The following is a 40,466-nucleotide window of genomic DNA, read 5'->3' as shown; positions in this document are numbered from 1 at the left end:
ACCCGCGACACCGAGCCAGACCAACCCGGGGCGGGCCAACCCGGGGTCGGGGAACCCTCCGCAGGCGATCCATCCCAGCCGTGGTGGACCGTCACCCCGACACCGCGACACCGATGGCGAAGACCCCCGCCCTAGCCACGCAGGCACGGACCTCGGAGGAACCGGGCTCGGCCCCCGGCCCGTGAGTTCACGCGCCCGAATCAGCCTCGAACGAGCTCGGGAAAGGGTGGATCCACTCCATGGCGCTCACCAACTGTGCGACATCCTCAGCACGGGCGTCGTCGCGCTGGTTCAGGGTCACGAAATCTGTCATGTATTTCGCGGACCTCAGGTCAGCCAAAGCCCGAGCCGACGATGGGTCCCCTACGTCGATTACCCGGCACGTCGCCTTCGATGGGGCAGCGGCCCCTCGCAGCAGAGAGTCCCAGTGGTGCAGCAGGATCGGGGGTATGTCGGTGTTCCGCCGAACTCGCGCGTGCTCTGTTCGACCGAGTTCCTCCGGGGCGCGGCGCCACAAGTCATCCAGGTAGGAGCGGCGCATGGCGTGAGCCACGTGCAGCAGAGTCCGGTCGATCTCGCGCCCGTACCAGGACCGCAGAATCCTCCGTGCGTTGTCGGCAGCCATGGCCGGGGCTGTGTCCAGCGGGTGCCCGGGGAGGCCGATCGGCTTGCGTGACAGGTAGATCACCGGATGACCAGTGGGCCCGAAGAACCGGTCCGTGCCCAGTGGGTTGCACGCGAACACGTCGTCATTGAAGTACACGAACTGCTCGGCGAGGCCCGGGATGCGATGCAGTGCCGCCTCGATGGCGTGGCTGTTGAACGTGGGGAGCGCTGCCGTCGGCAGGATCTCGCTGTGATGGACGAACCTGATCTTCGGATGGTCGGCCAGCCACTCAGGACGGCGGTTCCCGGAAACGACATGGATCATCCGCACCCAGGGGAGGTTCGCTTCGATGCCCCGCAAGGCGTAGCGCAGCTCGCCGGAGTCGCGGAAGCGCCCTGGGGTCAGCGCGAACGGCAGAAGTCCCGGGTCGCCCGTCGACTCCTCGGCGATCCGCTGGAAGTCAGCCCGCCACGTCTCGTCAGCATCCGTGACCCACGTGATCACGACATCCACCGGATCGGCAGTCTGATCAGATCTTGGCACTGGCGCGTCAAGACAGCCAACTGCCACCCCCTCGGGGAGCCACATGGTTACGGGGTTGCTCGAATCCGTCGAGATGCCCCCCATCGGGTCGGGCCTCCACAGGTTCACCTCGACTGCCCCGGCCTCGGCGATAGGCCTGCCGCCCGAGACGTGCTCGACCATCCGGTACACCTGCATGACCCGCTGCGGCTCAAGGCGGTCGAACCACGCGGGCCCACCTATGCGGCAGGCTCTCCGGTCCTGACGGATCCACCATGTCCCGTCGCCCAGCTCAGTTTCGGCGAACAGGCGCCACAGCTCGGAGGAGGCGATTACTCCTACTCGCACGCGTGTGGGCTGGAACCCCGCGACCGGGAACGTCGCTACCCCCCATTCGCTCAGAAGCGAGATGACGCGCTCGCGGTGTTCCAGGGAAAGCTCATGGGGGAGTGCCCGGGCGCGGCGCTCCGGGGGCGGTGGAGGCGGAGGCGCTGGCTCTGGTTTGGGTATCAGTCCAACGCGCCGGGCCAATCTCGTCAGGACCGGCACCTGCGCGGGCCCGGCACTCAACGGATCGATCGGTTGGCTCGTTCGAGATCGGCCTCGAAGTCGACCTCCACCGCGAACAGGTCCGTGATGTCCACAGGAAGGACGCGCAGGTCCTCTTTCTCGATGGCTACTTCGATTCCCCGCTCGAAGTAGTCCTGATCCTCGACGTCCGCCAGGTGGGTAATGAGCAGGTCCTTGTCATGCGCGGCCACGAAGTTGATGCCGACGGCCTCCCCCAGGGGGCTGGCCACAGTCTTGGACAGCTCAAGGACGAATCCGGCTTCATCCACCGAGTACTTGACTTCCTCCTCGCCGACGGTTGCGGTGTTGACGCACACGAAGCTTCGGTCATCCCGCATCAGCGGATCGATCCGCGTCAGGATGCGCGGATCGAAGACAACATCGCCATTCATCCACAGCACGCCTGCCGAACCTGAGACCCGCAGTGCCTTGAGCAGGCTCTTCGACGTGTTGGTCTGGTCGAACATCTCGTTGTAGACGTAGAGCACGTCAGGGAAGCGCTCCATGATCAGTTCGCACTTGAAGCCGACGACGATCACGATCTGGTGGTCGGGCAGCGCCGAGCCGAGGTTCTCGATCTGTTGCTGCATGATCGACCGGCCGTCTTCCAGCGGCGTCAACGGCTTGGGGAATGGTCGCCCGAGCCGGGTGCCCATTCCGGCCGCCAGGATCACTGCCTGCCCCGCCACTCGATCACCTCCGCGTAGTTGACGCTACCTCAGACGGATGGGCCGGACCCGCGTTGCGCCGCGCGAGCCTTCCACTGTTTCTTAGCTCTGCGCAGCCGGTGGGAGGCTCGGGTGCGGAACGTCGGCTTCTTCGTACTCCCAGACCGACCGCGCACAGCGGGGATCCGCTCCGCCATGCCGCGAACAGCGATCTCGCAGGCTTCCAGCGGCAGGGTCGGGCTCGCGTGATCCAACGCGACCACGTCGCGGTCCACGGGCGTCGCGAGGGAGTTCAGATCGCCGAGCACGCAGACTCCCGACTCGCGGATCCGCACGATTGAGTCCAGCGCCACCCGGAGGAGTTCCTCCTGTGCCCACACCGGGGTTACCAGCATCGGTTCGTCCGGCGCCGGATCGCGTTGCTCGACTAGTGCGCGGACAAGTCCGCGGCGGACATAGCGTTCGTACCAGGCCCAGTCCCTCGGGCCCCGGAAGGCCAGGTTCAGCTTCAGCAGTAGAGCCGACTCCGCAGCGGTCATGGAGCGGTTCGCTATGACCTGGCGGTTGGCGAGCAGCGTTGAAGCCGGGATGGACAGCAACCGAGCCACATCACGGAAGAGACTCTCGCGGTCGGCTGGATCGAGCACGATGACGACTAGGTTCTCCGGGCCGACGAGCCGTGTCCATCTGTCTACGAGTGCCGCGTAGTCGCCCCGCATCCAGTACGGCTGTTCTTGTGGATCGCCCTCATAGGGCAGAACCGTGTGGAGCCACTCCTCGTAGGTGAGCCGGTGGCCGTACTTGAGGAACTGCTGGTAGCTGCTCGGCGTGAGTGCGGCCAGTGGGCGCAGCGTGATGACCACGACTGTGCGGCGGTCGCCCATTCCACGGATCACGGACTCGGCCTTTTCGCCGCTGGCCACGGTCAGGAATTCGCTGCTGATGACAACGCGATCGGGCGAGTTCGCTACCTCGGAAACGAGTTCATGCCACGGTGCGGGATCGACCTGCTCCGGTTGCGCCCCCCAGCCCCATGGTTCCCGCAGGGCCGCGCGCACTGCGGCGTGGTGGGACTGCTTGGCACCTGGGTACAGGACACCGAGGGACTCAAGCTCCGGTCTCGATGCGGCCAGGGCTGCTTGCAGCGCCGTGGTCCCCGTCTTGGGCACTCCGATGTGCAAAAGGACGGACCCGTCGCCCGGTTTCAACACGGGCGCGGGCGCGTCCGACTCGGATCCGGAAACGCTCACGCGTGGAGAGTACCCACTTGCTGACTCCCCGGCTGATCTAGGCGACGTGTCAGATGATGTCTCAGGGCGGCATGACTACGCTGGGCCGGTGACTTCAGAATCCTTCCGTGAGGACAGTGCGCGGCTGGAGCCCGTCCCCGCAGGATGCGTGCTTCTGCATGTTGGGGTGCACAAGACGGGCACAACTGCTCTGCAGACGACCCTGGCGCACAAACGGTCAGACCTGCGTGACCGTGGAGTGCTGTATCCGGGCAACGGGAAGTATCACCACCGAAGCATGCTCGCGTTCCTGGAGCGGCCGTTTGGCTGGAGGAAGAAGGGGGCTTTCACCTACGAGCGCGTCTACTGGGACAAGCTCAAGAAGGAGGCCACGTCTTTCCCCGAAGGCCGGACAATCATCAGCAGCGAGCTTCTTGATGACATAGACGCTGAGGTGGCTCGCGAATTGGTCGACGAGTTAGGCGGACCCGGTCGGGTCGAAGTCGTTATCTCGCTGAGGTCTCTGGCATCGATTCTGCCTTCCGTTTGGCAACAGACGGTCAAGTCGGGAGCCCGTAGTCGCTTTGAGGACTGGCTGGAGCTGGTGTTCGCCGAGCCGAGGCGCCGAGCGGTGGCCCGGTTCTGGAAGCGGCATGATCATGCTGACCAGGTTTCACGTTGGGCGCAGGTCGTTGGGCCGCAGGGAGTTCACGTGATTATCGTCCGGGAGGGGGACCGCCTCGCCGTACCAAGGGCCTTCGCTCAACTCCTCGACCTGCCCGACGACTTCCTGGCCGCCGACGGGACCGCTTCGGGGAATAGATCGATGACGGCTCCTGAGGCTGAGTTCATCCGCCAGCTGAACGAGTCCGTCGTCGATGACCTTGATTGGCCCACCTACTACCGGCAGATCAGGCAAGGGCTGACGCGGTCAATGGTTGAGGACCGGGTCCCCGGCGCTCAAGAGCCGGGCATCGCGACACCGGAATGGGCGCGCAAGAAGGCTCACGAGCGCGATGAGGAGTTCGCGGACAAGATCGACGCGATGGACGTACACGTTGTCGGGAGCACGGCCACATTGCGTGACGGCGGCGCTCAGATCGCCGACGACACTGCCTCGGCTGAGGCGACGACACCCACCGATGTTCCGATCGAAGCTGCGACTATCGCTGTCAAGGGGCTCCTGGCCGTGGGATTCCCGGCGAAGTCGCGCAAGAAGAGTGTCGCGACGTCCACTGCTCCCGACTTGGGATTGTTCGCGCGGGCCAAGCGACGGGCCCGTGCGACCCTGCACAGCGACGGATCGTAGGCGCGGCGTGTCTTTGGGCTCGGCGTGCCGCACGATTACACTCTGGCTGTGAATGTGCGAAGGAGCTTGTCCAGAATCCGTGGTGCGGCTCGCGCGGAACGCGACAGAATCGCGGCGGAAAGAGAGTGGGCGGCTATTCCCGCCACGCCGAGGAAGCCCGGGCCTTACGAAGTCATCTTGTACTTCCCCGACAACGTGACCAATCTGTATCAGGTCCGTCAGTGGTACGGCCCGCTGCGGGAACTGGACCGCCACGTCAGGACCGTCGTTCTGACCCGCCAGGTGACGGCCGCCGCCGCGATCGGGAGCGAGTGTCCAGTCGATGTCGAGTATCTCCCCGCGATCGAGGACGTTGAGCTATTCGTCGCCGACAACAACGTGAAGATGTTCCTATACGTGAACAACAACAACCGGAACATGAGCATGCTTCGGTTCGCTGACGCTGTGCACGTGTCGATCTGTCACGGGGAGAGCGACAAGAGCTACATGGTTTCCGGCGTTCACAACGCGTTCGACTTCGCGTTCATCGCTGGCGAGGCGGCTGCGCGGCGGCTCGGCAAGGCCTTCCTCCACTACGACGTGCAAGAGCGAACGCGGCAGATCGGCCGCCCACAGCTGGACTGTATCCAGCCGCCTCCAATCTTCGTCCGAAGCGACGACCGGAAGATCATCTTCTACGCACCGACGTGGGAGGGAGATCGTCGCAGCATGCGGTATGGCTCGCTGGCCACTCACGGAGAACGGATACTGCGCGCGCTAACGGCGAGCGATCGCTACCGTCTCATCGTCCGGGTTCATCCCCGCAGCGGCGTGGACCAGCCCGAGTACAGGGCGGCGATCGCCCGCTCACGCAAGTTGCTTCAGGCCGCCAACAAAGCTGACCCGGGCGCTGGACACATCTGGGACATGACGCCGCACCTGGACTGGCAGTTCGGGGTCGCGGACGCGTGCATTAGCGACATCTCCGCTGTAGCGGTCGATTGGTTGGCCACACTGAAGCCAATGGTCATCACTGAGCCAGTGGAACCGGAGGCACAAGGGATGGGCGGATTCCTTGAGAGCATGGACCTGCTGAAGCCCGCCGACGCCGATCGACTTCCGGCGATCCTCGACGAGATGCTCGTCGGCACCGATTACCAGGAGCGGATGGCACCGTGGGCCGCTCACTACTTCGGGGACACGGCCCCTGGGCAACAACTGCGCCGTTGGGTTGACGCCTGCATTGAAATCATGCGGACCAGGGACAAGCTCGATGAGCTTCGCCAGGAGCGGAGATCCCGCAGCGATGGACTGACGTCGGCCAGGGCGCACTAGCAATGCCGACAGCAGCTGGACCTATCGAGTCCAGTCAACGTCCCCCGGCTGCCGGAGAGGGGCGCAAGAGGCGTCGCGGCGGCAGGGATTCCCTGTCGCACACGGTGCGTAGCATCGTGACCCACCGCAGAACGCTAGCTCTTCTCACGCGGCAGGACATCAAGTCTTCGTACGATCGCTTCCGGCTCGGAATCCTTTGGACGCTGGCAGAACCGTTCCTCTTCGCCGTGATGATGTGGTTCGTCTTCACTTACATATTCGGAGGCGTGCGAGTCGGATTGGCACCGATGGTCGTCTACTTGGTGACCGGTCTGTATCCGTTCACCTGGCTTGGGACCGCCATCAGGAAGGGTCCCAAGACATTCACGAAGTTCGACGATCTGCTCTTGTTCAGTCCGCTTCCGGTCATGTTTTGGCCGATGCGCTGGGTTCTACTGGGTTTGAGCGAGTTCCTCTTGTCGTTCCCAGTGATCGCCGCGTTCGTGATCTTGGGAGGTAAGCCACCCACTTGGGGACTGATCTTGTTCCCGGTCGCGATGGCGCTGCAGTTCATTCTCTGCATGGCGTTCGCGATGATCGGAGCCGCCCTGGCCGTGAATCTGCCGGACGTCGCCATGATTTCGGGGGTCGTCCTGCGCATGTTCTTCTGGCTCAGCCCGATCTTTTGGGCGACCAGAGACTTCCCATCATGGTTCGGATCATTGCTGTATGTGAATCCTTTCTACGGCATCCTGGGTTTCTACCGGGCCTCTCTGTGGCCCGATGAGGTACTCGTGTCTTGGACGGGTTACGCGACTAGTTTCGGCGTCACTCTGGCCTTGTTCGTATTCGGCCTGGTCCTGTTGCGGTCACGCGTGGATGAGATACGGCGGGTCGAGTGAAGCCGACCGCTGCCCTCGCCGATGTTGGCGCACGGGGGCTGATCGTCAAGCGCACTCGGCGGCGCTTCTCCCGCATCCCGACGCTGGCCGGTGGCAAGGACCGTCGCCCCTACTGGATCCTGCGTAACGTCACCATGGAGGTGAACCCGGGCGAGGCTTTGTTCATCGTGGACTCAAGTACCCACCGCCGTCAGACCGTGATGAGGCTGATGTCCGGACTGGTTGATCCGGACGAAGGCTCCGTTGTCGTTCCGCCGAGGTCGCTTCTGCTTCCGGTGCCGCGCTTCCGACAGGTGAAGACTCTGAGCATCGGGCAGTCCCTGCGTCTTCTGGCGGGCATCCACGGCATGACGGATCGTGAGATAGACGAGCGGTTCGATTCGATCGCGGAACGTGCCGGTGTCCGAAGGATCATCCATCGCCCGGTCGATGAGACCTCGTCATTCATGCTTCGGCAGTTGGCCTTCTGCGTGGCTACGAGTGCGCCGGTGAATCTGTTGGCGCTTGACTCAATGGCCGAGGTGGGGACACAGGGCTTCCGGCCCACGTGCGTTCCGCAACTTCAGGACTTGATGTCCAAGGGCATGGCGCTGGTCGTGGTGAGCCGAGACCCGAAGCTGCTGAGGACCTTGGCTACCAGGGTCGTCTTGCTCACAGCGAAGGGCGCTGCGCCGGTAGACCCTGACACGGCCGTCCAAGTAATGCGCACGATGCGATCTGAGGCTCGCGTTGGCCGCCGTCGCACCGACGAGGATGATCGCGATGACGAGGTGTAGCCCGGGCGCTTCCGGCCGACGCTTGGGCGCATGGCGCAAGAGCCAGCCGTGATCACAGTTGCCGGGACGGATCTTTCGGGATCCCTGTTCCGTGCCGCCGACGAGCTGGACGGCCAGGGTGGACCGGTCGTGCTGGTTTCGGATCGTTCGCGCCTGCCGGCCGGGGCTATGGAAGACCTGTGTTCGGGGCGGCCTAGAGCGACGACGGCGTTCGTGACACGCCAGGGGGAGCCGTCGCTCCGGGTGCTGCATCACCGGATCGTCGATGTGGGCACGAGTCGGCATCGTGCAGCGGATCCGGATGCTGCGACCGTCGGCCTGATGTGGATCGGCGCCTCTGACCGAGCCAGGGCCGCACGCGCCCTGCGCGATGCGGCCGCGCTTGCCCAGAGTTGGGGTGTGACCGGCGATGACCCCTTCGGCTGGGCCTTGTTGGCCGTTGTCCGCGAAGGTGTGCCCGTGGCCGCCGAGGACATCGAGCCTTGGCCGTTGCCGGAGCCCGGCGGGGCAGTGCCGGACCTGTCGGCACAAGATGTCGCTCGGATCCGTCTGGCGCGCGCGAACCGCTCCGATGACGGCGTCTACTCCAAGCTGGTACTGCGTAGGCTCAGCAAGCCTCTCAGTGCGCTGGGAGCCCGGCGTGGATGGTCACCGAATTCGCTGACTCTTGCCTCCCTGGCGACCGGCGTGGCAGCGGCGGCATGCTTCGCGTCAGGGAACCGGGCGGCGATGATCGTCGGCGCCCTATTGCTGCAGGTCGCCCTTGTAATCGACTGTTCTGACGGTGAAGTCGCCAGACTGACCGGCCGCTTCAGCGCTGTCGGCGCCTGGCTTGACGCCTCAACTGACCGGATCAAAGAGTATCTCGTCTACGCCGGTCTCGCGGTCGGCGCCGCTGCGGCGGGAACCGACATCTGGCTGGCCGCGGCGGCCACGATGACGCTGCAAACCGTCCGGCACCTAAGTGACTACACGTTCGCACGGGTACGGGCCCAGCGGGAAACCGCGCGGGCCGCTCGCCCGCTGACCGAAACGAACGCCGCCACGGACACACAGTCGGCCCTGTTGAAGCGGTCGGCCCGGATGAACAACCGAAGCGGCCTTCGCGGGCTGAAGGACCTCATCTACTTCCCGATCGGCGAAAGATGGCTGGTCATCAGCATCACGGCTGCCATCTTGACGCCGAGCTGGACGTTCGCCGCACTGCTGGTGTTGGGCGCTGTGGCTCTGGCCTACTCCACAGCTGCCCGCTGCGCGCGGAGCTGGACGTGGACAGCCTCGGCCGACGGTGCTCAGGCCATCAGGGCGCAAGTCGACGCGGGACCTGTGGCGTGGCTTGCCGGTAAGGCCGTGCCAGGGACGTCCGCGGCGTTACTCCCGCTCGTGTCTGGTCGCTTCGGGTGGGCACTGCCATCGGTCGCCGGGGGAGTGGAACTCCTGGCCTGGTTGATCCTCGTCGCAGTCATCTCCCCGGGATCCTTGGCCGCCGTGTTTTGGGTGATGTTCATGATCTGCTTTCACCGGTACGACTTGATGTATCGGGCGATGGCTGGCCGCGTGGCGCCCCGGTGGCTGTTGTGGTCGTGTGGAGGCGGAGACGGCCGCGTGCTGCTCCTGGCGGTGCTTTCACTGGCAGGCGCCGCTGTTCTGGCGTCGTCGCTGCCTTGGGTCGCGGGGGTACTGGGTATCGTCGGCGTCGTGATCGCATCCGGGCAGTGGTTGATCTCCAAGGCCGCCGATGACTGAAACATCAAGGCCGACTCGCCCGACGATCGACCAGATCCGCCAGGTGTGTCAGCCGCCCGAAGTGCGGTCTCGACGATCAGCGGAGCACTGGGTCGCCGACCTCTACCTGCGACGATGGTCGCCCTACTTGACCCGCGTGTTGCTGCGCACTCCGATCAGCCCCAACGGCGTGACAGGGATCATGATCGCCACGGGCGCGGCCACCGCCTTCGCTCTGCTCATACCGGGCATGCCTGGAGTTCTCATGGCAGCCTGTCTTGGCCAGCTTCAGATGCTTTGGGACTGCTGCGACGGAGAAGTCGCGCGCTGGCAGCAGCGCTTCTCAGCTTCGGGCGTGTTCCTGGATCAGGTGGGACATTTCACCGCCGAAGGACTGATCCCGATCGCCCTGGGAATCCGGGCCAGCGGATGGCCAGGGGAGCCCATTCTCGGCAGTCCGTGGCCATTGGTCGGGTTGGTGCTTTCGGTGCTCGTCTTGTTCAACAAGTCATTGAACGAGATGGTGCACGCTGCTCGATCGGCTAGTGGCATGGATCGGCTGGATGACTCCGCCCAGATCGCCGCCCCTAGGGCGGCGGCGCCCAGGAAGCTGCGTCAGCTCACGCGCTACTTCCCGTTCCAGCGCGCCTACCACTCGGTTGAACTCACAATCATCGCCCTGGCAGCGGGGACGCTCGACGCCGTAGCTGGGAACCTCGCGCCGACGCGGTTCGCTCTGGCGGCTCTCGCTGTCTTGGCTGTGCCCGCAGTGGTCGGGCATGTCATGGCCATCCTGACCTCAAGCCGACTTCGCTGACCACTGGCCACGGCTGGCTTGGTCAGCTTGCCTGGTTCCAGCTCGTCAGATCCGAGACGGTTTCAGCTGCCGAACTCGCCAGCTCCTCGACCGTCAAGGCCCAGCTCCAAAGGGTTGCCCCCGTGCGCACGAACCGCTGCGAGACTTCCGCCGCGCCGGGATGGCCCGGGCCCGTGCCGCTGATCAGGAACGCTGTGGCGACCAACGCGACGGTCGCGACCAGGACGACTCGGGTCAGCGCACGCAGCGGATGGAACCCGAACACGCCGTCGTCATCGGGCCCGCCATACGAAATCCCGAGCTGAATACCCCGATCGGGTGAATCCTCGGGCCGGAATGCCCGACTTGTGCGGCTCGGGGCTGGCACCGGGGCCCGGAACCCCGACAGCTGTGCATCTCGGTCATGCCTCCGCCATGCTGACTGCGTGGATCCAGCTTCGCTCCCAAGACGTCTCGCGGGGTCAGCTGGGCGGTTGCTCGCCGATGCCGTGAGTGGCCCCCGGGTAGCCAAAGCGGTTTCCGATCTAGACGCCAGGTGGACTCAGCACAGGCATGACCGCAAGCTCGAGGATGGAACGCTGCGAGAGGTCCGGGTTCTCGTCCACCGAGGCTGGGTGGCGCGAGGCGTGGCCAAGGTCCACGTCCGCGTTGTGGAGGAGCCTCGCTTACCCGAAGCGGCGAGCTCGTTGCCCTACTGGGACGTGTTCACGGCGAATCTGCGCAGGCATGTGGCGCTGAGTTTCCCGGACGTGACGGTCCGGGCGCGGATCGGGCCTGCCGAGGCCAAAGCCACAACTGACCGTCGTGGGTTCGCCGCCTTGAGCCTGGACGTCGGCGATCTACACCCCGGCTGGCACCGCGTCGACGTTGCGACAGTGCCCGCGGCCACGGATGGTCCGGTCTTCCGCGGTTCGGGCAACGTGCTCAGCGCCGAGCCGGACGCGCCTCTGCTCGTCGTGAGCGACATCGATGACACGGTTCTGCGGACGGGGATGACCGAGGGGCTCACGGCGCTGCGCCGCACCCTTCTTCGTGAGGATCACTCAAGGAGGGCAGTGCCCGGGATGGCATCGCTGTACCGGGGACTCGCGCGTGGAGTGCGTTCTGCGGACGGGAAGCGGCCAGCGGAAGTTCCGTGTTTCTACGTCTCGAGCGGAAGCTGGGCCCTGTACGAGATGCTGACGCTGTTCTTGCAGATCCGGGGCTTCCCTGAGGGGCCGATCTTCCTCTCCGATTGGGGTCCGACCGATCGTTACGTGTACCGATCGGGAGAGGAGCATAAGACCCAGGCCATTGGTCGGCTGTTGTCCGCCTACCCGGACACTCCGGTCCTGCTGATCGGGGACTCTGGCCAGCAGGACCCCGAGATCTACTGCGACATAGCTAGCGGCACACCGGACCGAATCGTGGCTGTTCTCATCATCCGCACCGGCGACAAGTCTGACTCCCGGATCGTAGAGCTTCGGGGTCGGATCCGGCAGATGCGGCAGCGGGGGGTCAAGCTACTGGTCGCCGACGACGCCGCTGAAGCGGCCAGGCTGATGCTTGAACTCCGGCTGTGTGAGCCGGAGGTAGTCGACGCGGTCCGGGCAGAGATGCGAGCCCGATTCTGAAGTCGTGCCGCGCCCTGGTCCGTCAGGCTGGCCAAGTTAGGAGCTGGCGGATGTGTCCAGCACCAGATCTGCCAGTCCCCGCGATCCGAGACGCTCGAAGAACTCGGCTTCCCGGATCTTCCATCGGGTCAGATGGCCGCTGATGGCGCCGTCCCGGGACGTCAAGCGGTTGTTGAGCGTCTCCCGGGGTGCCTCCAACCAGATCCTCAGAGCGGCGACTGGACTGGTGTGCGCCTGCAGTGACCCCACGCCTTCGAGGATCAGCACGCCAGGTGGCGTGGTGACGCGCCATGAGCCGAACACGCCACGCGCCCAGTCGTAGACCAAGTGCTGCGCAGGCAGCCCTGATCGCAAGGGGGTCAGGATCCACGCGTCCACGCGCTCCGAAAGGCGGTCGTCCAGCCCTTCCCAGCCCTCGTACAGGTCATCCATGTGGATTACTTCGCTGTCGGGCAGCTCGGACGCGAGCGCAGCCGCGAATGAACTCTTCCCCGCACCGGCGGGTCCATCCACCGTCACCAGCTTGGTCCGGCCGAGCAGGGCAGGGGCAGCCCGGATCAGGGCGACTACGTCACGTTGCGTCGTGGTTCCCACGGTCCCGAGAGTAGGGATCCAGTGGCCGCGTCGCAGTGGGAGCTGACGAACCGGGTGCCCGAGCACCCTGCGGGGTCAGGTCCACTGATAGACGGACACTCCCTCGGAGGCAGCCTGCACGGCTACTGAGAGCGAGTCGAAACCTTTCGGATACTGGTTGGGCTTGAGGAACATCTTGTAGGCGGAGGTGCCGGACTTACTTGGCTTCCATCCGTTCTTGGTCAGATCCTTGACTTGTGCGGCCATGACCGCCGCGGTCTGTCCAGGAGCCGTGTACTCCACGGCAAGGATCGGATGGTCACTGGCGGTATCGATTGGGCTGCCTGTGCCGGTTGCGACGACGGTGCCCTGGGCTGGCGCGGAGATACTGGCCGGCCAGCCGGCGGGGACGGCTGACCCAGGTGTCAGCACAAGCTCCCAGTCGCCGATTTCCTTGCGTGCACCGCTCGTGGTGGGCGAGGGGCTGGGCGCCGAGGTCGTGGGGCTGCTAGTTGGCGTGGCATTGTCGGAGCTGCATCCCGCCAAAGCGAGTGAGCTCCCCAGTACCGCAGCCGCGGCTATCGGCATGACTCGATTTCGTGTCCGCATGGGCTTCCTTCCTCCGCACGCGGGGCGCGTGTCCGCCCCGGTCGCTAGCCTGACTCGGCTGACTGTAGCTCATAGGGCTTGACAGGCGGCGGTTTCTGGCAGTTCCTCTTGGGCGTATTCCCATCGAAGACATCGATGAACCAGTCAACGACGGCAGGCCCGGAGGCCTTAGCCGCGTTCTGATGATTGACCCCGCCGAGCCACTCCATGGTCAAGTCGCTGCCAGCCTCGCACCACTGCTGTTGAAGTAGGGCATTCGTGTCGGCCATGACGACCTTGTCGGCGGTGCCCTGACCAACGAACAGGGGCATAGAGGCCGGGAGCGGCTTGGCCGACTCGGTGTCGAACCGCGCCGCCCATGACGGGATCGTGAGCGGATTGACCGAGAAGTAGCGTTGACCCATTAGCTCCTGTCTGAGCGCTCCGCCGAGAGCGGACTTCAGCAGGCAGTCAAGAGCCTCGGACTCTGTGGCATTCGCAGCGGCTGGGTTCACGATTTCTGAAGGCTGCAATTCGGGAAAAACCACAGGCCAGGAGAGCATGGCCTCAGGGCCGATCACCCACGCGACGATCTTGTCCCATTGCTGATCGATGATCACTGGCAGGAGGGACGCTGGTGCTGCTGCCGCCACCCCGACCAGGTCCAGCTCCGGGGCGATGTCCTTCGCGAGCGTGCCAGTCCACAGTGCCGAATGGCCTCCCTGCGAATGACCGAACACGCCCCACTTCGTGCCGGCCTCGGCCGCGGGGACATTCCGAACCGCACGGACCGAGTTGACTACGTCGGAAGCCTCTTGTCGCCCGACCAGGTACGTGTACGGAGGAGGTGTCCCGAGCCCCGCGTAGTCGGTGGCGGTGACCACCCAGCCGAGTCCCGCCATCTGCTCCAGCCATCCCACGGTTGCCTTGAAGCTACGGTTCCCCGGAACCCGGCTCGGAACGCAGTCGGTCCCGAGCCCGACAGTTGGATGGGCCCAGGCGATTACCTTGCGCGCACCCTTCGCTGGCTTGTCGGGGATCCAGTACATGCCGCTGCTGGCCCGAGTACCCCCGGTCACGCTCTCGGTGACGTAGAGCATCCGGAATGCCCTTGAGCCGGGGACGTCGAACGCCTCCGCACGCTCAGTCCTGATGACGTCGCCGGGGCTCCCGATCAGAGGGGTCGGCGGGGAATAGAACTCATCAAGCTGAGTCTGGGACGCGCGATCCATGTCCTTGTTCCAGAAGTAGACGCTTCCCACGGCTGCCACCGCGACCAAGGCGATGACGGCGATAACGGTGACAACCAACTTCAGTACGCGCATCCTCCACTTTGTAGCGTTGATCGCGCCCGGTGTCGACCCGGTGGCCTTTTCAGGCGGGTGACAGCGCTGCTGAGACCACGTCGCGCGCTTCGTCCTGGATGCGGGCCAAGTGATCTGGCCCCAGGAAGGACTCGGCGTAGATCTTGTAGACGTTCTCAGTGCCGGAGGGTCGGGCCGCGAACCATCCGCTCTTCGCCGCCACCTTGAGCCCTCCGATAGGGGCACCGTTGCCGGGAGCTTCGGTGAGCGTTGCCGTGATCGGCTCGCCAGCCAGTTCCGTTGCCGTCACCTGATCCGGTGACAGTGACTTCAGGATCTCCTTCTCCTCACGCGTGGCTGGAGCGTCAACTCTGGCGTAGACCGGGTCGCCGAATCGGGCCGTCAATGCGTCGTAGCGCTGTGATGGTGACTTGCCCGTGACGGCCTGGATCTCCGACGCCAACAGCGCCATGATTATGCCGTCCTTGTCCGTGGTCCAGACGTGGCCGTTGCGCCGCAGGAAGGACGCTCCGGCGCTTTCCTCTCCGCCGAAGGCGATCGAGCCCGACAACAGACCTGGCACGAACCACTTGAATCCCACTGGGACTTCGATCAGGTTCCGGCCGATGGATTCGGCCACGCGGTCGATCATCGACGAGCTCACTACGGTCTTGCCCACCGCCGCCGAGCCGGGCCATTCGCCGCGTCCGCCGTAGAGGTACTCGATAGCCACTGCCAGGAAGTGGTTCGGGTTCATCAATCCGCCGTCTGGGGTGACGATCCCGTGGCGGTCAGAGTCCGCGTCGTTGCCGGTCGCGATGTCGTAGTCCGACCGACTGTCGATCAGTGACGCCATCGCGAATGGGCTGGAGCAGTCGCTGCGGATCTTGCCGTCCCAGTCGAGTGTCATGAAGCGCCAAGTCGGATCAACCGTCGGGTTCACTACGGTCAGGTCCAGCTGATGCTTCTCGGCGATCGCTGCCCAGTAGTTGACCGCGGCGCCACCAAGAGGGTCCGCGCCGATCCTTACGCCAGCCGATCGGATCACGTCTAGGTCAACGACGTTCGGTAGGTCAGCGATGTACGTGCCCATGAAGTCGTACCGGCCCGTGCTGTCAGCGGCGAGCGCGCGGCTAATCGAGATCCGGTCGACTCCGGTCATCTTGCCGCGCAAGTACGCGTTGGCCCTGTCCTGGATCCATACAGTGATCTCGGCGCCCGCTGGGCCGCCGTCAGGCGGGTTGTATTTGAATCCGCCATCCCTCGGCGGGTTGTGCGACGGGGTAACCACAACGCCGTCGGCGCGACCCGGGTCACCTGCCGACCGATCGGCGTTGTGGCCCAGAATCGCCAGGGAAACGGCGGGGGTAGGGGTGTAGGAGTCCTTCGAATCGATGAGCACGCGCACGCTGTTAGCGGCGAAGACCTCCAGCGCCGTCGTCCAGGCCGGCTCGCTCAGCCCATGCGTGTCCCTACCCATGTACAGCGGGCCCGCGATCCCCTGGTCCGCCCTGTAGTCGCATATCGCCTGGCTCGTGGCCGCGATGTGGTCGTCGTTGAACGCGGCGTCAAGGGCCGAACCCCTGTGACCTGATGTGCCGAATGCAACCTGCTGAGCGGGGATATCCGGATCTGGATGCAGCGTGTAGTAGGCGGTGATCAATGCCGGGATATCCACGAGATCGGATTCCAGGGCCTTGGTGCCGGCGCGTTCATGTTGAGTCATGCTGTTCTCCTCGCGGCCTGTTCCGCCTCAGGCGCGGCCCGGCTAGGTTGCCGGCCGCGCGAGATCATCCTCTCGGCGATCAGGTTGACCACGGCCAAGATGGCCAGCAGGGTGACCGTCACTGTTGGAGTCGGAGCTAGGACCGAGACAACGATCGCGACCACGCCGATCACGAGAGCAACCAGGAGCCCCGGAGTCGGTCGGAACTCACCGCCGTCACACCATTTGGGGTGCGCGGGAGCCACGCAGGATCCTGCGGCACGAATAGCCGCACCCCCGGCTACCACTCCCACCACAGCGACGAGCCCGCTGATCACGGCCGACAGAAGAGGCGGCGTGTAGACCGGGAAGATGTTGATCACCAGGCTCGGCAGATTGAACGCGCCGCCGTAGATCGCCAACATTCCAACGAGCGACACGAGCACGATGACGGCAAGCGTGATCGCCGCCTTCACGGTCCGGCCACGTTCCTCGGACCCCAACCCTCTGAGCACCGGATACCCGGCGCCGATTAGGACGATGCCGATCGCATACAGGATGCCCCGCTCGAGCGGGACCGGAGGGAAGCTTACGTAGGGCGAGCCAAGGCCCTTGAAGTCTCCGGCCAGGTACCCGGCGGCAACCAGTCCGACCGCGCCAACGACAAGCAGCACCAGGACCGTGCGGCTCAAGCCGACCGCAGCACCTCTTCCGGCGGCGTAGGCCACCGCTGCCAGGGCAAGAACAATGGCCACAACGACGTGGTTCAGATACGAGAAGGCGGCGATCACTGAGCCCGCCCACATGATCGCCACGGCGGCCAGACCGACGGAAATCAGGCCGCTGCACACGAGGCTGAGGCCAGCGGCGGCGGGATGACTCGCGACGTCATCCAGAGCGGGTTGGCGGCCCAGCCATCCCCCGGCGAGAACCCCCAGGAGGATCGAGACAGCTACGATCACTGCCCACATCAGGTTCATGCCGATGCTGGCGGCGTAACCACCCGCGAGCAGCCCGAGCGGCAATGCGTAGACGACGATCTGCGATGTTCGCGTCTTGTCGGCGGGTGTGCGGCCGAGTAGCCCGAGCAGCGCGACAACCGTCAAGACAGCTCCGAGAACAACTGCTACTTGCATCACAACCCCCCGCAATCAGAAGGTGCCGGCTTGTCGGCGAATCTGTCTTGGAGCCAGGAGATCGCCTCCGGGGCTCCGGTGTACAGGAGCGATGAATGGACGTCTTCCGGATACGTTTGCAGCGCCACCGTGCTTCCTTGTCTGCAGAACGTTCGCGCTGCCGCGAGGTTGATCCCCGGCACGACCGTGGTGTCCTTCAGCCCTTGCTGAATGAGGATGGGCACGGGGTACTTGTCCCAGATAGGGAAGTTCTTCGCGGCGATTCCAAGAATCGAGTTTGGCAGCGTTGGGGGCATGAACTCCTTCTTCGGGGCATCGAATGCCTCGGCGCTCGCGGATAGGCATCCGGTCAGTGCGACCTGGGCTGCGGCGATTCCCTTCTCGGTGTAGAGCTGGTCCATCTGGAACTCGTCCGGGTAGTTGGCTACCCAGGAGTTCACCACGTCTGAGATGAAGGCCATGAACGCTGCGTCTGGCTTGTCGCGGCCTGTCTCGAGGAACTTGATCAGGACTGGGGCCGGCGGGAAGATAGCTGGCGCCAGCGCGACGGTTCCCTTGATCGCCACGTCCGGGGCGTAGGCATCAGAGTCGTAGGCCGCTGACAGTGCTGAATGTCCGCCCTGGCTGTGGCCGATGATTCCGATGTTGCTCCCATCGACGGTCGCCGGGTCCAGTTTCTTGACGGCCCTGACTGAGTTCAGAACGTCGTGCGCTTCACCGTCCTGGACGAGGTAGTCAGGCGTCGCTGTTGGTCCAAGATTCGCGTAGTCGGTTGCCACGACCGCGAAGCCCGCCCCCACCAGGCCCGACATGATCTGTTCCCAGGTTCCGAAGCCGGTCGACCCCGGGGTGAACGGTGCCTGCGAGATGCCGCAGCCGGGCGCGATTCCCGTGGTCCCGTGCGCCACGGCGACGATAGGGCGGCCGTTCGGAGTGGGCGGCGGACCGGAGCGCACGGCGTACACAGCCGTCACGGCGTTGTCCACTCCTGCGGCTGTCTGGGATGTGTACATCAGCCGGTAGGCCGTGATTCCTGGAGGTGCGTCAGCGATGCGCTCAGAGCGAATCAGGCTTCCGGGGGCCTGCTCGCCTATCTTGATCTTAGGCGTGTCGTAGAAGCTGCCGCCCATGATCTGCTTCGAGCCGGAGAACTCCGGAAGCTCGACGATCGCGTGCGGCGCTGAGTTCTGGTTGGGCACGGTGTTCAGCTGAGTTGCGACAAGGACCCCGGTTCCAACGAGTCCCGCAGCGACCACGATGGCCGCTGCCCGCATACGAAAGCTGGCAGGTTCATTCATTCTGCCCTCCGACGACGTGGAGCCGATTTTCAGCACGATCGCACATCTTGGTGCCTAAGGCGCGCTGAGCGTTCGGCGTCAGCGCAGGCATCGCCATGGGGTTAGGCGTTAGCGTCGGCGGCATGTCTTGCAAGTGGGAAGACCTCAGCAGTGGGCAGCGGTGCCTCGTGATCACCGGTGCCGGGATCGAAATCGTGCTGACGACCGTGGCGCTGGTCGATCTCGTCAGGCGCCCGGCGCCTGACGTTCGCGGCCCGAAGGTTCTGTGGGGAGTGGCGTGCTTCGTGCAACCCGTGGGTCCCGTCGTGTATCTGTTGCTGGGACGTAGGCGGGCGGAAGCTTCCTAGTGAAATCCGTCAGGGTGCCCTGAGGGGCGAGAGAACAAGCGGAGGTTTCATGCCGAAAGCGATCATGGCCGTCGATCAGGGGACGACGTCAAGCAGAGCGATACTCTTCAACCACTCCGGAGCCTCGATCGCGTCGGAGATGATGGAGCACCGACAGATCTTCCCCCGTTCGGGGTGGGTCGAACACGATCCTATGGAGATCTGGGCCAACGTTCGCGAAGTCATGGGGGCCGCGCTCGCGGAGTCCGACCTGTCAGTGTCAGACATCGGCGCCGTCGGGATCACCCAGCAGCGCGAGACGACGATCGTGTGGGACCGGTTCACGGGAGAACCGGTCTACAACGCCATCGTCTGGCAGGACACTCGCACCAGGGACATCTGCGACGGGCTGGGTGCACTGGGTGGCGGCGACGACCGGTATCGGCAGCGAACCGGGCTGCCTCTGGCTACGTATTTCTGTGGCCCGAAGGTCCGGTGGATCCTGGACAACGTGCCGGGGGCACGCGAGGCGGCCGACGCTGGTCGACTCCTGATGGGCACCATCGACACCTGGCTCATCTGGAACATGACAGGCGGTCCTTCGGGCGGACTTCACATCACGGACGTCACAAACGCGTCCCGGACCTTGATGATGGATCTTCAGACCCTGGACTGGGACACAGAAATCGCCGCTGAGCTGGCGATCCCGATGTCGATGCTTCCGCAGATCCGCAGCTCATCGGAGGTCTACGGCAACATCTCGTCGCCTCAGATGATGCAAGGAATCCCGCTGTCCGGGATCCTCGGCGATCAGCAGGGCGCGACATTCGGTCAGGCGTGCCTGAGTCCGGGGGAGGCGAAGAACACCTACGGAACCGGCAACTTCATGCTGCTGAACACCGGAACCAAGCCTGTGTTCAGCGAACACGGTCTATTGACCACCGTGGCCTACAAGATTGGCTCCGCGCCGGCCGTCTACGCCCTCGAAGGCTCTGTGGCGGTGACCGGGAGCCTCGTGCAGTGGCTGCGCGACAACCTGCGGATCATTGGTTCCGCGGATGAAGTCGAGGCCCTGGCCAAGACCGTTGAGGACAACGGTGACTGCTACTTCGTGCCCGCGTTCTCCGGCCTGTTCGCTCCCTACTGGCGCTCCGACGCTCGCGGAGCCATAGTCGGGATGACGCGGTTCATCAACCAGGGCCACATCGCGCGGGCCGCCCTTGAGGCCGCGGCCTACCAGTCCCGTGAGGTCATTGACGCGATGGCGGCTGACTCCGGCGTGCCCCTGACGGCGTTGAAGGTGGATGGGGGCATGGTCGTCAACGACTTGCTCATGCAGTTCCAGTCCGACCTCCTCGGGGTTCCGGTCATCAGGCCCAAGACCATCGAGACCACGGCGCTTGGCTCCGCCTACGCCGCTGGGCTCGCGGTGGGCTTCTGGGAAGGCGAGGACGACATACGGCGGAACTGGTCGGAGGGCAAGCGCTGGGAGCCGCGGATGCCCCAGGCCGACGCCGAAGCGTTGTTCCGCCGCTGGCGCGAGGCCGTCACCCGGACGTTCGATTGGGTGCCACGGTCTGGGTGACCCGGCGCGTTCAGGTCCAGCACGACCAACGCCCCCATGGTGCGGATCCCCTACTGATCAAGCTAGTCAGCGATCTTCCACGCCTGCGGGATCGCGGAGTTCCTTGATCAGGATGGGATTCGCATCATCTCGTCTGGCAGGTCATGTCCGCTTGTAGCGGTTCCGCAGGTAGTCGTCGACCCATTTGCTGGTCGATGTCCATCGGCCATCCGGGCTCTGATCGGCTTGCAGGGCGCCCCGCGTGGCGGCCGTCCTCAGCGCGGCCGCAGATATCTCCTTTCTGGCGAGAGCGGCAATGGGCACGAGGCGGTTCGGGCCGGCCACTGCCGGGATCACGAAGCGATGGAGGTTGTCGATTATCGCCCTGGCGAGCAACTCCCCGAGCGGGCCTGGACTCCCAGCGTCTGCCTGGCGCAGCGCCTTGAGGTACTTGGATCGCTGTCGCTTGTGGATGATCACCGGTGGGTATCCGAGGCGGACGAGGATCAGGTTGATTAGCAGTCTCCCGGTTCGGCCGTTTCCGTCGAGGAATGGGTGGATTTGCTCGAATCGGCAATGGAGCCCGGCAAGGTCCTCGGGGAACTGAGGCGTGCGGGGCTGGAGTGAGTTGGCTTGCCTGATCCATCCCTCCGTCTCTGCTGGAACCAGTGACCAGCTTGGTGGAGTCATGCCGTCCGGGAACGGACGAATGTCGTGACGTCGGAAGTTCCCTGGGGACTCCGCTGGCGCAGCGTCTGGATGCGGGGCGATGTCCCAAACCGGCGTCATCGCGGTGTGGTGAACATTCCGAGTCTCAGTCAGCGTGACGAGCTCGCGATCGCCCTGTCCGAAGGGCTCGATCGCCTGCCGGTAGACCCACTCCGCCGCGTCGGCGTAGCCCTTGACTTCCATGTATTCGCTGAGCTCCTTGTTGCCAACCGCTCGGCCTTGCTCGAGGAGCGCCTCCACCTGTTTCAGGACGAGGGTGTTGCCTTCGATCGCCGTCGAATGATGGGCTTCCTCGAACCAGATGCCTCGCCACACGTCGGCCGCTTCTTCTGGCCGTGGTAGCCCACCTAGCCGGTCCCACAGCTCCGCGACCTCTGTGTCCAGTCGCGCAGAGACAGCGGATCGCGATGGGCGTCCACGTCCAGCCACGAGACCTCCAAAGTGTATGTAGAGCCGTCGCGGCGCTGAGCATACACCTCCCGCCAGAAGTGTACGTCTGGGCAATAGTTAATGTACAGAATACTTTCGACTCGGGGCTTTCCGAACCGGGCCGAGATTCAACTGGCCGTGGCCGAGGCGCTGGGGGAACCCTGGGCTGGGTAGGTGCCTGACCCGAGGAACCACTTGTCGTTGACCTTCATCACGAAGCCGAGCTTGGGCTCCTCAGCGTTGCCATGCTCCGGATTGGGCCACACGTATTCCAGCCAGCCGCTGCCCTGCCGGGCGAGGTCAGCCAGCCTCTGTATGACGGGGACGCCGTTGGGGTCCTTCATGTCGATCAGGTTCTGCCCGACCAGCTTGGGGTCGCCACCATGGGCGATCACGGTTCCGTCGAAGTCATAGGCGTAGATGTATAGCTGGCCGTCGTGGAACTCGCCGCCGGGCTGGGTAAATGCCTGCAGTGCCGCCTCTTTCCCGTTCGTCTTGGCGTAGGCGACAGCTTTCTTTACGAAACTGCGAACCTGGGCTCGGGTGGCGGGCAGTGATTCCGGTGATTGGCTCGGCGCCGTCGCGCTGGGACCCGCCGTCTCCGTGGCAGAGACTTCCGGGGTGGATGGGCCGGATGAGCACCCCGCCAGCGCCAAGGCGATTGCGAGCGGCACTGCGGCGCCTGCTGCGATCCGTGATTTCCGTGAGAACTGAGCCATGAAGCAATCTAACAAGCTCACACCCTGGAGTCCCGCCGAATGCCTATCCGGTCGGACGGCGTGCCAGCCGCCATGCGAACACGAGCGCGCCCGAAGAGATTCGAACTCCCAACCTTCTGATCCGTAGTCAGACGCTCTATCCGTTGAGCTACGGGCGCTGGCCCCGGAGATAGTAACGCTTCTCCGATGATCAACTCCACGTCGGCGTCTGAGGCCCAAGGCCGCGAGCGGGCGCGCACCGGACAGCTAGGCCTCGGACCCGAGTACACGGTCGCGCTCCAGTTCACGCCTAACCAGCAACCGGGTGATTGTCCCGACAGCCTCGCCCGCCTCTGGTGCGAATGCTGCGGCGACTGCGCCGGGCAAGTCGGCGCGGTAGTCATGTCCGACTGACCGGAAGTCACCGGACTGCGCCTGCGTTGCATAGGCGACGTCCAGGGCGACCTGCTGCCAGGAGAGCATCGGAATCCACGTCATGGCATCGGGGATGCCACGTCCTCTGGGTCGCGTGGACACCCACTTCGGACGGTGTCGCCACAGCTTCAGCTCGAAACGGGTCACCGGATCCGCGTCATGGTCAAGGAACCACAGGCGCACGCCGTCCGGCCTCGGGGATGGGAGTTCCTGCCATCGATCGACGTGAATCGTGCGCGGGTGATGGTCAAGATCGTCACGCAATGATGGGCCGCCTGGCGTGCCCGCGAACAGAGCCGCATCTACGCCCGATACCTCGGCTGTGGCCTCATTGACCCTAGTTGGCTCCATCTGCAGGGCCTTCTGGGCGGTTTGGGCTCCGAGACTCTCCCCGTAGACCAGCAGCCGGGGACGCTTTGGCGCTGATCCGCTGCGATCGATGATCTGATCGACGAGGCGCCTGAAAGTCTCCGCCGCGACCGGTAGCTCAGCCTCCGACAGCAGGGATGGCAGCACCCCGTACTGGATGACGACGCTCGCGCAGTCTCCGTGCGACAGGTACTCCAGGGCCTCGACTGGCACCGAGTTCGCGTAGCCGGATCCCGCGGGCGACACGGCCAGGATCGCCGACTTCGACCAGGCTCCGAGCCTGTCCAGCTCCGAGATGGCGATATCCACCCTGCCCTCGACGGTCTCAGCGGAATCCAGACCGACGAATACCCGGATCGGCTCCGCCGACGAATCGATGCTCAGGTCACTGGCGATCGTCCCAGCGTCAACACGCCACGAGACGAAGCGGCGCCCCTCCCTGCTCAACGTGTCATAGGGCACGAGGGAATCGGGTCCGCCGCTGACGTAGGGATCCCGGGTGGCGCTGGCCAGCGCTCCGTCGGCAGCTCGGCCCGCGTTGGCCAGTCGGGACAACAAGACGGCCATCGCCCACTTGCTGGCGATTCGGACTGCGGTGGCCGTCGCTACGCCAGAAACCGCGGCCCACATGGTCGGCGAGCCTGGGACCCGCGCGGCGACCCTGTGACCGACGAACCGCGTGGCGCCCGACAACGCGTCAGCGGTCACCGCGATTCCCGTGGCGCCACCTAGTCCGGTCGCCGCGGAGATGACCGGTGACGACGCTACTGGCGCCCACTCCGGGTAGGAGATCCGCTGCTCGGCGACGTGCCGGCGGGCCCTCGCGACAGCGATGACCCCGAATCCCGCAACAAGCGCCAACCTGGCGGTCTGGGATCCCTGATGCGAGTTGCGCCTGGCGCCCTTGTGGACAGCGGTGCCAATCGCGGCGCCCAAAGGGCTCGCCGTCAATGAGGCCGCTCCAACGAGGATGGCTTGGTGAACCGTCGACCTCGGAGTCAAACTCGGCCGGAATGACTCGGCGGCCGCGATCATGGCCGCTATCGCGGCTCCGGCTCTCGCGGGGGTAAGTGACGGCACATGAGCATTGTTCCGGAACCACGCCATCCGATAGGCCATTCCAGACACATCGAGAACTCGGGAGTCGATTAGGTCCGGTACTCTGGTCCGGTCCCAATGGGTCCGACCGCCGGGACATGGAGGCGTCGCCTAGCCCGGTTTATGGCGCCCGCCTGCTAAGCGGGTTGGGGGTAACACCCCTCGAGGGTTCAAATCCCTCCGCCTCCGCCACCGTTCCGTCAGTGATCTTCCGAGGAGTTGAAGGCCGCGGCTACTGTGTCGGCTGGCATCCAGGGTCATCCACGTGGCAACGCTCGGACGGATGCTGCTGGATGTAGTCGTACTCGTCCTCGTGCGAGGCGACCGTGGATGACACCGCTGCTAGGACTCCTGGCAACACCAGGGCGATGGCGATCACGAGCACGGACTTGCGCAGCTTGCGGGCAGCCGTGGCCACGTCCCCGGCGGCTGCCGCGCGCCGGGCACTTTGGTCCTGGACCAGTCCGAATCCCGCGATGACCGCGCCGACGAGCGATCCCGCCGCAGTGAGCCACCACGCGGCTTTCGCCCACCCACCCAGGAAGGGATGGCTCCCCGGATACTTCAGCGCCAGGAATCCGAGCACCAGGACCATGGCGATGCCGATCAGCGTGCCCGCCCGGATTCCGCGCGAACTCAGCTCCCTGCTGGCTAGGTCGTCCGGCAGGTTGCTCGGACGGTCCGGCGGCGCCGTCGATCGCCGTCGACTGTAGAAGAAGTAGACGATCAGGCCGATGGACAGCCAGACAGCGAAAACCGTCCAGGTGGCGGCTTCCAGGGACAAGATCAAGTAGAGGCAGAACAGCACGCCAAGGATCGGCGTCAGTGGCATGAGCGGCACCTTGAACGTGCGTGGCAGTTCTGGCCGGGAAATCCACAAGGCGATCACGCCGAAGTTGACGATCACGAAGGCGAAGAGCGTTCCGATGCTCACAGCCTCGGCCAGGCGCCCTAATGGCACGAGGCCCGCCAGGAGCGAGATTGCCAGGCTGACCAGGATGGTGTTTGTGATCGGTGTTTGGGTACGTGGATTCACCCGCGTGAACAGCTTCGGTAGTAGGCCGTCCCTGCCCATCGCGAAAAGGATCCTCGTCTGGCCGTAGATCGTCACCAGCACGACGCTGAAGATCGATATCACAGCGCCCAGGGAAATGATGGCGGGGGCCCAGTTGGATCCGCTCGCGACTTGGGCGATCTGGGCGAGCACAGCCTCGGCGCCGCTTCCCTCGAAGTCCTCCCACGGACGCGCACCGATCGCGGCCGCGCCAACCAGAATGTACAGAAACGTCACGATTACCAGCGACAAGATGATCGCGCGCGGCAGGTCACGCTTGGCGTTCTTGGCTTCCTCACCAGCCGCCGACGCGGCGTCGAAACCCACATAGGAGAAGAAGAGCTGACCTGCTGCCGCGCTGACCCCGACGAATCCCAGCGGCAGGAACGGCGCGAAGTTCCCGGGTGTGAAGTTGGTGAACGCCACGGCGCAGAAGAACAGCAGGATGCAGATCTTGAGCGACACCATGAGCGTGTTCACCTTGGCCGATTCGCTGACGCCACGCATGAGCAGGAAGGCGCACATAGTGACCACGACCACGGCGGGGAGGTTGAACACGCCCCCGGCGGTGCCTGGAGGATTGGCGAGCGCGTCCGGAATCTGAATGCCGAATGTTGTGAGGAACTCGTTTAGATACTGACCCCACCCAACGGCTACGGCGGACGCGGAAACCCCGTATTCGAGCATCAGGCACCAGCCGCACACCCAGGCCACGATCTCCCCGAGCGTCGCGTAGGCGTAGGAGTAGCTCGACCCCGATACGGGGATGGACCCGGCCAGCTCCGCATACGCCAATGCCGAGAAAGCGCAAGTGATCGCCGCGAGCACGAACGACAGCAGGACGGCGGGGCCCGCCTTTGGTATCGCTTCACCGAGGATGACGAAGATCCCCGAGCCGACTATCGAGCCGACGCCGAGGAAAGTCAGAGCCAACAGGCCCATGCTGCGCTTCAGCGTGCCGACGTCGCCCTCGGCGTTGATTTCGTCCGCGGGCTTGATTCGCAGGAGTTGGCGCCTGATCGGCAATGACCCCATGGTTCCTCCCGCCGATAACGCTCTGCTACTCCCTGTTCGGTACCGTAGCGAGAATCCCGCAATCACATACCAGAACGGAACGGGCCATGCTCATCGCAATTGGAGTAACTCCGGACGAATCTTCCGGCGATGCTCTCGCTCTTGGGGCGGTGCTGTGCCGATCGCTCGGTGCCGATCCGGTACTGGTGCATGTGTATCCGGAGGCCTATGACCCAGCCAGGGTCGGCCACGTTGATGCCGAATGGACTGCGTTCCTGCGTGAGCAAGCAGCGGACGTGCTGGCCGAAGCGACCGAGGAGATGGCGGAAGCCCAGGGTTTCGCGGGCGCTGCGACCGCCATGCACGGCCATAGGTCAAGCGGTGTCGGGCTGAACGAAACAGCCACCGCTCTTGGAGCGGACATGATCGTTGTTGGTAGCTCCTCGGGAGCGTCGAACGGCCGCTTCCAGGTAGGGTCCACAGCCGATCAGCTGCTCCACGGTTCCGCATTTCCCGTGTGTTTGGCGCCCGTCGGATACCGGCGAACAGCCCCCCGTTCCATCGGAAGAATCGTCGTCGCATTCCAGAACACGACCGAGTCGCAAGACGCCTTGCTACGGGCGGTCGAGCTAGCGGAGTGCTCAGGAAGCTTGGTTGCGCCCTTGACCGTCCTCGTTCGGCACCGGACCTATGGCAGCGATCTGGGTTCCGCAGCCGAGCAAGCGGTCATCGCAGAGCAAAGGGAGGACGCTGAGGCCGGCCACGAGCGCGCTATGCGCGATGTTCCCGCATCTCTGCGGGGGGACAGCGTGATCGCTGTGGGTGATTCTCCGCTCGCGGCGTTGCAGCGTCTTGACTGGAGGGGCGATGAGGTGCTGCTGCTGAGCTCATCCAAGGAAGGCAAGATCATGCGAGTGTTTCTTGGCGACATGACGTACAAGCTGATCAGAGCCACACCAGTGCCGGCGATTGTTCTTCCCCGGCGTACATAGTCCTGGTCGCGAAGCAGATCCGGCGCTGCGTGGCAGGCGTTCTGTGGGGGTCGCGCGTAACCTGGGGGCAGCGTCGTTCCGATCAGGAGGACACATGGCGAATCGCACATACGGTCTCAGCGAAGTTGTAGGAACCAGCCCTGACGGCGTCGACGCGGCTGTGCGCAACGCTCTCGCGCGCGCTTCCAAGACGGTTCGGCATATCGACTGGTTCGAGGTGACGCAGATCCGCGGTTACGTCCGGGACGGCAGCGTCGATCACTTCCAGGTGGCGCTCAAGCTGGGCTTCCGGCTCGAGGACAAGTAGAGCCGACGCCCCCGCGGAGTTCCGGCGCGGCTTGCGGTTGATCCGCGCGCGGCCCGGGCTGGCATATAGGATGCGGGTGTTCGCAGACTCGCGGACGCGGGAGTCCGGGTATCCGGGCTGAGAGGGCGGGTAATCCGCCGACCGTTGGAACCTGGCCGGGTAATGCCGGCAAGGGAGGAGAGCGATGCTCGCGAAGTTCATGCGAGGTCGCTGGCGAGTAGTAGATCTCGTCTCCGTCGCTGTGATCGGGTCGACTTTCGGTGTGGTGTATTGGGCCTGGAATCAACTGTGGCTGGTATCGACGCCGCTCTTCGTCGCTTACCCGCCAACCCAAGCGCTGCTGTACGGGGTCTGGATGCTGCCTCAAGTCATCGCCGCGCTTGTTGTTCGGCGACCGGGCGCCGCCTTGTTCGGTTCAATGTCAGCGGTCGTTATCTCGGCCTTCCTGGGGAACGTGTTCGGGTTGACCGCGCTCATCTACGGACTTGCCCAGGGGTTGGCCGCGGAGATCGTCTTCGCGGTATTCGGCTACCGGGTCTGGAACCGTATGACCGCCGGGATCGCTACGGCCTTGGCAGCCGCTGCGGGAACAACGCTTGACGTCACGTTCTACTTCCCGTTCTGGACCCCGGAATGGAAGCAGGCATACGTGTTGGCGGGGTGCTTGAGTGGGCTGGTGCTTGGGACAGTGCTGGCGCCCTGGATCGTGAGGCGGCTCGCGTCGGCTGGAGCACTCGACGCGATGCCGTCAGGTCGCGCGGCGCGTCTGGTGGCCGGGGAATGACAGACATGGCAGTGGGCGTGAGCGCCCGGGACTTCGGATGGCGTTATGCGGGGCGGTCCAAGTGGGCCTTCAGAAATGTTGATCTTGAAATCGCTCCCGGTGAGCGAGTGCTGATCGCCGGTGGATCCGGTGTCGGGAAGTCGACCCTGCTGCGGGCGCTCGCGGCCATCGGAGACGAGGCGGAATCCGCTCAGACAGCCGGGACGATCAAGTATCGCCGCGGGTCGCGCGAGATCGCGGCCGTTGACGTGGGTCAGCAGGTCGGTCTGATGATGCAGGATCCGGAGACCAATCTGATCCTGACGAAGGTCGGCGACGATGTCGCTTTCGGGCTGGAGAACGCGCAGGTCGACCGGGCCGCGATCTGGCCAAGGGTCGAGCGATCGCTCGGGGTCGTGGGATTCCCGTATGGATTGGAGCGGCCGACGTCTGCCCTGTCTGGCGGCGAGAAGCAGCGGGTGGCGCTGGCCGGGCTCTTGGTCCGGAAGCCGGGCTTGCTCATCCTCGACGAGCCGACCGCGAATCTGGATGCTGAGGGCGCCGCCATGACGGTAGGTGCCCTCCAGGAGGTGCTGGCCGACTCCGGGTCGACGCTAGTGCTAGTGGAGCACCGTCTGGCCGACGTGGTTGATCTCGTGGACCGGATCGTCGTCCTTCAGCCCGAGGGCATCCTGTTCGACGGTCCAACCGCTGAAGTCCTGCGATCGAGGGGATCGGAGCTGGCCGATCTGGGGGTTTTCGTGCCGGGGGTCGAGCTGCTGCCGGGTTCCCGGCCGCGGATTCAGCGGAATCGGCCATATATGGCCGGAATCGTCACAAGATCACCCGCCACGCCAGAAACGGCCGTTCTTACCGCGCGGGATGTGGTCATTCGGCGGGTCAAGAAGGGCCCGCCGGTGGTTGACGGGGTTTCGCTTCGCGCATCCCGGTCGACCGCTGTTGCCGTCATGGGCCCGAACGGGGCTGGCAAGTCGACACTCGCGCGAGCCCTAGGCGGCCTGATGCGCCCGAGTCAGGGCAGCGTCACGGCGGCTGGCAGCGATAAGCCACTGCACCGCTACCGTTCGCGTGATCTTTGCCGCGTTGTCGGAAGCGTTTTCCAGGAGCCTGAGCATCAGTTCGTGGCCACGTCCGCCCGCGCGGAACTGGCGATCGGCGCCCGGGCGTCTGGGCTGACGCGCAGGCAAGCTTGTGAGCGGGCTGACCTGCTCCTCGACGAGTTGCATTTGGAAGACGTGGCCCGCGCGAACCCTTACACGTTGTCCGGAGGGGAGAAGCGTCGGCTCGCCGTGGGGGCGGCCTTGGCCGGTGGCCCCGGCGCGCTCGTGCTGGACGAGCCGACGTTCGGGCAGGACTTGAACACGTGGCGCGCGACGGTCGAGCTGCTGATAAGGCAGCTGGATGATCAGCGGGCACTAGTCGTCGTGACGCACGATGCGGAACTGGTGAAGGCGCTCGGTGCGGTCGAGTACCGGATGACCAGGGGGCGTCTTCGGCTGGACGTCGAGGAGACGGGGGGTGATCCTCTATGAGCCTGGAGTTCGGGCAGGGCGTCGAGACATCAGGTGTTTGGCCCTGCGTTGGTCGGCTCAACGCGGTCACGAAGCTGGTCATTACCGCTGTGGTCACGATCGGGCTTCTATTGAGCGTTGATCCCACGACGGCTGGAGTGATCCTCATTGGCGAACTTGTCGCGCTGCCGTTCTTCGGGCTACGGCCAAGAACGGTGGCCGTCAGGTCCGGATTCCTCGTGGCGATCGCCGCGATCCTGACGCTCGTCAACGCCCTTTTCAGCTCGAATCACGAGGGCTACCTGATCCTCGACTGGGGGCCGTTCTCCCTGTCGACCGGGGGCCTTGTGCAGGCTTCAGCCATCGGGCTGCGCGTTCTGGCTTTGTCACTGCCGGCCGTGTTGCTGCTGTCGACTACGGACCCGACGCTCATGGCGGATGGTCTGCAGCAGATCGTCCGCGTCCCGTCCAGGTATGCGCTGTCTATGCTCGTCGGCCTGCGGGTCTTGCCGCTGCTCGCCTTCGACTGGCGTGAGATGTCCGACGCGCGCCGCGCACGAGGACTCGCCGGTCGTGGCCCCGCGTCCGCGGTTCGCGGGGCGATGAGTCGTTTGGTGGGTCTGCTAGTGGAAGCCTTGCGCAGGGCCGTTCGCCTTTCGGTCGCGATGGAAGCCCGAGGCTTCGACCCGTATGCCGCGCGAACCTACGCGCGTCAATCAACTCTCGGCGGGCAGGACATGGCAGCGGTCCTGGTGTGTTTGGCGCTGGTTGGGCTGGCTACGGCGCTGGCTGTTGCCCAGGGCCAGTGGAGCTTCGCCCTCGCCTGGCCGTTCTGAGTTGGCTGACTACACAGGCGAAGGGTCGTAGGCGCACGCTGGATCCTCGGCCAGAGGATCGCCGGATGCCGCGAACGCCCGTGATCGGGAGCCGCCGCAGATCGTGGTCGGGCTGCTGGTCGACCCGACCGCTGTTCCGGTGCCGAGGTCATTGGGGTGGAACTGTCCGAGCAATCTAGTCGGAAGCAAGAACGATCAGCGCTGCTTGCTTGAATCGCTCATCGCCGTGAGCCGTCGTCGCAGGTCGGTGGGGCTCAGCTGGGCGAGGCCGCGTCGAATCCGCTCATAGTTGTGTGTGTCGGGCCAACTGGCCAGCCCGCCACTGCGGTCCCACCGGCAGCCAGCCTGGCCGAGGAACGCCTCGACGCGCGGAACGTCGAGGCGGGCCAGGGCTTCCTGCTCGGCGCCCAACAGATCCTCCGGCCAGTGTGCCCCTCGCGGATCGAAGTACTCGCGGGCGAGCCGCTCCAGCGCGACGGCCCTCGCGGTCGCCGATGTCAAGGACGTCGGCTCGAAAGCCTGGTCGAGCAGCCGCCGGTAGTCGTCGTCCGGCCGCAGAACCAGCCGACGAGGAAGGTGGGCAGCGTCTTCGATCGCGGCCAACACGCTGGGGGCCGCAGCAGAAACTGCGTTGTACGTGTCCTCGAATCCGGCCGCGAAGTCGGGGAAGCTGCCGGGCGGCGTCCCGCGCGGTTCTTCCGAAGGCAGGTCCAGCTCATTCCCGGCTGCAGCGAGTTGTGCGACGGCGTCCCAAGCAGTCCCGAGCAGGCTTGACAACGCAGCGGCCTGCCCGGCGTTCACTGCCTGCGTCGGTGGGCCGGACTCTGGCCGCGCTCCGCCGTTTAGATCCTCCACGAATCCGAAGCGGTCCCCGGCGAGATCGCCTGTCGCGCGGTCCAGTCCAAGGACCATGGGCGGACAAGGCAGCAAGTCTGGACTCAGGCCGTGATCGCCCAGGATCGACAGAATCCCTCGACACGCCGCAGCCAACCGCAGGTCTTCCGGAATGTAGCGCACGCGCACGTCCCCGAGGCTGAGCAGCCAGGACGACCTCCCGTCGTCGTGTGTCTCGCTCGACAGCGCCCGCACTGCCGTCAGCCCCGCGTCTGTCGCCACCCCGAACGCCCGGGCGAGTTCGTCCCGCTGGACCGCCACCCGGGTGAGCGTCTCGGTGGTTCGCTCATGCCACTGTCGCAGCACTGTCGCTAGGTCGTGGGCGAGTACGGGGAACGGGTCAGTCAGCGGTCGCAGCGTAGTTCGATGCAGAAAGCGACATAAGGCAGCATATTGGGCGCGGTCGAACTCCGGCCGCGACGGAGACCCACCGCCAAGACCTGGCACCGGCATCGGCCCGAGAAGGGAACGCAGCGCTTTGCCGCAAGCCTCGCCGAGCCGAGCCAGCAGCATCAGCCGCAGGTCATCTGCGGCGGTCGGGCGCAGTGATCCCACGAGATCTGAGTGATCGTTGCAGAAGAGGGTCCAGCCCTGGGTGACGACGGGCGCCAGCGCCGCTGCGAAGGGGAGGCCGCGGCTGGCTCCGGGTGGCAACTGCGCCTCGGCGCTTTCGAGCCATTGCCCGTCGTTTGCGACTCCCTCATCGGACGACCCCAGATTCGCGTATGCCGACCGCACCCGCTCGAACCAGGGCCACCATGGCGCCGTCTCCGCGTACAGGCCGGACGGCCGGTCGCTGACTGCCACCAGCGCCTGTTCGTTTCGCAGGCCCGCGCTTCGCAGCCGACGCTCGAACATCCCGGGGTGATCCGCAGCGACCGCTGCTCGCCATCGCGCCACCTCGGATTCCGCGGCCCGCCCCGGCCGCAGCAGCGGCAGCTGGCTGCCCGCCCACGCCAGTTGCGACGTCCAAGACCTTCCCGCTTCCCGGGCCGCCACTTCCGCTTCTGCGTCGGCCATCGCCTCGGGCGTCCCAAGTTGTCTCGACGCTGCCAGTATGTAGCTTTTCAGGATGACGCGGTCAATCTGGCCGGTCGGCCAGGACAGGCTGAAGTGGGTCATCGCGACTGTGTCGACGCGATTAGGCACTTTGAGCGCGGGGAATAGTGGGTGAGCTACTTCGCGCTCGCGGACCCTGGGCAGCGACAGCACGAGTTCACGCATCCGCTCAACAGTTTCGTCGCGAACGCCAAGACGCGAAACGGGCCCGAAGACGTCGTAATGGGATGCGTCGATCACAACTTCGATCCCGATCCGCTCCGAGAGCCGATCACGTTCGGGCAGATAGTCGATCCCTATTCGCAGCGAGCCGCCGGATGTGAGGAGGGGGGCGCAGTGGCTGATGGACGCCAGTACCTGTCCTCCGACTCCAAGTTCCGCGAGGGAGTCGACCGCAACGACCAACGAGGTCTGGTCAGGCACCGGGAACAGCAGGCGCAGCTCACCTGAACGTCCCACCATTGACGAGACGAGCACCGGCGTCCCCAACCGGGCCAAGGACAGCGGCAAAGTGGCGGACGCGACTTGATGAAAGACTCCGGCGACCCGGGGAGCCGCAGAAGTCAGATCAACTTCGACGGTGTCATCGCCCGCAATGGCGAATTCGGCATTGCCATAACGGCAAAGGCGGCCAGGAGCCTGCCGAGTGAAAAGAGCCAGATCCGTGCGCCCCGAACCGTCATGGTGCACTTCGAACCCGACCAGAGGGAGGATTGCGACGCCCTCGCGTTCGCTGAGGCAGCGAGCGGCGTTAGACGCCGCACCAACTATCCGCTGATCGAAACCAAACTCAATCGCGACCCATGCGCACATCGCAGCAACTTGCCGCGCCGCCGCCGAAGGGGCTGAGCCGGTGACCGGTTACCTGCACGCAGGCGGAAGCAGCTCTGGCTGGAAACCCGCGCTGCAAATGGCGTACGCCCCAAGGCCGGACTTGGCGCCACCCGCCGCGCCTTCCAGTTCGGCGTCCGAGACCTCGCGCTCCGCGTCAAGCGCGGCCACCACATCGTCGCTCGTCAAAGTGAAACCGTTGGCGGCCGCGACGGCGACGATTTCGTCGATCGACTTCGCGGCAGTCAGTTTCGCCTTCAACGCCTCGTCGCTGGCTGCGGCGTCCATGAGGGCCGCGATTTGATCGGTCACCTTGTCTCCCTTCAACAACGGGGAGATTGTCACCCCGAACCGCCCGTCACGCTAGCAGGTCCAGGAGGTTGCAGCGATCGTATTCACCCAATAGGTGCAAGCCGATGCCCGCCAGGCCGGTCATCAAACCCGCGCGGCCGACCGTTGTTCCGGTGCCGAGGTCATTGAGGTGGAATTGCCCGGTGGCGCGCCACCGGGCCAACATCGCCTTCGTGATCGAGTCGGCGGCAGCCTCGGATTCGGGCCAACCATGTCTACGACCCAGCCCGCGCAAGATCGCGGCCCGGCCCGCGTTGCCACAACACAAGTGGTCAAGTTCGCGCTGTGGCGCATGAGCCGTCTTGCGAATGGCGATGTCCAGGTCCTCACGCCATTGCTCGGCGAGCGAATGGTCAGGCATGAGCGCCAGCGCGTTCGACCGCGCGAGCGCGATGCCCGCCGCTCCATGACACCAAGCCACCATGAACCCGCCTGCGGTCGGGTTCGACCGCAGGTCAGGCCAGTTGTCTTGCTCCCGATCCAACAACCGTCGTTCGAAGCCGAACGCTGCCGCACTCGCTTCGACGCAGCGCTCGTCTTCGAGCAGCGACCCGGCTTGCAGCAATGCGAGGCCGAAGCCACTGGCCCCATGGCTCAACCCAGTGAGCGCACGCGGGGCTATGGGCGTGACCCAGCTGCCCGAGCGTGTGTCTTGGTGGGCGAGCAGGTGATCTGCGAGCATCCGGACGGCCGCCTTGACCCGGTCATCTGGCCACGATCCCTGCAACGCCGCCAGCGGAGCCACCGCGCCAGCCGCTCCCGCCATGAAGTCGAACATCATGTCTTTGTCGATCAACCCCGAGATCATCCCATCGAGGATCAGGGATCGGATTCGATGCGCATCGGAATCCGTCACGGAAGCGGTGGGGACCGCCAACGCCCGCAGCAGCCCGCCGACCCCTGTGAAGCCCAACCCAAGATCACGCAGTTGGCGGAACGCGTCGTAGGGCGGGCGGTCCAACAACTCCGACGTGATGGCTCGCCAACCCGCTTCTGCCAGCGAACGCGCCCGCTCCGCCACCTGGGGATCGGCCCGGAACAGCCGGGCCAACTCGCCAAGAAACACCATCAGCCCAGCCCGCCCGGAGTAAAGCCCCGCGTCCATCAACCCGAGCTGGATCTGTGTCCCATCGCCGATCGGATTGAGAACCAGCCATGTGCTGTTGCTTTGCTCGTCCCGCAGGGCGCCCACTTCGATGGCCGCGAGGATCTGGGCCAAAGCGTCGCTGATCGCGGTGGGGTCAGTTGTCGCATCCGGCCCGGACGGTGACCCATTTGGCGCCTCCTTGGCTGACATGCCGAAGCTGCGGGCGCCAACGGCAGCCCGGATCAACTCGACCTGCCACGACAGGTCGGATTCGGACGCCTGCCTCACCCTGGCCAGGGCTTGCGCCAGTCCGTCCTCGACCAGAGCGTCCGGGATGGTCCGATCAGACGCGATCACACTGGTAGAGCCGAGTGGGTAGGAGAAGAAGGGGACGTCGAGGTTCTCCAGGTCGTGCAATTCGGCGTGGAACAGTTGCCACTGCACTGATGGTTCCTCGGCAATCAGGGCGCTGCGACCCAACCGGTCGAGTTCGAACCCGCGATCGTTGGCCGACCGCAAGCGTTCCGGGGATACGCAGCGCAGCATCAGATTCATGTAGGTCTGAGTGGCGCGCACGACGATTCGCCGACGCAAGCCGGCGAACGCCCGCATCCGCCTCGTCAGTTCGTCGCGGTGTGACGGGTCTGTCGCATGGCGATATCCGTCCGTGAAGCCTTCCACCAACGCTCCGATATGGCTGGCGAGCGGGTTGGCGCTTCCGAGTCCGACTGGCAGGCTGGCGATCGCCTGGGCTGAGAACGAGGCACGGCCCCACGCCATCGCGTCGGTGTTCGCGTTCACCCAACCCGGACTGATGAGGGTTGCTTCCACCGGGTACTGCTCGGTTCCCAGGGCGCTGATGTCGGACGCGCGGGCGGCGAGTGCGTCAACGTGCCAGGAGGGCAGCAGCCCGATGCGCAACACCGAAGTCATCACGTCATGGTCGAGGCGACCGTCCGGTGGCGCGCCGCCCTCGGCTCGACCTTCCGCGCCGCCCTCCGGGGTGCCTGGCAGGGCATGCAGGCGACCCTCGAACAGTGTCTCGGGGTCTATCAGAACCAGCCGGGATCCGTTGGCTATGAGGTTCTCGAAATGAGCGTCTGTGGCACCCAGGAAGTGAAGCAGTGCCAGTAGCCGCCCGGCATTTCGGTAGAAGTCTTCAAGCTCTGCCGGCGTGCGTGCCGGAACGTGCTCGACCGCTGAGGCATAGCCGTAGCTGTCCCCGACCGCGACGACCTTGACCACTGGGCGCGCATGCTCACCCTCAACGAACCAAGACGCAAGGGCGTGGTACTCGACTTCGATCCTCATGTCCTTCGGCTTGTAGGCCACCGACACCCCACCGTCTGGACTGTTCAAGCCCAGGACGGCGACAGAACGCCCGCCGCAGTGCGTGTCGCCAGCCCCTGTCCTCAGCCAGTTCACTCGGACGGGGACCGACGCTCCGAACGCCTGCGCCAGATCCGCCTCGTCGGACACCAGCCGACGGCACAACTCGCGATTCGTCCGTTGCCAAGTCAGGACGACGTTGGCCAACAGTCTGCCAAGCACCGGGAACTCCGTGAGCAAACCAGTCATCCCTTCGCTGGCGTGCTGCCGACAGTACTCGGCGTACCGGGACCGGCCACGATCAGTGCGGGAGGCGCCCAACGACAGCAGGAACGCGTTTCCACAGGTCCGGTCGGCCGAGAACTCCACCATCAAGGCTCTAGCCGCGATGGCGGACATCCGACCGACGAGGTCCCGCTGAACCTCGACCACAGCCTCGCGGCTCAACACCCCCAGGCTCGGATCGTCGGCTTGCAGCCGTCGCCACGCCTCATGTGCCACCGGCCACAGCAGGCAGCTGAACGGAACCGGGGCGACAGCTGCGGGCATCGAGTCCTCGACACTTGCCAGCCAGTCGTCGTCGCTGATTGGTGTGGCCGCCGAATCACGACACGTCCGGGAGATCCAATGCAGGACGCCCCACCACTGCGGCCGCGCGGGGCAGGCTGCGGTCGAATCTCGCGGAGCGTCCGCGCTGGCGTCAGCATTTCCGTCCGCGCCAGCCAGCATCCGCCGCGCGTCATCTGGCGTCAACCCCTCCCACTCCAACCGCTTGGCGAACAGCCCCGCGTCGTCAGGGTCGATCACTTCCCGCCACTTGACCAACTCGTCGACCTCGGGCAGCCGTTGATCGACACCCGTGCAGCGGCCGCGTTCACTGTCACCGGCTGCAAGGCTGTCGCCCGGCGCGACTGTCGGCGCGGCACCAAGTGAGGCGCCGCGGCGGGCCGCCCCCAATCGCTCATCCCACCGGCGTCCAGCCAGCAACACCTGGGAAGGTAGCTCCGCTGCTGTCATGGCGTCGTCACCACCGTTCTGGCTCTGGGTCCGAGTGATGAAGGCGCGCCGGTCGAGCGCCGAAGGTCGCATGGAACGTGCCCGCCTTAGGATTCCTGTCTGGTGGAAACGGTAACGGTCTCTGCCTTACGCTCGGGCCGGGGTCGTCCATTCACGCCGGCCGAGCTGGCTTTGGAGGCCACGTCGTCACCGTAGGCTCGCGGCCGCAGCGTGCGCCCGTCGACCTGCTCGGCCGGGTTCACCAGCCTCGGGCCGGTCAGCATCCGCCGGGCCGTCGAGCGGCCCATCCCCGTGGTGTCCACCACCCGGTCCAGGATCTCGCCCCTCTCCGCCCTCGATGCCGTTCGGTACTGGGTGCGCAGCTTGTTCGTCATTTGCCGTCTCGCGGCCATATCGATCTTGCCTTCCATAACAGGCAAGCCTTCCCCCAACAGGCGGTCACGCGCTCAAAATAGGTGAGGCACGCCGATCTCTAGACATAGACAAGCAGATTCAGATAGACAGTCATGATGGCAAGGGAGGTATCAGCCGACTCAGGAGCTCCCGATGAGTCTCGCGAACGCGATCAGGTCGGGAACCGGGGAGGACCTTGAGATAGAGATAGAGTATGTCCTCCGGATCCTGAGCGACAAGTGATCGGCGAGCATCACGAGAAGTGCCCGCGAAACGGTGATAGGAGTTGTCATGAGTCCACGCACGGAAGCCAGACGACGTGGTGCTGTCGTTGGGATCTTCCTGCTTGCTCTGTCCCTTCTCTTCCTGGTGGGGTGCGCGAAGACACAGGAACAGGAATCGGTGAAGCTCGATGATCCAAGTGGGAAGCCGCTGCGGATAAGCGGCAAGCAGGCGCTAACTAACGACGACATCCTCGACCGTGAGAGCTATAGCGAGTTCAGAATGTCGCCGGATGGCTCGACGGTCGCATGGGTCAAGGACGGAGGAGATCTGTTCCTGGTGGATTTCGCCAGTGGGGCCTCAAGGCAGGTGACGCCGAAGGGCGTGAGCTCGATCTCACAAGTCGCGTGGTCTCCGGACGGGAAGCGGCTCGCCTTCATGAGCGATTCAAAAGGCCTGCCCCAGGCCTGGTTCCTGGACGTCAGCAAAGGTTCAGCTTCCTCCGTGTCGTCGGCCCGGAACGGCATCACGGGGCTCTCATGGTCAGCTTCGGACGCCATCCTGTACACGGCTCCCGGCCGCACTAAGGGAGGAGATCCGAATGACCATACGTACGAGGTGACGGATTACAGCGATACGCCGACGAGGCTGTTCAGGGTCGACCTCGCGGGAGGGAAGACGACGAGGCTTACGAACAATCATGACCGGCTCATTTCCATTTCGGGCTCTCCAGACGGCAGGTATGCCTTCTACACGCGGACCAAGAGCGCAAACGACCTCTATCCCGCTCAGTGGCAGCAGACGATTCCTTTCGAGAACTACTTGCTCGACCTAAAGACGGGCCGGGAGACGAAGGTCTTCGCCGAAAGCCGGTGGCTGATGGGAGGCGGGCTATGGTCACCGGACTCAAAGACACTGTTCGTTGTAGATTTCTACTCGGACGACGAGATACTCGCGAACTACCTGACGATACCGCGCGTGCTTGACGTCCAGACCGGAGCTGAGTTAGAGCCCGACCTCGGCTGGGAGCGTGGCATCGACCAGATGTCTTCTTTCCTCTATGGGGCACTCGTTCCGTTCGAGGGGGGTTTCATGACCTTGCTGGCGGACGGTACGAATCCAATAGCGGCGAAGTACGCTCGATCGGGTTCGACGTGGGAGCGCGAGGATCTCGATAGCGACCACCAGGGAAATATCTTCGCCTTGGATGCCTCACACGACGGCGAGAAGATCGTCTACACCTACGGGACGGCTAACACCCCTGACCAGCTCTACCTGGCCAACGTGAAAGGGGATCGGCTCGAGAAGACGCGGGTGATCACTGACCTCAACCGGTATCTTAAGAAGAAGAACCTCGGTCGCACCGAGGTGATGAGTTGGGTCGGCGCGGAGGGCGAAGAGGTCCAGGGGCTTCTCTCTTACCCGAACGGCTACGAACCTGGGAAGAGATACCCCATGGTGTTTATTATTCACGGCGGACCCACGATGGCAGTAACAGACCGATACATGGACAACCCCTATGAGGCACCCCACTTGATGGCCCAGAAGGGGGCCTTCGTTCTGAGGCCGAACTACCACGGCAGCCTGAACTACGGTCTTCCTTTCCAGAAGTCGCTCCTCGGCGGCCACTACTATGACTATCCGCTCGAGGATTTCTACACGGCGGTGGACCGACTGGATGAGCTCGGGTTCATAGATCCCAACCGGCTTGGCACCCTTGGTTGGTCCAACGGGGCGATCCTGTCCGTCGCCCTCATCGCAAAGGGTGATGCGAGGTTCAAGGCGGCATCGGCCGGAGCTGGCGGCGGCGAGTGGGTGTCGGACTGGGGGGGCTCCCTCTTCGGAGGGGTGTTCGGCCAGTACTGGTTCAAGGATCCCGTCAAGGATCCCGAGTACTTCATCAACCCCGACAATGCGCCGTTCTATAACTCCGAGAAGGTAGTCACGCCCACAATCTTCTACGGTGGCGACAAGGACCAGAACGTCCCTCTAGCCATGACGCTCAACACCTTCAGGGGCATCCAGCAGTACGGCAAGGTCCCTGTGAAGATGTTCATCTTCCCTGGTGAGAAGCACGCTCTGGAATCGCCAGCCCATTTGAGGCGAAAGCTTGTGGAGGATAATGCCTGGTTCGACAAGTACTTCTTCGGTAGCGGAGATCGTTAGCGGGACACGAAGTACGACACGGCCGCAGCCCCGTTCCACCCACCGGCGGCCACCGCGAAGTCACGACGGCCAAGTCAGCGGCCGCCAGGAAACCGGCCGTCACCATCAACTCAATCCGGGCATTCCCAGGTGAGGCAACCAATACGCTTAGGCGGGCATCTTGACATGAGGCAACAGAGCTACTTCGCCGCAGGATCGTAGGCGCACGCTGGATCCTCGGCCAGAGGATCGCCGGATGCCGCGAACGCCCGTGATCGGGAGCCGCCGCAGATCGTGCGGAAGTCGCACCGGCCACAGCGTCCGGTGAACTCGGCGGCTCGAATGGATCGCAGGACC

33 protein-coding genes, 2 tRNA genes and 1 riboswitch are annotated in these 40,466 nt (G+C 64.8%); of the genes, 16 read left to right on the top strand and 19 right to left on the bottom strand.

Annotated elements, in window-relative coordinates:
- Positions 1-187: 187 nt before the first annotated feature.
- From Q8P38_05140 to Q8P38_05130, 3 genes are read right to left on the bottom strand one after another with little or no spacing between them, the layout of a single operon-like run.
- On the bottom strand, positions 188-1,678 hold the full coding sequence (locus Q8P38_05140) for a stealth conserved region 3 domain-containing protein (GenBank protein ID MDP4013984.1): 1,491 nt from the start codon (positions 1,676-1,678) through the stop codon (positions 188-190).
- Positions 1,679-1,695: 17 nt separating this feature from the next.
- Positions 1,696-2,388 carry a phosphocholine cytidylyltransferase family protein gene (locus Q8P38_05135; GenBank protein ID MDP4013983.1) on the bottom strand — a complete coding sequence of 231 codons (693 nt, stop codon included), beginning with the start codon at positions 2,386-2,388 and terminating at the stop codon, positions 1,696-1,698.
- 29 nt (positions 2,389-2,417) lie between these two features.
- Positions 2,418-3,617: a hypothetical protein gene (locus tag Q8P38_05130; GenBank protein ID MDP4013982.1), complete on the bottom strand. Its 1,200-nt coding sequence runs from the start codon at positions 3,615-3,617 to the stop codon at positions 2,418-2,420.
- 88 nt (positions 3,618-3,705) lie between these two features.
- Here Q8P38_05130 and Q8P38_05125 point away from each other — a divergent pair, with 88 nt between their 5' ends.
- From Q8P38_05125 to Q8P38_05100, 6 genes are all read left to right on the top strand, one after another.
- The gene (locus Q8P38_05125) at positions 3,706-4,905 is read left to right on the top strand and encodes a hypothetical protein (GenBank protein MDP4013981.1); all 1,200 of its coding nucleotides are present in this window, start codon (positions 3,706-3,708) and stop codon (positions 4,903-4,905) included.
- Positions 4,906-4,953: 48 nt separating this feature from the next.
- Positions 4,954-6,219, top strand: coding sequence for a CDP-glycerol glycerophosphotransferase family protein (locus tag Q8P38_05120; GenBank protein ID MDP4013980.1), 1,266 nt, complete (start codon positions 4,954-4,956; stop codon positions 6,217-6,219).
- A 116-nt stretch (positions 6,220-6,335) separates the two neighbouring features.
- Positions 6,336-7,100: an ABC transporter permease gene (locus tag Q8P38_05115; protein MDP4013979.1), complete on the top strand. Its 765-nt coding sequence runs from the start codon at positions 6,336-6,338 to the stop codon at positions 7,098-7,100.
- Positions 7,097-7,876, top strand: coding sequence for a hypothetical protein (locus tag Q8P38_05110; GenBank protein ID MDP4013978.1), 780 nt, complete (start codon positions 7,097-7,099; stop codon positions 7,874-7,876). Before Q8P38_05115 ends, Q8P38_05110 begins: the two co-directional genes overlap by 4 nt.
- A 30-nt stretch (positions 7,877-7,906) precedes the next feature.
- Positions 7,907-9,622 (top strand): DUF5941 domain-containing protein, encoded by a 1,716-nt coding sequence (locus tag Q8P38_05105; protein MDP4013977.1) that lies wholly within the window; start codon positions 7,907-7,909, stop codon positions 9,620-9,622.
- Positions 9,615-10,418, top strand: coding sequence for a CDP-alcohol phosphatidyltransferase family protein (locus tag Q8P38_05100; protein MDP4013976.1), 804 nt, complete (start codon positions 9,615-9,617; stop codon positions 10,416-10,418). The genes Q8P38_05105 and Q8P38_05100 overlap by 8 nt, the downstream gene beginning before the upstream one ends.
- 22 nt (positions 10,419-10,440) lie before the next feature.
- Here the strand turns inward: Q8P38_05100 and Q8P38_05095 are convergent, their stop codons facing one another.
- On the bottom strand, positions 10,441-10,785 hold the full coding sequence (locus tag Q8P38_05095) for a hypothetical protein (protein MDP4013975.1): 345 nt from the start codon (positions 10,783-10,785) through the stop codon (positions 10,441-10,443).
- Positions 10,786-10,843: 58 nt separating this feature from the next.
- On the opposite strand from Q8P38_05095, the gene Q8P38_05090 reads away from it, so the two are divergent.
- Positions 10,844-12,031, top strand: a complete 1,188-nt coding sequence (locus Q8P38_05090) for a DUF2183 domain-containing protein (GenBank protein MDP4013974.1) — start codon at positions 10,844-10,846, stop codon at positions 12,029-12,031.
- Positions 12,032-12,067: 36 nt separating this feature from the next.
- On the opposite strand, the gene Q8P38_05085 is transcribed toward Q8P38_05090, so the two are convergent.
- The 6 genes from Q8P38_05085 to Q8P38_05060 all read right to left on the bottom strand — a co-directional run bounded on the left by Q8P38_05085 (position 12,068) and on the right by Q8P38_05060 (position 18,635).
- Complete coding sequence (locus Q8P38_05085) at positions 12,068-12,625, bottom strand: AAA family ATPase (GenBank protein ID MDP4013973.1); 558 nt, start codon at positions 12,623-12,625, stop codon at positions 12,068-12,070.
- A gap of 75 nt (positions 12,626-12,700) precedes the next feature.
- Positions 12,701-13,213: a hypothetical protein gene (locus Q8P38_05080; GenBank protein MDP4013972.1), complete on the bottom strand. Its 513-nt coding sequence runs from the start codon at positions 13,211-13,213 to the stop codon at positions 12,701-12,703.
- Positions 13,214-13,257: 44 nt separating this feature from the next.
- Positions 13,258-14,517, bottom strand: coding sequence for a lipase family protein (locus tag Q8P38_05075; protein MDP4013971.1), 1,260 nt, complete (start codon positions 14,515-14,517; stop codon positions 13,258-13,260).
- 49 nt (positions 14,518-14,566) lie between these two features.
- Complete coding sequence (pgm, locus tag Q8P38_05070) at positions 14,567-16,222, bottom strand: phosphoglucomutase (alpha-D-glucose-1,6-bisphosphate-dependent) (protein ID MDP4013970.1); 1,656 nt, start codon at positions 16,220-16,222, stop codon at positions 14,567-14,569.
- Positions 16,219-17,337: a hypothetical protein gene (locus tag Q8P38_05065; protein ID MDP4013969.1), complete on the bottom strand. Its 1,119-nt coding sequence runs from the start codon at positions 17,335-17,337 to the stop codon at positions 16,219-16,221. Before Q8P38_05065 ends, pgm begins: the two co-directional genes overlap by 4 nt.
- Positions 17,337-18,635, bottom strand: a complete 1,299-nt coding sequence (locus Q8P38_05060) for an alpha/beta fold hydrolase (GenBank protein ID MDP4013968.1) — start codon at positions 18,633-18,635, stop codon at positions 17,337-17,339. Before Q8P38_05060 ends, Q8P38_05065 begins: the two co-directional genes overlap by 1 nt.
- Positions 18,636-18,757: 122 nt before the next feature.
- On the opposite strand from Q8P38_05060, the gene Q8P38_05055 reads away from it, so the two are divergent.
- Both Q8P38_05055 and glpK read left to right on the top strand, forming a co-directional pair.
- Complete coding sequence (locus tag Q8P38_05055) at positions 18,758-18,982, top strand: PLD nuclease N-terminal domain-containing protein (GenBank protein MDP4013967.1); 225 nt, start codon at positions 18,758-18,760, stop codon at positions 18,980-18,982.
- 49 nt (positions 18,983-19,031) lie between these two features.
- Positions 19,032-20,546: a glycerol kinase GlpK gene (gene glpK, locus Q8P38_05050; GenBank protein ID MDP4013966.1), complete on the top strand. Its 1,515-nt coding sequence runs from the start codon at positions 19,032-19,034 to the stop codon at positions 20,544-20,546.
- Positions 20,547-20,687: 141 nt separating this feature from the next.
- Here the strand turns inward: glpK and Q8P38_05045 are convergent, their stop codons facing one another.
- From Q8P38_05045 to Q8P38_05030, 4 genes are all read right to left on the bottom strand, one after another.
- A complete protein-coding gene (locus tag Q8P38_05045) occupies positions 20,688-21,683 on the bottom strand; it encodes a Fic family protein (GenBank protein MDP4013965.1) in 996 nt (331 codons plus the stop codon).
- Between the two features lie 128 nt (positions 21,684-21,811).
- Positions 21,812-22,402, bottom strand: coding sequence for a cache domain-containing protein (locus Q8P38_05040; protein MDP4013964.1), 591 nt, complete (start codon positions 22,400-22,402; stop codon positions 21,812-21,814).
- Positions 22,403-22,487: 85 nt separating this feature from the next.
- Positions 22,488-22,560 (bottom strand) — tRNA-Arg (locus tag Q8P38_05035).
- Positions 22,561-22,648: 88 nt separating this feature from the next.
- The gene (locus tag Q8P38_05030) at positions 22,649-24,304 is read right to left on the bottom strand and encodes an alpha/beta-hydrolase family protein (protein ID MDP4013963.1); all 1,656 of its coding nucleotides are present in this window, start codon (positions 24,302-24,304) and stop codon (positions 22,649-22,651) included.
- A gap of 79 nt (positions 24,305-24,383) precedes the next feature.
- Here Q8P38_05030 and Q8P38_05025 point away from each other — a divergent pair.
- Positions 24,384-24,475, top strand: a tRNA-Ser gene (locus tag Q8P38_05025).
- Between the two features lie 40 nt (positions 24,476-24,515).
- On the opposite strand, the gene Q8P38_05020 is transcribed toward Q8P38_05025, so the two are convergent.
- Complete coding sequence (locus Q8P38_05020; GenBank protein MDP4013962.1) at positions 24,516-26,372, bottom strand: amino acid permease; 1,857 nt, start codon at positions 26,370-26,372, stop codon at positions 24,516-24,518.
- Between the two features lie 86 nt (positions 26,373-26,458).
- Here Q8P38_05020 and Q8P38_05015 point away from each other — a divergent pair, with 86 nt between their 5' ends.
- The 5 genes from Q8P38_05015 to Q8P38_04995 all read left to right on the top strand — a co-directional run bounded on the left by Q8P38_05015 (position 26,459) and on the right by Q8P38_04995 (position 30,781).
- A complete protein-coding gene (locus Q8P38_05015; protein ID MDP4013961.1) occupies positions 26,459-27,343 on the top strand; it encodes a universal stress protein in 885 nt (294 codons plus the stop codon).
- Between the two features lie 94 nt (positions 27,344-27,437).
- Positions 27,438-27,650 carry a dodecin family protein gene (locus Q8P38_05010; GenBank protein ID MDP4013960.1) on the top strand — a complete coding sequence of 71 codons (213 nt, stop codon included), beginning with the start codon at positions 27,438-27,440 and terminating at the stop codon, positions 27,648-27,650.
- 86 nt (positions 27,651-27,736) lie between these two features.
- Positions 27,737-27,844: riboswitch (TPP riboswitch) on the top strand.
- Positions 27,835-28,434, top strand: coding sequence for an ECF transporter S component (locus tag Q8P38_05005; GenBank protein MDP4013959.1), 600 nt, complete (start codon positions 27,835-27,837; stop codon positions 28,432-28,434). It overlaps the preceding riboswitch by 10 nt.
- Positions 28,431-29,966, top strand: a complete 1,536-nt coding sequence (locus Q8P38_05000; protein ID MDP4013958.1) for an ATP-binding cassette domain-containing protein — start codon at positions 28,431-28,433, stop codon at positions 29,964-29,966. The genes Q8P38_05005 and Q8P38_05000 overlap by 4 nt, the downstream gene beginning before the upstream one ends.
- On the top strand, positions 29,963-30,781 hold the full coding sequence (locus tag Q8P38_04995) for an energy-coupling factor transporter transmembrane component T (GenBank protein MDP4013957.1): 819 nt from the start codon (positions 29,963-29,965) through the stop codon (positions 30,779-30,781). Before Q8P38_05000 ends, Q8P38_04995 begins: the two co-directional genes overlap by 4 nt.
- Before the next feature lie 195 nt (positions 30,782-30,976).
- Here Q8P38_04995 and Q8P38_04990 read toward each other — a convergent pair whose 3' ends face one another.
- From Q8P38_04990 to Q8P38_04975, 4 genes are read right to left on the bottom strand one after another with little or no spacing between them, the layout of a single operon-like run.
- Positions 30,977-33,547: a DUF4135 domain-containing protein gene (locus Q8P38_04990; protein ID MDP4013956.1), complete on the bottom strand. Its 2,571-nt coding sequence runs from the start codon at positions 33,545-33,547 to the stop codon at positions 30,977-30,979.
- Positions 33,548-33,595: 48 nt separating this feature from the next.
- On the bottom strand, positions 33,596-33,877 hold the full coding sequence (locus Q8P38_04985) for a Nif11-like leader peptide family RiPP precursor (GenBank protein ID MDP4013955.1): 282 nt from the start codon (positions 33,875-33,877) through the stop codon (positions 33,596-33,598).
- A gap of 46 nt (positions 33,878-33,923) precedes the next feature.
- Entirely contained in the window at positions 33,924-37,421 is a 3,498-nt protein-coding gene (gene lanM, locus Q8P38_04980) for a type 2 lanthipeptide synthetase LanM (protein ID MDP4013954.1), read from the bottom strand.
- Positions 37,422-37,435: 14 nt separating this feature from the next.
- Positions 37,436-37,759 carry a hypothetical protein gene (locus Q8P38_04975; protein ID MDP4013953.1) on the bottom strand — a complete coding sequence of 108 codons (324 nt, stop codon included), beginning with the start codon at positions 37,757-37,759 and terminating at the stop codon, positions 37,436-37,438.
- Between the two features lie 385 nt (positions 37,760-38,144).
- Here Q8P38_04975 and Q8P38_04970 point away from each other — a divergent pair, with 385 nt between their 5' ends.
- Positions 38,145-40,130 (top strand): prolyl oligopeptidase family serine peptidase, encoded by a 1,986-nt coding sequence (locus Q8P38_04970; protein MDP4013952.1) that lies wholly within the window; start codon positions 38,145-38,147, stop codon positions 40,128-40,130.
- Positions 40,131-40,466: the final 336 nt, after the last annotated feature.

The organism is Candidatus Nanopelagicales bacterium (assembly GCA_030700225.1).
Classification (GTDB): Bacteria; Actinomycetota; Actinomycetes; order S36-B12.
The sequence above is the reverse complement of the archived record's forward strand: the minus strand, read 5'-3'. Positions and strand labels throughout refer to the sequence as shown.

Coding starts and splice junctions, on each gene's coding strand:
- Q8P38_05055 (MDP4013967.1), top strand. CDS start 18,758: ATGTCTTGCAAGTGGGAAGACCTCAGCAGTGGGCAGCGGTGCCTCGTG.
- Q8P38_05000 (MDP4013958.1), top strand. CDS start 28,431: ATGACAGACATGGCAGTGGGCGTGAGCGCCCGGGACTTCGGATGGCGT.
- Q8P38_05105 (MDP4013977.1), top strand. CDS start 7,907: ATGGCGCAAGAGCCAGCCGTGATCACAGTTGCCGGGACGGATCTTTCG.
- Q8P38_04995 (MDP4013957.1), top strand. CDS start 29,963: ATGAGCCTGGAGTTCGGGCAGGGCGTCGAGACATCAGGTGTTTGGCCC.
- Q8P38_05020 (MDP4013962.1), bottom strand. CDS start 26,372: ATGGGGTCATTGCCGATCAGGCGCCAACTCCTGCGAATCAAGCCCGCG.
- Q8P38_05040 (MDP4013964.1), bottom strand. CDS start 22,402: ATGGCTCAGTTCTCACGGAAATCACGGATCGCAGCAGGCGCCGCAGTG.
- Q8P38_04990 (MDP4013956.1), bottom strand. CDS start 33,547: ATGTGCGCATGGGTCGCGATTGAGTTTGGTTTCGATCAGCGGATAGTT.
- Q8P38_05065 (MDP4013969.1), bottom strand. CDS start 17,337: ATGCAAGTAGCAGTTGTTCTCGGAGCTGTCTTGACGGTTGTCGCGCTG.
- Q8P38_05080 (MDP4013972.1), bottom strand. CDS start 13,213: ATGCGGACACGAAATCGAGTCATGCCGATAGCCGCGGCTGCGGTACTG.
- Q8P38_05030 (MDP4013963.1), bottom strand. CDS start 24,304: ATGGCCTATCGGATGGCGTGGTTCCGGAACAATGCTCATGTGCCGTCA.
- pgm (MDP4013970.1), bottom strand. CDS start 16,222: ATGACTCAACATGAACGCGCCGGCACCAAGGCCCTGGAATCCGATCTC.
- lanM (MDP4013954.1), bottom strand. CDS start 37,421: ATGCGACCTTCGGCGCTCGACCGGCGCGCCTTCATCACTCGGACCCAG.
- Q8P38_05005 (MDP4013959.1), top strand. CDS start 27,835: ATGCTCGCGAAGTTCATGCGAGGTCGCTGGCGAGTAGTAGATCTCGTC.
- Q8P38_05075 (MDP4013971.1), bottom strand. CDS start 14,517: ATGCGCGTACTGAAGTTGGTTGTCACCGTTATCGCCGTCATCGCCTTG.
- Q8P38_04975 (MDP4013953.1), bottom strand. CDS start 37,759: ATGGAAGGCAAGATCGATATGGCCGCGAGACGGCAAATGACGAACAAG.
- Q8P38_05060 (MDP4013968.1), bottom strand. CDS start 18,635: ATGAATGAACCTGCCAGCTTTCGTATGCGGGCAGCGGCCATCGTGGTC.
- glpK (MDP4013966.1), top strand. CDS start 19,032: ATGCCGAAAGCGATCATGGCCGTCGATCAGGGGACGACGTCAAGCAGA.
- Q8P38_05100 (MDP4013976.1), top strand. CDS start 9,615: ATGACTGAAACATCAAGGCCGACTCGCCCGACGATCGACCAGATCCGC.
- Q8P38_05010 (MDP4013960.1), top strand. CDS start 27,438: ATGGCGAATCGCACATACGGTCTCAGCGAAGTTGTAGGAACCAGCCCT.
- Q8P38_05015 (MDP4013961.1), top strand. CDS start 26,459: ATGCTCATCGCAATTGGAGTAACTCCGGACGAATCTTCCGGCGATGCT.